Source organism: Sphingobacterium sp. NGMCC 1.201703 (assembly GCF_047784615.1).
GTDB lineage: Bacteria > Bacteroidota > Bacteroidia > Sphingobacteriales > Sphingobacteriaceae > Sphingobacterium.
Genome location: NZ_JBLOHD010000001.1, coordinates 115344 through 173014, shown reverse-complemented (window position 1 = coordinate 173014; position 57671 = coordinate 115344). Strand labels below are relative to the sequence as shown.

General features: G+C 41.8%; 50 protein-coding genes and 1 riboswitch (2 of these 51 cut by a window edge). Of the genes, 25 read left to right on the top strand and 25 right to left on the bottom strand.

Going from position 1 to position 57671, the window contains the following annotated elements:
* The 3 genes from ACK8HY_RS00745 to ACK8HY_RS00735 all read left to right on the top strand — a co-directional run.
* Positions 1-352: the 3' end of a histidine kinase gene (locus ACK8HY_RS00745; protein WP_416132383.1), read on the top strand. The gene continues 1568 nt to the left of window position 1, outside the view; only the last 352 of its 1920 coding nucleotides appear in the window; its start codon lies off the left edge, out of view; it ends in the stop codon at positions 350-352.
* 280 nt (positions 353-632) lie between these two features.
* Positions 633-3080 carry an ABC transporter permease gene (locus ACK8HY_RS00740; RefSeq protein ID WP_416132382.1) on the top strand — a complete coding sequence of 816 codons (2448 nt, stop codon included), beginning with the start codon at positions 633-635 and terminating at the stop codon, positions 3078-3080.
* A 289-nt stretch (positions 3081-3369) separates the two neighbouring features.
* Complete coding sequence (locus tag ACK8HY_RS00735) at positions 3370-4020, top strand: DUF1062 domain-containing protein (RefSeq protein ID WP_416132381.1); 651 nt, start codon at positions 3370-3372, stop codon at positions 4018-4020.
* Positions 4021-4176: 156 nt separating this feature from the next.
* On the opposite strand, the gene ACK8HY_RS00730 is transcribed toward ACK8HY_RS00735, so the two are convergent.
* Positions 4177-6642 carry a glutaminase domain-containing protein gene (locus tag ACK8HY_RS00730; protein ID WP_416132380.1) on the bottom strand — a complete coding sequence of 822 codons (2466 nt, stop codon included), beginning with the start codon at positions 6640-6642 and terminating at the stop codon, positions 4177-4179.
* A gap of 349 nt (positions 6643-6991) precedes the next feature.
* Between ACK8HY_RS00730 and ACK8HY_RS00725 the strand changes: the two genes are divergently transcribed.
* The gene (locus ACK8HY_RS00725; RefSeq protein WP_416132379.1) at positions 6992-8794 is read left to right on the top strand and encodes a mechanosensitive ion channel family protein; all 1803 of its coding nucleotides are present in this window, start codon (positions 6992-6994) and stop codon (positions 8792-8794) included.
* Between the two features lie 2 nt (positions 8795-8796).
* Here ACK8HY_RS00725 and ACK8HY_RS00720 read toward each other — a convergent pair whose 3' ends face one another.
* On the bottom strand, positions 8797-10251 hold the full coding sequence (locus ACK8HY_RS00720; protein WP_077436213.1) for a PLP-dependent aminotransferase family protein: 1455 nt from the start codon (positions 10249-10251) through the stop codon (positions 8797-8799).
* Positions 10252-10350: 99 nt separating this feature from the next.
* On the opposite strand from ACK8HY_RS00720, the gene ACK8HY_RS00715 reads away from it, so the two are divergent.
* Positions 10351-11232 carry a DMT family transporter gene (locus ACK8HY_RS00715; protein WP_416132378.1) on the top strand — a complete coding sequence of 294 codons (882 nt, stop codon included), beginning with the start codon at positions 10351-10353 and terminating at the stop codon, positions 11230-11232.
* Positions 11233-11269: 37 nt separating this feature from the next.
* Here the strand turns inward: ACK8HY_RS00715 and ACK8HY_RS00710 are convergent, their stop codons facing one another.
* Entirely contained in the window at positions 11270-11788 is a 519-nt protein-coding gene (locus ACK8HY_RS00710) for a GNAT family N-acetyltransferase (protein ID WP_077436209.1), read from the bottom strand.
* A gap of 133 nt (positions 11789-11921) precedes the next feature.
* Between ACK8HY_RS00710 and ACK8HY_RS00705 the strand changes: the two genes are divergently transcribed.
* Genes ACK8HY_RS00705 through ACK8HY_RS00690 form a run of 4 tightly spaced genes read left to right on the top strand, consistent with a single transcriptional unit; the run spans position 11922 to position 14184 of the window.
* The gene (locus tag ACK8HY_RS00705) at positions 11922-12533 is read left to right on the top strand and encodes an FMN-binding negative transcriptional regulator (protein WP_416132377.1); all 612 of its coding nucleotides are present in this window, start codon (positions 11922-11924) and stop codon (positions 12531-12533) included.
* 60 nt (positions 12534-12593) lie between these two features.
* Entirely contained in the window at positions 12594-13091 is a 498-nt protein-coding gene (locus ACK8HY_RS00700) for a GNAT family N-acetyltransferase (RefSeq protein ID WP_416132959.1), read from the top strand.
* A 9-nt stretch (positions 13092-13100) separates the two neighbouring features.
* The gene (locus ACK8HY_RS00695; protein ID WP_416132376.1) at positions 13101-13829 is read left to right on the top strand and encodes a YggS family pyridoxal phosphate-dependent enzyme; all 729 of its coding nucleotides are present in this window, start codon (positions 13101-13103) and stop codon (positions 13827-13829) included.
* A 37-nt stretch (positions 13830-13866) separates the two neighbouring features.
* A complete protein-coding gene (locus ACK8HY_RS00690; protein WP_416132375.1) occupies positions 13867-14184 on the top strand; it encodes a hypothetical protein in 318 nt (105 codons plus the stop codon).
* A gap of 110 nt (positions 14185-14294) precedes the next feature.
* Here the strand turns inward: ACK8HY_RS00690 and ACK8HY_RS00685 are convergent, their stop codons facing one another.
* Positions 14295-14585 (bottom strand): putative quinol monooxygenase, encoded by a 291-nt coding sequence (locus ACK8HY_RS00685; protein WP_416132374.1) that lies wholly within the window; start codon positions 14583-14585, stop codon positions 14295-14297.
* Positions 14582-15193 carry an NAD(P)H-dependent oxidoreductase gene (locus ACK8HY_RS00680; RefSeq protein WP_416132373.1) on the bottom strand — a complete coding sequence of 204 codons (612 nt, stop codon included), beginning with the start codon at positions 15191-15193 and terminating at the stop codon, positions 14582-14584. Before ACK8HY_RS00680 ends, ACK8HY_RS00685 begins: the two co-directional genes overlap by 4 nt.
* Before the next feature lie 97 nt (positions 15194-15290).
* Between ACK8HY_RS00680 and ACK8HY_RS00675 the strand changes: the two genes are divergently transcribed.
* A complete protein-coding gene (locus ACK8HY_RS00675; protein WP_416132372.1) occupies positions 15291-16187 on the top strand; it encodes a LysR family transcriptional regulator in 897 nt (298 codons plus the stop codon).
* A 7-nt stretch (positions 16188-16194) separates the two neighbouring features.
* On the opposite strand, the gene ACK8HY_RS00670 is transcribed toward ACK8HY_RS00675, so the two are convergent.
* Positions 16195-16764 carry a Crp/Fnr family transcriptional regulator gene (locus tag ACK8HY_RS00670; protein WP_077436191.1) on the bottom strand — a complete coding sequence of 190 codons (570 nt, stop codon included), beginning with the start codon at positions 16762-16764 and terminating at the stop codon, positions 16195-16197.
* Between the two features lie 304 nt (positions 16765-17068).
* Between ACK8HY_RS00670 and ACK8HY_RS00665 the strand changes: the two genes are divergently transcribed.
* The gene (locus ACK8HY_RS00665; protein ID WP_416132371.1) at positions 17069-17539 is read left to right on the top strand and encodes an OsmC family protein; all 471 of its coding nucleotides are present in this window, start codon (positions 17069-17071) and stop codon (positions 17537-17539) included.
* A 2-nt stretch (positions 17540-17541) separates the two neighbouring features.
* Here the strand turns inward: ACK8HY_RS00665 and ACK8HY_RS00660 are convergent, their stop codons facing one another.
* Entirely contained in the window at positions 17542-18237 is a 696-nt protein-coding gene (locus ACK8HY_RS00660) for a LytR/AlgR family response regulator transcription factor (protein WP_077436187.1), read from the bottom strand.
* Positions 18238-18239: 2 nt separating this feature from the next.
* The gene (locus ACK8HY_RS00655; RefSeq protein ID WP_416132370.1) at positions 18240-19250 is read right to left on the bottom strand and encodes a sensor histidine kinase; all 1011 of its coding nucleotides are present in this window, start codon (positions 19248-19250) and stop codon (positions 18240-18242) included.
* Between the two features lie 171 nt (positions 19251-19421).
* Here ACK8HY_RS00655 and ACK8HY_RS00650 point away from each other — a divergent pair, with 171 nt between their 5' ends.
* From ACK8HY_RS00650 to ACK8HY_RS00640, 3 genes are read left to right on the top strand one after another with little or no spacing between them, the layout of a single operon-like run.
* Entirely contained in the window at positions 19422-20810 is a 1389-nt protein-coding gene (locus ACK8HY_RS00650; protein WP_416132369.1) for a TolC family protein, read from the top strand.
* A 10-nt stretch (positions 20811-20820) separates the two neighbouring features.
* Entirely contained in the window at positions 20821-24111 is a 3291-nt protein-coding gene (locus tag ACK8HY_RS00645; RefSeq protein ID WP_416132368.1) for an efflux RND transporter permease subunit, read from the top strand.
* The gene (locus ACK8HY_RS00640; RefSeq protein WP_416132367.1) at positions 24108-25205 is read left to right on the top strand and encodes an efflux RND transporter periplasmic adaptor subunit; all 1098 of its coding nucleotides are present in this window, start codon (positions 24108-24110) and stop codon (positions 25203-25205) included. The genes ACK8HY_RS00645 and ACK8HY_RS00640 overlap by 4 nt, the downstream gene beginning before the upstream one ends.
* Positions 25206-25351: 146 nt before the next feature.
* On the opposite strand, the gene ACK8HY_RS00635 is transcribed toward ACK8HY_RS00640, so the two are convergent.
* Positions 25352-26389: a linear amide C-N hydrolase gene (locus tag ACK8HY_RS00635; RefSeq protein WP_416132366.1), complete on the bottom strand. Its 1038-nt coding sequence runs from the start codon at positions 26387-26389 to the stop codon at positions 25352-25354.
* 367 nt (positions 26390-26756) lie between these two features.
* On the opposite strand from ACK8HY_RS00635, the gene ACK8HY_RS00630 reads away from it, so the two are divergent.
* The 3 genes from ACK8HY_RS00630 to ACK8HY_RS00620 all read left to right on the top strand — a co-directional run bounded on the left by ACK8HY_RS00630 (position 26757) and on the right by ACK8HY_RS00620 (position 28955).
* Positions 26757-27542, top strand: a complete 786-nt coding sequence (locus tag ACK8HY_RS00630) for a class I SAM-dependent methyltransferase (protein WP_416132365.1) — start codon at positions 26757-26759, stop codon at positions 27540-27542.
* Between the two features lie 58 nt (positions 27543-27600).
* Positions 27601-28524, top strand: coding sequence for a Dyp-type peroxidase (locus ACK8HY_RS00625; RefSeq protein ID WP_416132364.1), 924 nt, complete (start codon positions 27601-27603; stop codon positions 28522-28524).
* A gap of 68 nt (positions 28525-28592) precedes the next feature.
* Entirely contained in the window at positions 28593-28955 is a 363-nt protein-coding gene (locus ACK8HY_RS00620; protein WP_416132363.1) for a DUF4180 domain-containing protein, read from the top strand.
* Between the two features lie 147 nt (positions 28956-29102).
* Here ACK8HY_RS00620 and ACK8HY_RS00615 read toward each other — a convergent pair whose 3' ends face one another.
* Entirely contained in the window at positions 29103-29552 is a 450-nt protein-coding gene (locus ACK8HY_RS00615) for a VOC family protein (protein ID WP_416132362.1), read from the bottom strand.
* A gap of 212 nt (positions 29553-29764) precedes the next feature.
* On the opposite strand from ACK8HY_RS00615, the gene ACK8HY_RS00610 reads away from it, so the two are divergent.
* The 3 genes from ACK8HY_RS00610 (at position 29765) to ACK8HY_RS00600 (ending at position 33243) form a co-directional block, all read left to right on the top strand.
* The gene (locus ACK8HY_RS00610) at positions 29765-30256 is read left to right on the top strand and encodes a GNAT family N-acetyltransferase (protein WP_416132361.1); all 492 of its coding nucleotides are present in this window, start codon (positions 29765-29767) and stop codon (positions 30254-30256) included.
* 53 nt (positions 30257-30309) lie between these two features.
* Positions 30310-31206 carry a helix-turn-helix domain-containing protein gene (locus ACK8HY_RS00605; RefSeq protein WP_416132360.1) on the top strand — a complete coding sequence of 299 codons (897 nt, stop codon included), beginning with the start codon at positions 30310-30312 and terminating at the stop codon, positions 31204-31206.
* Positions 31207-31302: 96 nt separating this feature from the next.
* The gene (locus ACK8HY_RS00600) at positions 31303-33243 is read left to right on the top strand and encodes an oleate hydratase (RefSeq protein WP_416132359.1); all 1941 of its coding nucleotides are present in this window, start codon (positions 31303-31305) and stop codon (positions 33241-33243) included.
* 74 nt (positions 33244-33317) lie between these two features.
* Here ACK8HY_RS00600 and ACK8HY_RS00595 read toward each other — a convergent pair whose 3' ends face one another.
* Positions 33318-34391, bottom strand: a complete 1074-nt coding sequence (locus tag ACK8HY_RS00595; protein WP_416132358.1) for a serine hydrolase domain-containing protein — start codon at positions 34389-34391, stop codon at positions 33318-33320.
* 284 nt (positions 34392-34675) lie between these two features.
* Positions 34676-35239 carry a Crp/Fnr family transcriptional regulator gene (locus ACK8HY_RS00590; RefSeq protein WP_416132357.1) on the bottom strand — a complete coding sequence of 188 codons (564 nt, stop codon included), beginning with the start codon at positions 35237-35239 and terminating at the stop codon, positions 34676-34678.
* 267 nt (positions 35240-35506) lie between these two features.
* On the opposite strand from ACK8HY_RS00590, the gene ACK8HY_RS00585 reads away from it, so the two are divergent.
* Positions 35507-36199: an HAD family hydrolase gene (locus ACK8HY_RS00585; protein ID WP_416132356.1), complete on the top strand. Its 693-nt coding sequence runs from the start codon at positions 35507-35509 to the stop codon at positions 36197-36199.
* A gap of 63 nt (positions 36200-36262) precedes the next feature.
* Here ACK8HY_RS00585 and ACK8HY_RS00580 read toward each other — a convergent pair whose 3' ends face one another.
* The 4 genes from ACK8HY_RS00580 to ACK8HY_RS00565 all read right to left on the bottom strand — a co-directional run bounded on the left by ACK8HY_RS00580 (position 36263) and on the right by ACK8HY_RS00565 (position 40958).
* Positions 36263-36787 carry a hypothetical protein gene (locus ACK8HY_RS00580; RefSeq protein WP_077436157.1) on the bottom strand — a complete coding sequence of 175 codons (525 nt, stop codon included), beginning with the start codon at positions 36785-36787 and terminating at the stop codon, positions 36263-36265.
* Between the two features lie 213 nt (positions 36788-37000).
* Positions 37001-38578 (bottom strand): hypothetical protein, encoded by a 1578-nt coding sequence (locus tag ACK8HY_RS00575; RefSeq protein ID WP_416132355.1) that lies wholly within the window; start codon positions 38576-38578, stop codon positions 37001-37003.
* A gap of 2 nt (positions 38579-38580) precedes the next feature.
* Complete coding sequence (locus ACK8HY_RS00570; protein ID WP_416132354.1) at positions 38581-39639, bottom strand: HlyD family secretion protein; 1059 nt, start codon at positions 39637-39639, stop codon at positions 38581-38583.
* Positions 39639-40958: a TolC family protein gene (locus ACK8HY_RS00565; RefSeq protein ID WP_416132353.1), complete on the bottom strand. Its 1320-nt coding sequence runs from the start codon at positions 40956-40958 to the stop codon at positions 39639-39641. Before ACK8HY_RS00565 ends, ACK8HY_RS00570 begins: the two co-directional genes overlap by 1 nt.
* A gap of 235 nt (positions 40959-41193) precedes the next feature.
* Between ACK8HY_RS00565 and ACK8HY_RS00560 the strand changes: the two genes are divergently transcribed.
* From ACK8HY_RS00560 to ACK8HY_RS00550, 3 genes are all read left to right on the top strand, one after another.
* Complete coding sequence (locus tag ACK8HY_RS00560; RefSeq protein ID WP_416132352.1) at positions 41194-42486, top strand: serine hydrolase domain-containing protein; 1293 nt, start codon at positions 41194-41196, stop codon at positions 42484-42486.
* A gap of 176 nt (positions 42487-42662) precedes the next feature.
* Entirely contained in the window at positions 42663-43034 is a 372-nt protein-coding gene (locus ACK8HY_RS00555; protein ID WP_077436147.1) for a BlaI/MecI/CopY family transcriptional regulator, read from the top strand.
* Complete coding sequence (locus ACK8HY_RS00550; RefSeq protein ID WP_416132351.1) at positions 43027-44496, top strand: N-acetylmuramoyl-L-alanine amidase; 1470 nt, start codon at positions 43027-43029, stop codon at positions 44494-44496. Before ACK8HY_RS00555 ends, ACK8HY_RS00550 begins: the two co-directional genes overlap by 8 nt.
* Positions 44497-44556: 60 nt before the next feature.
* Here ACK8HY_RS00550 and ACK8HY_RS00545 read toward each other — a convergent pair whose 3' ends face one another.
* Complete coding sequence (locus tag ACK8HY_RS00545; RefSeq protein ID WP_416132350.1) at positions 44557-45321, bottom strand: DUF3050 domain-containing protein; 765 nt, start codon at positions 45319-45321, stop codon at positions 44557-44559.
* Between the two features lie 210 nt (positions 45322-45531).
* Positions 45532-45625, top strand: a riboswitch (SAM-I-IV-variant riboswitch).
* Between the two features lie 66 nt (positions 45626-45691).
* Between ACK8HY_RS00545 and ACK8HY_RS00540 the strand changes: the two genes are divergently transcribed.
* Entirely contained in the window at positions 45692-45958 is a 267-nt protein-coding gene (locus ACK8HY_RS00540; protein WP_077436141.1) for a hypothetical protein, read from the top strand.
* A gap of 135 nt (positions 45959-46093) precedes the next feature.
* Here ACK8HY_RS00540 and ACK8HY_RS00535 read toward each other — a convergent pair whose 3' ends face one another.
* The 8 genes from ACK8HY_RS00535 to ACK8HY_RS00500 form a co-directional block, all read right to left on the bottom strand.
* On the bottom strand, positions 46094-46399 hold the full coding sequence (locus ACK8HY_RS00535; protein WP_416132349.1) for a hypothetical protein: 306 nt from the start codon (positions 46397-46399) through the stop codon (positions 46094-46096).
* A gap of 481 nt (positions 46400-46880) precedes the next feature.
* Positions 46881-48344, bottom strand: a complete 1464-nt coding sequence (locus ACK8HY_RS00530) for a polysaccharide lyase 6 family protein (protein ID WP_416132348.1) — start codon at positions 48342-48344, stop codon at positions 46881-46883.
* Positions 48345-48383: 39 nt separating this feature from the next.
* Positions 48384-49139 carry a hypothetical protein gene (locus ACK8HY_RS00525; protein ID WP_416132347.1) on the bottom strand — a complete coding sequence of 252 codons (756 nt, stop codon included), beginning with the start codon at positions 49137-49139 and terminating at the stop codon, positions 48384-48386.
* 24 nt (positions 49140-49163) lie between these two features.
* Positions 49164-50708, bottom strand: a complete 1545-nt coding sequence (locus tag ACK8HY_RS00520; RefSeq protein ID WP_416132346.1) for a RagB/SusD family nutrient uptake outer membrane protein — start codon at positions 50706-50708, stop codon at positions 49164-49166.
* A gap of 12 nt (positions 50709-50720) precedes the next feature.
* Positions 50721-53819: a SusC/RagA family TonB-linked outer membrane protein gene (locus tag ACK8HY_RS00515; RefSeq protein ID WP_416132345.1), complete on the bottom strand. Its 3099-nt coding sequence runs from the start codon at positions 53817-53819 to the stop codon at positions 50721-50723.
* A 260-nt stretch (positions 53820-54079) separates the two neighbouring features.
* Positions 54080-56230, bottom strand: a complete 2151-nt coding sequence (locus ACK8HY_RS00510; protein ID WP_416132344.1) for a TIM-barrel domain-containing protein — start codon at positions 56228-56230, stop codon at positions 54080-54082.
* 5 nt (positions 56231-56235) lie between these two features.
* Positions 56236-57372 (bottom strand): glycoside hydrolase family 88/105 protein, encoded by a 1137-nt coding sequence (locus ACK8HY_RS00505; protein WP_416132343.1) that lies wholly within the window; start codon positions 57370-57372, stop codon positions 56236-56238.
* Positions 57373-57490: 118 nt separating this feature from the next.
* Positions 57491-57671 carry the end of an NRAMP family divalent metal transporter gene (locus ACK8HY_RS00500; RefSeq protein ID WP_416132342.1) on the bottom strand. 989 nt of this gene lie beyond the right edge of the window, so the window shows 181 of its 1170 coding nt (coding positions 990-1170); its start codon lies beyond the right edge, outside the window; it ends in the stop codon at positions 57491-57493.

Here is a 57671-nt window from a genome sequence, read left to right as displayed (position 1 = left end):
TGCTTTTACCTATCAGATCATACAGCCAGACGAGCAGGATCTCAGTGCCATCATGTTACCTCCAATGTTGATACAGCCTTATGTCGAGAATGCCCTACTACATGGTATTGACCTCGAAACCTGTAAAGGCAATGTGGACATTCATTTCCAATTGGATGGAGATATTTTATCGGTGGATATCCTGGATAGTGGCAAGTCTGAGCCAATTGTCCAAGAAACCCCTCATCGCTCATTATCTGGAACCATCAGTCACGAACGGATGCAACTCCTGGGCAGGAAAGCAAGCATAAAAATCACGAAAAATCCTGAAGGCGGGACACTCGTCAAATTGCAAATACCTGTTACATCCTGACTCTTTTTCAAAACAATGATTGGGTGATTTTTTATATTTCAATTCGGGATCTTTATACTCGCTACCATATCGCATTCCTGAAATATCATTTCATAACATCAAAAAGGAAAAGACAGCGTATAATTGTCCGCATCTGAACAAAAACATGTTCGAATATGAACAGTCGCGCTCAGCAAAAATAAGATTCAAACAGCTATAAATCAAAATATTAAAACAATGGCAAATCAATTGCGATTCTATTTTCACAACAAATAGTCATCTATCTATAATTGATACAGCTATGTTAAAAAATTATATAAAAGCTGCTTGGAGAAACTTAAAAAACCAACGCTTCTTCTCACTAATAAAAATAGGCGGTTTTGCCTTTAGCATAGCGATCTGTATGCTTATTGTTTTGTATGTAAAGCATGAGTTGAGCTATGATAAATTCTACAAAGATGCTAACCTGCTTTTCCGGGTCGTGGGTGTGGTCAATAAAGACAATACTGTTCTAAAAGGGTTATCGCTGCCCGCCCCAGCTGGCGCTACTTTAAAAGAAGAATTCCCGGAAATTATTGCCTCCGGAAGATTATTAACAAATCCTCTTTTTGGTGCTGGAACCAATCAAGTCGCCACAATGGGCAATGCCGAACTATTTTCCGAAGAAGGCTTCTGTTTTGCGGATCAAGCGATCATGGATTTCTTCCCAACCAAAACAGTCTTTGGTTCTTTAAGCCATGCGCTCGACAATCCCAAGACTATTGTAATCACCAAGCGGAAAGCAGCGAAACTGTTTAATGGAAATCCGATCGGAAAACGTATCTATTTAAATAATGACAAATCAAACGAGTATTCCATTACGGCAGTCATCGATGATATTCCCACAAACTCCAATCTATATGGATATGATTTCTTTATGACCTTAAGTGGTCATGAGCCTTATGAAGGTGAAAAATTAAATTGGCTGGCCTCCAACTATACAACCTATTTTAAAGTCCGAGAAGGAACCGATATACAACAATTAGAAAAGAAAATAACAAAATCTTACATTCAGGATCATTACAAACCTGCTATAATTAAAGCAGGAATGACAGTCAATGAAGAGATTTGGAATAATGCAAGAATGACCTTACAACCCTTGGAAAAGATCCATTTATATTCCAATGATGTGCAAACGCATAAGATCGAAAGCCAAAATCGTGGGGATATTCGCTTGGTCTATATTTTTGGTGGAATAGCGACATTTATATTGATCATCGCAATGATCAACTTTATCAATCTATCTACTGCCAATGCTACTACACGCGCAAAAGAAGTAGGTGTCCGGAAGACAATCGGCTCCGGCCGAAAAGCCCTCATCATACAGTTCATGACGGAGTCTTTTTTATACAGTGGGATCTCGATCGCATTTGCCTTATTTTTCGCAGTGCTTCTACTTCCCTTTTTTAATCAGATTGCCGGCAAATCCTTGGCTTTTCCTTGGACAACCTGGTATTTCATCCCCACCCTTGTCATCTTCGGTTTATTGATCGCTGTGATATCTGGAATTTATCCTGCAATGTATCTTTCTAAATTTAAACCGATTGCTGTATTAAAAGGAAACGTAAATCTAAAATCTGGCCGCAACTGGTTTCGAAATGGACTTGTTATCTTCCAGTTCGCAACATCTATTATCCTGATCATTGGCACCTTGGTCATCAACCAACAAATAAAATATATTTTAAATCGAGACCTGGGTTTCAACAAAGAGCAGGTACTCATATTAAGAGGAACGGGCACTCTGGATGGAAAGCAAAAGTTACTAAAAAACGAATTAAAAGAATTGTCCAGTGTGGCTTCTGTCTCTATTGGCGATTACCTACCAGTTACGATAGATGGCGTAAAACGTAACGGAAATTCTTTTTGGAACGATGGCAGACAAAATCAAGACGTAGGTGTAGGTGGTCAGAACTGGATTGTTGATGATGATTATATTCCCACCTTTGGAATCAAAATCCTTGAAGGACGTAATTTCAACATGAACATGCCAACAGATTCTGCGGCGATAATAGTCAATCAAAAGATGGTAAAAGAGTTGAACATCAAAAATCCGATCGGTGCAAAAATTCGAAATTATGCAACTTATACAATCATTGCCGTGGTCGAAGATTTTATCTTTGGGAACATGCGTAACGAGGATGTTAAACCCTTGGCACTGGTTATTGGCGGTAGCCCGAATATGATGTCCGTCAAACTTAAATCAGACAAGTTGGAACAAAGTATTCAGGAAATTACGAATGTTTGGAACAAATTCTCTCCAAATCAAAAAATCCAATACACCTTCTTAGATGAAGGATTCGCCATGTTATACGCAGATGTACAACGGACTCAGATTATTGTATCAACCTTTGCAGGATTAGCGATATTTATTGCCTGTTTGGGTTTATTTGGACTTGCCGCATTTGTGACCCAACAACGGACAAAAGAGATCGGCATCCGGAAGGTTCTTGGAGCCAGTATGATCGGAATTATAAAATTGCTATCCACTGATTTTATAAAACTTATTTTCATAGCCATTCTAATCGCCTGTCCCATTGGCTGGTGGGCAATGAACACCTGGTTACAGGATTTCAATTATAGAATCAGTATACAGGCTTGGATATTTATACTCGCAGGGATCACCAGCATGTTAATTGCATTTGGAACCATCTTCTACCATGCGCTAAAAATAGGACGAATAAATCCGGTCAATAGTTTAAAAGATGAATAATTTCAATTAAATTCCTTAATTTAGCATTTAGACCAAACGACTACGTTTTGAACACAATTCTTAAATTTATAGTTGCTTAATTAGCCTCACAAACCACAGGCTAATCATTCTTTTATTTGGATAATCCTATCCAAACAGGTTTTCACTTGATTTTATTATTCACCCTATTGCAGTAGCAAATATTTCTTTTTTGCTATGCAAGCTACCTATACGCTCGTGTTGCGATAATAGAGACATCGTGAATAATATCAAAAAAATTAATAAAGAATATTAAGCACGACTATAAATAATGCAAAAGGAATATACATGGGCTGTCAGCCCAAACAATACACCGTTACTAAAAAAATCATGTAGCCACTGCGATAGTAAACAATTTTATTGCAGTGAAAAATTCAGAATAAATGCACAGAAAAAAAACGTTGACGTATGGTTGATTTATCGATGTGTTAAATGCGATAGCACATACAATTTGACTATATTTTCACGTACTCGACCAACTGCAATAGATAGTATATTGTTCAACAAATTTCAAAACAACGATACAGAGCTGGCTTGGAAATATGCGTTTTCCGAAGAAACGAGAAGAAAGAATAAGGTAGAAGCCGATTTAGCTACAGTAAACTATGCTTTGCAATATAACCAGATTTCAAGCGATGAATTGCTGTCTTCGAATGACAGGATCTTAAGATTTAAGGTGGACTATCCCTTTGACTTTCAACTTAGGATATCATCCCTTATTCGCACCTGTCTCAATCTTTCCTCAAGGCAGCTCGATCACCTGATCACGCAAAAAGCAATTACGGTAGCTGGAAAATACCTACAGAAAAAACATAAGGCAAAAGACAGAGACCGCATTGAAATTGATTGTCAAAAACTTAAAAGTATACTGTGTGACAAGATCCAAAATATACTGTGCAACAAGATCCATAATACACAGTAACGGATTGATCTAATCCTCGATTATCTGAAAACCGATAACCTCAATTTCTGTTGCTGTTTTTTATTAGAAAGCTATAGTCTATCAAAAAAAGGGAACCCTTGGTTCCCTTAATTTTTTATATCAAACTGAATTACTTTTTAAAAGCTATTCATCTCCCTATTTTTGCTGAAGTTTATCCGATAGCATCTTCATATAAAAACCACCTACAACACTACGCGCTTTAAAATTCTCACGTATCCCCGTATTCGCATCGTAAAAATCATTTAGTGGAACACGTGATTCTGTTTGGATCGCATGGTTGTAAACCGGATGCACCAAAGCTTCGAATTCATCCCGTGTTGGTGCAAATGTAGCAGTCCACAAAATCCAGTCGTTTTTGGTATATGCTTTTCGGCTATCCAATGGAATTCCGAATCTACTTTGTTTGGTAAGGTAATACTTGATCTCCGTGTTATAGACTTTCTGTGGAAACAGATTTAGTCCCAGCACCTTGTCCCAAATCAGGTTATATTTTTGGCTCCAGGTATTTTTATCGTCAAATGTCAACGCGTAATGGTCTCCGGCATCTGCCATTTCCATCCATTTTGGCACCATCTCCTCCGCAATGGCACGATATTTCTTCGCCGTCTCAGTTTCGCCGATCGCTTCAGCCATTTGCGCATAACAGGCAATCCCCACAATAGCCTTTACCGATAAGTTTACGTTACGGGCAAGATGGCCCGCAAAATCATCTGTACATAATTGCGTTTTAGGGTCGAAACCATCCTTTACAAGATAGTCTACCCAAGTGGTGAGCGTCTTCCAGTGCTTGCGTGCATAGCTTGCATCCCCCTGTACTTTTGAAATCGCAGCGGTCAAGATAATCATATTTCCAGACTCTTCGACCGGCATTGGCTCGCCATAAGTCTGTCCATTGGCCAATGGATATGTACCCAGATCATGGGCTGCCCAAGGGTGAGGATATTTGCCACTTTCACTAAAGTAAAAGATACCAGTCAACATGCCCTTCAACAGTTCAGGATTATAGATCAGGTATAAAGGAGCCGACGGGTAAGTGACATCGACCGTATTAATAAAACCACCACTGTTGTTCTCTTTCGACAGCCAGAGCAATTCGTCCTGTGGACTTTTCACCAAGGTGTGCGCAGCAATACTCTGGCGATAAGCCAGTGTTGTCAAATGCGCATATTCCTTTCCGCCAGACTTTAGCGCGTCAGCGTAAACCTGTTTATCGAAAGCAACACATTTGTCCATTACGGAGCGATATTCGTTGGCTGCTAACGTAAGCTGATTTTCAATGGTTTCCTTACCAGAATTATTCCACCAGGGCCGCAGATCTTTTTTGAAATATTGGATCGCATAAATCTCATCATAGCCGAGTTCAACAAAACGTTCTATTTCCTTGTTGCCCACCGTCCCAAAAGGAATAATTGTATTCAAGGATAATGCTGTTCCCCTTGTACTAGTTGATTTTGTATTCCCTTTTCTAAAGTCATCCACAGCCGTTGCCATTGGACTTACAAACTGCTGCGACTGATCTTTTTTGGGTGCGGCAACATAAAAATAGCCCCAGTCAATACGCATATCATCGGCTCCTTTTTGCAACATAGGTTGTTCGACTGTTCCTGTTTTCAAAATAGCTAATTTGTCAGTCTCATATTTTTTAGCAACGACCTCCTGTGATGGTTTATAAACCGCAATGTTGGATGCCGCACTTAAAAAGACTTTTACAGCATGTTGTTTTCCATCATTTGCTTTTACCTGATAAGTAATATAAGATACAGGACGAGCCAATAGATTAAGATCATCCATCAACAGCGGCGATGTAAATGTGAGCTTCAGATCGACTTTGCCTGCCTGGAAGTTATATATGGTACGTGTGGCTGTTATCTCCACATCTTTCTGTATGGCAGTTTGTATTTTAGGTCCCCCCTCTTTAAGCCTATCTACTAGTCCAAAGTCAAGAAAACGGCCTCCGGCAGTATTGCGCAGATGAATAGCGATCTGATTTTGACCCGCCTTTAGGTCCGACTTATTTATCGGCAAATACTGGAAGCTGTTTGTCCAGCCCGCCTTTTCATAAACCTTTTTTCCATTTAAAAACACCACGACATAATCATCATGGTTCAATTTTAAGAAGAGTTCGTTGATGCCTTGCGGATCGGTCACATTAAAGGCACGACGTACCCAGATATCATCCGATTTCCACAAAGTCTTGACATGTTTTTGATCGTCTCCTAGCGGGGCAGCACCTGATTTCCAGCCACTGGCTTTATAAGAAGAGGACTGCCAATCTCCTTCGGGTTTAGACTCGGTATATTGTACAGTAAAAGACTGATCTTCCGTAGTGGGAAGAATCGTTTTATAATTGGGTTCCTCCTTACCAAGAAAACGATAAATATTGCCGTCGACATTAATCAGCCCCAAGAGCGAATGATCTGCTTCGGTCCAATGTTTGGTGGTTGATGCATTCAACTGATCCGTCATTGACCAGATACTAAAGTTTGGATTGTGGGTAATCAATGGGTAAGCTGGAGCTTTTCTCTGTTGCGCCTGTGCATCAAAAAAGCTCGATATACAAGCTAACAAGCAACAAATACTCACTTTTCCGAGTTTGTTCATCTTAAAAATAGGTTTTTTAAAGGGTTTAATCATATATTTTGATAAAATTAGCGGCTTAGCTGTTTTCAGGCATAAAAAAGAATCATTAAAAATGCCTAAAGAAAAATATAAGCTTCACAACAAATAACGTTGGAATAACTGACATTCAGCAGCCTCTTCGTATCATTTTATATGCAATTTATATCATATTACACAGGTCTCCACATAGATTAGCGGATAAAAAAGTCAATCGGAAAAGATTAGAACATCCGATAACTGGGTTCAACAAAAAACATTATTATCTTTGGCTATCCGATCAGGATCAGCTAAGTTAAACTGATCGATTGGAGTCAATTTTACCTTGGAGAATATGAGAAGATTTTACATTTTTTTCTTTACGATTATACTATGCTTCTGTTCAACAATCGTTGGGCTTTATGCGCAGGAAAACGATTCAATCAATAAAAAAGAACTTGGTTTAAGCACTTTATTAAATGATATCCGACAACAACAGATCAGCGATTCACTCGAACGTCAGAAACTACAGCATGAAATCACCAGTCTAAAAAGTCAGAATAGTCCCAAGAAAGAAAATCTAAAACAGCAACTCAATGACTTTGACGAAGAAAACAACTTGCGCAAGCAGCAGTTAAAAATCAAAGTTGACTCGATCAAAAAAAACACTAAGCGTTATGCCGTCGCACCATTTAATGACACCCTTTTTTATATCTATAACAAATTAGGCTCATCCCTGGCCAAAGATCGCGCCTACAATGTGGTCAACAGAATTGAGAATCTCTATGAAGATGATTTTGTAAAAGTAGATTCCTTCAAAATCGAAAACAACGAAATCAGCGCCGATATTGTTTACAAAGATCTGATCATTACTTCCATCACAGAACTTGATGCCCTACTGGAAGGGAAAAGCAAAGAAGAGATTGCCACACAATACCTCAAGCGTATCCAACAGGCTATCAGTCAGGAAAGAGCGGACAATAGCATTACCAAAGTGCTGATCCGTACAGGACTTGTCCTCCTTATCCTTGTGGTCTTTTCGATTTTGGTGTATTTTATCAATAGACTAAAAAGATATGGCACGAATCGTCTATTGGCCGAACGTACAGAGCGGATCAAAGATGTTAAGATCAAAAATTACGTGTTCCTAACCTCTGTTCAGAAAACCCGTATTTTCATTAACACAATCAATATTGCGCGTTGGGGACTGATTGTATTGATCGCTTTCATCATGCTTCCCATTGTTTTCAGCGTCTTTCCCTTTACGCAAAGCTGGGCATCCAATCTGATCGGACTTTTTACCAAACCCCTGAAGAAAGCGGTCTTCGCCATTTGGGATTATATTCCAAATCTGATCACCGTTTTTGTCATTCTCTTTGTCATGCGTTATGCCGTACGGTTTGTGAAATATATTTTCAACGAAATTGATAAAGGAAAATTAGAGATCAATGGCTTTCACCGGGAGTTTGCCATGCCTACCTTTACCATTGTCCGGTTTCTGCTACAGGCCTTTACATTGGTACTCGTATTTCCCTATCTTCCGGGAGCAAACTCTGATATCTTCAAAGGAATATCTGTTTTTATCGGAGTACTATTCTCTTTGGGATCATCCTCTGCTATTTCAAATATTATTGCGGGTCTTGTCATTACCTATATGCGCCCTTTCCGGATCGGTGACCGGATCACAATTGCGGATAAGACAGGTGTTGTCATTGAAAAATCACCCCTGGTAACCCGGTTAAGGACAATTAAAAATGAGGAAATCACCATTCCAAATTCCTCCATCCTATCGGGCAATACGGTTAACTATTCTACCTTTTCAGAAGAAGGAATATGTTTTCAGGTTGAACTCACCGTGGGCTATGAAGAGCCTTGGCAACGGATACACGAATTGCTCTTAAATATTCCCTCACGTATAGCACGTGTCAATCAACTTCCGGCACCATTTGTATTACAAAAAAAACTAGATGATTTTTATGTTCTCTACGAGCTGAATGTTTATATTTCCAAATCAGGTGAAATTGAACTGGCCAAATCCGAAATTTATCAACATATTCTCAATGACTTCCTGGCTGCAGGCATTGATATGAATGGCCCGCACCTATTTGCAAAAGTGGATCATGTACCCCAATATCAGCCTAAAAACATGGATAAATAATATTAAAGCCTGAGCTCGACTTCTGGATCAGTTTTATTGGCATGGTGCATCATTTTGGCTAGAGTTCCCAACTGTACCAGTGCAAAACGGAGTTCATCCGTCCAGGGTAGTCCTAAGCAGAGGCGCATGCAATTTTGAAATTGATTTTGCAGGGTGAACATTCTCCCCGGAGCGATACTTATTTTCTTTTTTAATGCGTAGTTGTAAAGCTTTGTCGTGTCTATGCTTTTTGGCAGCTCAACCCAGAGTGCTAACCCTCCCTGTGGTCTACTTATCCGCGTTCCTTCCGGAAAAGACTCAGCGATCACATGGGCGAACCGTTGATAGTTTTCCAGCAACGTTTTCCGTAACTGACGAAGATGATGTTCGTATCGCCCTGTTTTCAGAAAATTCCCCACTGCCTCGTGAATCAATGTTGTGGACGACAGCGCATGGATTAATTTCAAACGGAGAATTTGATCCTTATATTTCCCCGCAGCCACCCAGCCCACCCGGTAACCAGGGGCCAATGTTTTTGAGACCGAGCCACACCATAACACATTGTCCTCTTCGTCAAAGGCTTTACAACAAGTGGGACGTTCGCTGCCAAAATAGATATCACCATAAGTATCATCCTCAATCAGGGGAATAGCGTGCTTAGCAAGTAACCTGACCACTTCCATTTTATTTCTATCGGGCATACAATAGCCTAATGGCGTATTGAAATTCGGCACCAGCAGGCACACATTGATTTCTGGCAACAAATCTTCCAACAACTGTACATCAATTCCCAAGATCGGATCGCAGGTCAATTCAATAACCTTCAAACCCAAACTCAGAACCAGCTGCAAAATACCGGGGTAGCAGGGACTCTCTAATGCTATCGTGTCTCCGGGCTTGGTCAATGCCATCAGACAGAGCGATAAAGCATGCATACAGCCATTCGTCGTAATGACATCATCCGCTGTCAATCGGCCATCCCAGCTCAGGGAACGGGCCGCTACCATCCTACGCAATTTCAAATTCCCCTGTAGAGGTTCATATTCAGCACCACCAGCATCCAATTCCCGGCTTGCGAGTAAGATTTCCTTTTTTAATTTCGCCAAAGGCAGTAAATCTCCTGAAGGGACACCGATGGAAAACAACGTGAGATCCTTTCTTCCCATATTGGCGTAAACACTACTGATCAGCTCATTTGGTTCAACACTATCCTCCACAAGCCGTATCTGGCCAGTTTCGGGCAGTTGTAATCTGAATTGAGTCAACGCGTTCACAAAATACCCTGACTGTGGTATCGAATAAATTAGTGATTGCGCTTCCAATGCGAGGAATACCCGCTTAGCGGTATTCATGCTAATGCCATGTTCTTTACTCAACATGCGCACCGACGGTAGCCGTTCATTGGGCCTGAGAACACCATTTTTTATTTTACTCGCTATATTTTGAGCCAAAATACTGTATAGAAAGTCTTTTCCCATGTTGTAAATATAACTGTATCCATTAATTAAACAAAAACTGTAACTGTGCTCAATATTAACTATTCGCGAGATTTGTATCAAAATATAGATCATCTGACAATGAGCAGAAATACAGAAGTAACGAAATCATCCAATGCTTGGCTAAACGGTTTACTGGGCGTCATTATATTTAGTGGATCATTGCCCGCAACACGGATCGCAGTCTTAGATTTAGATCCATTTTTTGTGACCGTAGCCCGTGCTACGATCGCAGGCATACTCGCCCTTATCGTATTATTGATCAACAAGGAAAAATTCCCTCAAAAGACACAGTTTTTATCCCTTGGCATTGTAGCCTTGGGCGTAGTCATTGGTTTCCCCTTATTAAGTGCCTTGGCCCTACGCTATGTGACCTCCGCGCATTCCATTGTCTTTGTAGGTATACTTCCCGTATCAACTGCTGTTTTTGGTATCATTCGTGGTGGCGAGCGTCCCCGCCCGGTGTTCTGGATCTTTTCGATATTGGGCAGTCTTTTTGTTGTAGGCTATGCGCTTATGCAGGGCATATCTTCCTCTCCTGTTGGTGATATACTCATGCTGCTGTCTGTTATTCTTTGTGGACTGGGTTATGCCGAAGGGGGCAAGCTTTCAAAGACATTGGGCGGCTGGCAAGTAATTTCCTGGGCATTGGTATTTTCATTGCCGGTAGCTCTGCCCCTGACTTATATCTTTCTTCCAACCACGATAGCACATGTAGGCATTGGGGCTTGGACAAGTCTTGCTTACGTTTCCTTCTTTAGCATGTTTATTGGCTTTATCTTTTGGTATAAAGGGTTGGCCCAGGGTGGCATTGCCTCTGTTGGACAGCTACAGCTTCTTCAACCCTTCTTTGGTCTCATCTTAGCGGCCAGCCTACTTCGCGAAGAAGTAAGTATTGGCATGCTATTCGTTACCATTGCTGTCATACTTTGCGTAGGGGGTGCTAAAAAATTCGCCAGTTAACAAGAAACGAAATACAACAGACCTCGTTGGCTGATCATTATAAAACCAACACATACATTAGTTCAGCTGCGACAGTACCATCCGGCCACTCAACCTCGCGGGAATGTGTATAGGTAAAATTAAAGGCTTGATTAGCTGCCTTTGAAGATTCATTCCCAGCGCGATGTGATACTGTGATCCGTGCGCAACCTTTCTCGCGGGCCCATGCAATACGTGCCCGGTAAAATAATTTTGACAGTCCTTTTCCGCGATGAGGTTCGCGAACAAAAGAAGCAATCAGAATAGCATTTGAGGCATCATTACGATCCATCACCACACCAGTCAGTCCGACGATATCGTCTTGATCGTATAGTCCAAACATCGCACAATTTTCATTCTCAAGTAGTGCTACCCAATCCTGCTGGCTGTATGCCGCCTCTCGTTGGTAATTACTTCCAAATACCCCGGGATCTGTATGCAACGCCTCCAGCCTAATCTTCTTATAATCTTCCCATTGTACTGGAGCCAAGCGCCGCAATACGTAATTCTCTTTCGCCATTTCTCCTGTTACTATCATCAAGGTAAATATAACCAACAATCTCAATTATACCCACTAAAATTATCACTGGACTATCCACTTTATTGGATTTGGACCATTTATTCCCTTCACTTTAACCTTATTTTTGATATGATCAAAAAATACGCATGGCATGTACGTACCCAAACATTTTCAATTTAAAGACTATACCGAACAGATCGCATTTATGAAACAATATAGTTTAGCAACGATTGTATCCATTAAGGACAATACTCCGATAGCGACACAACTTCCCTTCCAAATCAAAGAGCAAGCAGATAAGTTATTTTTAAGTTCACATTTTGCTGTAGCAAATGAGCAGGCCAGCTATATCGTAGAAAACACTTCGTTGGTTATTTTTTCAGAACCACATGCTTATATATCCCCTATGCATTATGACAAAGAAGAAAGCGTTCCCACCTGGGACTATATTGCTGTACATGCCTACGGGACAGCACGGATTATAAATAATGAGGACGAAAAAACAGAAGTGCTTGAACAGATGATCAAGTCTTATGACAGTGACTATTTGACCCAATGGCAAGGACTCTCGGACCGTTTTAAAAAAGGCATGATGCGTGGCATCGTCGCCTTCGAATTGGAAGTAACGGATCTACAAGGGCAAAAAAAGATCAGTCAGAACAAAACTGCTGCAGAGAGAGAACGTATAGCCGCCTATTTAGAAAAAGGGGACAATCCTGTCGAAAAGAGCATCGCTAAATCAATCAGGAACTTGCAGTCTTAATTTATTACATACAGACAAATGGACAAAAATTCAATAAACATAAAAATTCTAAAAGTGAAAATGACAGATATTGATCTATTGAAGAGTATCGCTCAGCAGACCTTCATCGAGACATTTTCCGAAGTCAATACAGCAGCTAATATGGCCAAATACATCGCGGAGAAATTTTCAAATGAAACCCTATTGGCTGAATTGAGCAATCAAGGATCGGAGTTTTATTTTGCACAACTCGGTAATAGGATCATTGGCTACCTCAAAATAAACAGTGAACAGGCGCAAACAGAATTACAAGATGAGCATGCACTGGAAATAGAACGTATCTATGTATTACAAGAATTTCATGGAAAAAAAGTAGCGCAGCTTCTTTATGAAAAAGCATTGGATATCGCTAGGTTAAAAAATGTTAGGTTTATTTGGCTGGGTGTATGGGAGGAAAATCATCGTGCAATCAGTTTTTATCAAAAACATGGCTTTGTAGCCTTTGATAAACATATTTTCAGATTAGGTGATGATGAACAAACCGATATTTTGATGAAAAAAAGCGTCATTAACAATTAATTTCAAACTATGAATGCGACTATCAGTGACAATATAAAGGCTATAATCCAACGTATCGAAAGGGCTTGCCAGAGTAGTGGTCGAGATTCACAAGAAGTAAAATTATTGCTTGCAACAAAAACCGTAACATCGGAGCGTATTAAAGTTGCTTTACAAGCCGGACAGAGCTTGATTGCCGAAAACAAGGTACAAGAACTAAAGGAGAAATACGAAGCCCTAAAGGAAATTCCACACCACAATCATTTTATTGGACACTTACAGACCAATAAAATCAAGGAGATCCTTAGATATGATGTCTCCTGTGTGCATTCTGTAGACCGCTTCGATTTAGCTCAAAAGCTCCATCAGCGACTCAAAGCCGAAAATAAAACCATAGATATACTCATTCAGGTCAATACGTCCAACGAAGAAAGTAAATATGGTGCAGCACCCGATCAGGTCATTGACCTCGTCAGGCAGATCGCTGCTTTGAACAGCTTACACATAAAAGGATTGATGACGATCGGCCTCTTAAGTACCGAAGCAGAAAAGGTCCGTACGTGTTTCCAGTTGCTCAAACAGATTCAACAGCAAATCATTATGCTCGATATTCCGAACGTATCGATGCAAGAATTATCCATGGGAATGAGCGGAGACCTGGAAATAGCAATTGCCGAAGGCGCAACTATTGTACGCGTAGGTACAGCAATATTCGGACAACGAAATACACCTGATAATTATTATTGGAACGAAATATGAAAAAAAACTGTAGATTTAATTATCAAACAAAACGTCGATGGATTTTACACTTAAGCATTTTTTAAGATCAGCCACGCTATTAATCTTCGGTCTGCTGTTATTTTCATGTTCGGTCAAAAAGGATGATGAAAATCTAATTTGGTATGAAAACCAGGTGATTGAACAGGCAGTGCCCGAACAAGACTCGGTTTACAGAATACAGATTGGTATGATGGCTTCTTCTTTCTGGCTGGATAACAAAGGTAACGAGCGGAAAGATCAGTTATCTCTTTTACAAGAGAGTCTGAAGCAACGGAATCCCCTTACTCTTGGCGTTGAAAAAGGAACCAATAAAATCATTCGTGTTACTAAATAGCAATAAACGATCTGCACTCCGTAACGCTAACACGAATGATTTCAACAGTTTTTAATACCCACCATATCCCAGTTTAGATTATAAATTTTGTTCGCCCAGTCAAAATGGAATTAGCCTATTTTTTCCATTAAGTAAATCTGTGGTACCTCTTGTAGCTTCTCTTCTGCCATTTCCCCAAATGCCTGAATATAGGGTTGCTGATTATGTGCATCCAGTCCGGTCCGGTTTTCCCAGATTTCATAAAAAATAAACTGATTCTCATCCGCATCCACCTGATGCAGGTCGTATTGAATACAAGCAGCTTCCTTGCGGCTCTCCTCGACCATACGCTGCAATGCAACAATAACTTCCTCCCGAAATGCTGGATTCGCCTTTAAAATAGCGGTTATATAGATCTTCATGATAACTGAGTTTCAAAATAAAATACCTCTTCCAAATATGCCTTATATTCCTTTTCATAGTTATCCACACGCTCCTGCGTTGCACCTTTCTCCATATCGTGGAAATGGAAACTTCCAATACTTTCCAGTCCTGCAAATTGATTCATCTTATGAAAGCCAAACAGAACCCCTTCATCAACAGAATGTTGGTCAAAAAATTCACCTTCCATCGTAAAGGCGGTGTCTGGCGCGTTCCAGCTTGAAGTCACAAAATACTTTTTCCCATGCATCAATCCACCGGTACCGTAATTGATTGCTGGGTTCTTACGTGAACGGCCATCACTCCGATAGATTCCATTATTGTGTCCAGCTGTAAACACTTCATCGATATAAAGTTTTAGACGGTTAGGCACCTGAAACCACCATACAGGGAAGTGATAAACAATGATATCCGCCCATTTGAAATTTTCAGCTTCGACCATCGCGTCAAACGCATCATTTACATTGGTCACACGGATTTTAAATCCATTTTTAACTAAAGTCTGCTCCGTCCAATTTGTAATTGTGGTATTAAAAGAACCACCGGAGTGTGCGAACTCCTGTCCGCCATTGATAATAAATATATTCATCTCTATTATTTTTATTATTGATAACACAAATTTCTATCATTTTTATAGATAATACAAATAATTTAAATTGTATATTTGTATCATTAAAATAATAGATATGAAATGGAACTTAGAGTGGCTTCGTACTTTTAAGGCGATTTATGACACGGGTACACTGTCGGCAGCAGCACAAGAATTATTTATTTCGCAACCGGGTGTTAGCCTACATCTCAATTCGTTGGAAGCTTTTACAGGGCACAAACTTTTCGATCGGTCAGCACGTCGTATGGTACCTACAGAGAAGGGAAAAATTTTATATAATTATATTATAGATCCGCTTAAAAAGCTGGAAATAGGCGAGCAACATTTTCACAATCGGGCACTGGATGAGCGTATTACTATCAGCGTTGGTATGTGTTTTGAAACCTTTCAATACACACTTGAAGAGCATATTGCCCAGCTTCCCTTTAACCTCATTATTAAATTCGGCGAATATCCTCAGATGCAACAGGATCTGGATAATGGGCTACTCGATCTAATTATTACACCGCAAAAAGGCAATCAGCAGAATTTAGTCTATCAGCCCTTTTCAAAAGAGCGCATCGTACTGATCGCAGGCTGCCAAACAGATACAACAGCGCTCGAAGCTTTATTGCACGACAACAAGATTAAGGAAGCTTCTGAGCTCTTAAAAAAACAGCTATGGTACAGTACCGCTGCGGATATGGATCACCTCAGGAATTTCTGGTCAACACATTTTGGCGAACATCCTGATTTCAGCCCCAATTACATTGTACCAAATATCAGTTCCATTATACGTTGTCTGAGCAATAACAAAGGCTTTTCTATTGTTCCTGATTTTTTATGTGCGGAAGCTATTGCCTCCGGCAAAATTAAACTGGTTTGGGAAGGTCAATCTCCGGTTGAGAATACCCTTTATTTCGGCACACGCAAGAAAACGATGTACCAAGAGGAAATCAGCAAGCTGGAAGCATTGCTACAGGAAAAATGGTAGATTTCGCTTATTGATTCAGCATCTTACTTAAGAATTCGGGGGTCACGCCAATATAAGCTGCCACTTGCTTTTGCGGAAGACAGGCGATCAAGCTAGGGTAGCGTGTACAAAATCGTTCATAGCGCTCCCTTGCTGTCAAACGGAGGTTTTCCATGGCACGGCTTTGGTAATATACCAAGGCATTTTCCGCTAGTACCCTAAAATAGATGTTCAATTTTGGGATCTCTACATATAACCTATTCAGGTCCGTTTTTGCGATCATAGCGATTTCGGAATCAAATATAGCATCTACGGCAAGATAGCCTGGTTTACCCGTGACAAGGCTATACATATCCCCTATCCACCAACCTTCGGGTGCAAACTGCTGAATATATTGATACCCAGTTTCATCCACGCAATAACTGCGCAGACAGCCCGAAACGACAAATAACGCATAACGGCTCACATCCCCCTCCAACAACAAAAATTGTTTTTTCTTGACCTTTTTCAATTTGACACTTGAAAAGAAAAGCTCCAGCTCCTCCGCATTAAGATCAATCTGATTCAGGATGCTCTCCGCCAATATATGTTGATCCATATAATCATGCTGATTGGTATATAACAAATATAGTCTATCCGTATCGTCGAACCAAGGATTCCGGCAATTTCACCCCCTGCTCTACGATCGGCTATTTAATAAATCTTTGGTCCCTTCTTGGGCCAAATGCGCAACCAGCGGTTCACAAGGGACGGGAAGCGCTATAATCCTTACAGGTCTCTATATATTTGTTTTCAACACTTACTCAGACCAGCACTTTCTGGACATTTAGAATATACACAAAAAAATATTTCGGATATTTTATAACTTCACATGGAATAAACGATAAATACATCATTTCTCGATGAAAGAACATCAATATAAAGCGACCGTCGAATGGACGGGCAATCTAGGAAGTGGTACAGATCATTATAAAAATTATGAACGAAGCCACCAGGTCAGCATAAAAGACAAAGTGATTATCCAGGGCTCTTCTGATCCTGCCTTTCGTGGGGATCCCAACAAGCACAACCCCGAAGACCTCTTACTAGCATCCTTGTCCTCCTGCCATATGTTATGGTATCTCCATTTCTGTTCGGTCAACAATGTTATCGTGGAATCGTATATTGACCATGCCACAGCAACAATGATGGAGGAAGAAAGTGGCAGGGGCTTCTTTAAAGAGGTTGTTCTTAGTCCCTCGATCCGTGTACAGCAACCCGAAATGATCGCCAAAGCAATAGCTCTCCACCAAAAAGCCAATGAATATTGTTTTATCGCAAATTCAGTGAATTTCCCGGTACGACATCTTCCTCAGGTAAGCGCCGGAGAGTAAGCTTATCTATTCCCTAAACGTTCCTGTAGTTCCCTTCTAAAGGTGATCCCAACAGGTAAGCGTTTATCATTGATGTGAACCACACCATGTTCATACTTGCTGACCTTATTGATGGGGGCAATATACGATTTATGGATGCGGATAAATTTGGACGCAGGCACCTGCGTTAAAATCTGTTGGGTGGTACTGGCAGTAAGGTAAGTCTGCGCCGGTGTCACGATTTTTACGTAGTTACCAAAACTCTGGATAAAATCGATCTGAGAAAGCTTCACCTCAATCAACCGTCCATCCATACGGATACTAATTGTTTTTGGTTCCTCCTCCTGTGGTATTGTACTTTGGTTAAAAGATAGAAAGCGCTGTACAGCCTTAATAAAACGGGGAAAAGATATTGGTTTCAACAAATAGTCCACCACCCCATAGTCATAGCTTTCCAATGCGTACTCCGAATAAGCTGTTGTCAAGATCGTTTTGGGCGGATTGTCCAACATTTTCAAAAATTCCATTCCGGTAATCTCGGGCATATCAATATCCAGAAAGATCAGGTCAACCCGGTTATTGCGCAGATATTCCAGTGCTTCAAAGGCATTATAGCATTGAGCAACCAATTCCAGATCAGCACTTCTTTCAATATAATTTACCAATACATAATGTGCTGCTGGTTCGTCGTCAACCACAATACAGCGATTTTTCTCCATGGCTAAAGATTTATAACTAAAGACACCTCAAACTCCTCTTTACTTGCATTTGTATTTAACTGATAGCGGTTGGGATAGAGCAATTTCAATCGGGCTATCGTATTTTCCAGACCTATTTTTGCTGAAAAAACATTCCGCTTTTTCACTGGAACCGAATTTCGTACATGCAAATATAAGTTACCTTGTTCAATCCTGATCGAAATTGCTACGTAACAATCTTCTATACTGCAGGTGCCGTGCTTAAAGGCATTCTCGACAAATGTGATCAAAAGCATCGGTGCAATCTGATACTTGATTCCCTCTTCCCGTTGAAAATCAAAGTCAATCTTGGTTCGATAGCCCAGACGTTCGCGTTCCAATTCAATATAACTCGATATAAAGTCAATCTCATCATCTATTGAAACAAACTCCCTGTCACTGCTTTCCATCTGATAACGCAATAATTGCGATACCTTGATAATCAGTTCGGAGGTACGTTCTGGGAATTTAAGGCTGATACCATGGATGGTATTTAAGGTATTAAACAAAAAATGGGGATTCAGCTGTTTCTTTAGATTAGACAATTGCGTCTGATTGGAGAGCAGTTCCCGTCGTGTTTTCAACCGCTGGAAACGATAGAATTCAATAAATTGGATGCTCCCCAAAATACAGATCAACGAACCTAATAATACACCTAGCTGATAATGAAATGTTTTCTGCGCGATACTCTTATATAGAAAACAGTTCTTATAGATAAAATTCTCCGTTATTTCTTTTAAAACCAAGGCAAACACCAGCAATATGGCGATCGACGATAGCGCATACAAGGTGGCTTTATTCTTTTTGAGCAGAAGCGGCAGCAGAAAAAAACGATTCACCTGCGCATGGATATATAAGATCAAAAAATAGATCACCCCCATCAAGAAGCCTTTCCAGCTCAAAATCAGAATCCAGTCATTCAGCGTAAAGAGGATAAACGAGAAAACCAGCAACATGGTTTCCTGTATGATCTTATTTTCCAGAACCTTTCTCATACTCCCTTATTTTGTTAAAAATCTGTTACAAAGTAAAAGTATTAAGTTTATAACAACCGAAAAATAAATGACGAATTACATTGGTCACTTTTAAATGCCATAGATCATTTTAAACGGACTATACAACGAGCTTCAGTCCTATCTTCGTTTCCATAAAATGATATATAACCTATGCTGAAATTGAATTTAGTGTTGTCATTGGCTGTATCTCTTGCGACCTCAACCTCATTTGCACAAAAGCTTACTATCCGTGATGCTGTAGACCAAGGTCTTGCAAATTATGGAATTATTAAGGCAAAGGCGTATTATGTCCAGTCAGCACTACAGACCAACGAACAGGTAAAACGCGACTTCTGGCCTAATTTGACCGTTGCAGCCCAACAAGATTATGGAACCATCAACGGACAGAATGGCCCCTTGTATGGATTTGGAGGGCTTGGCGTCGCTTCTTCGGGCGCGGCACTTCCGGAGCAAAATTGGAATTCCGCTTTTGGAGCGCTTTACCTTGCCAACATCAATTGGGATATCTACACCTTTGGCCGTAAAAAAGAACGTATCGAATTGGCCAAAGCAGACAGCCGGCGATCAGAAATTGATCTCGAACAAGAACAATTCCAACATAAGATCAAGATTGCCGCCGCCTACCTAAATCTTCTGGCGAGCCAACGCCTTCAAAAAAATCAACAGAAAAACCTGGAGCGCGCATTGGTCTTCTTTAATATCGCGGCCACCAAAGCCAAGAATGGGATTTTGCCCGGTGTCGATTCAACCTTGGCCTCGGCAGAAGTATCCCGCGCGAAGATCAGCTTGAATCAGGCCGGAGAAAATGTGAAGGAGCAAAATAACAAATTAACGGTACTGATGGGGATCAACGCTACAGACCTTCAGATTGACACTGCACTGGTCACAAAAACACCCACCCAGCTACTGACGACCGACCCGACGTTGGTGGACAATAACCCTGTGCTTCAATATTACAAAAGTCGGATTGAAGTTGGTGAACAACAGCTGCGACTGTCAAACAAGGAATATCTGCCCACCTTATCGGCCTTCGGTGTTTTCCAGGCAAGAGGTTCTGGCTTCAAAAGCGATTACACGACAGACCTGCATGCCTTTACAAGAAACTACTGGGATGGTATCCGCCCCAATCGACAAAACTATCTTTTGGGCTTAGGGATTAATTGGAATCTAACCACAATCGCGCGTATCAACAAAAAAATCAGTGCACAACGACATACCAATGATGCTTTACGGGAGGAATATCAAACCACCGCAGCACAATTTGTTGCCCAGCTGGATGCAGCCGACGTTAAGATCAGATTAGCGCAACAGAGCGATATCGAAGCCCCGCGGCAAGTATCAGCGGCCCAACAGGCTTACAACCAAAAGATGGCTATGTACAAAAACGGTCTGGCAACACTTGTGGATGTCACCCAGACCCTATATACACTTAATCGAGCCGAAACAGATCGTGAAATCGTCCATATCAACCTCTGGCAATCACTTTTGCTGAAAGCTGCAGCAGCTGGAGATTTCGATATTTTCAACAAAGAACTATAAATAACACCGCATGAATTTAATCCGTTTTGCCTTACGTAAGCCGATCTCCATCCTTGTGCTGGTCATGGGACTTATTGTATTTGGAATAGGCGCAGTACGCACCATCAAGGTAGACATTTTACCCAAAATGAACCTTCCTGTTATTTATATTGCCCACCCCTTTGGAGGTTATTCTCCAGATCAGATGGAATCTTATTTTGCTAAAAACTACGTCAATATCCTGCTCTTTGCCAACGGCGTCAAATCCATTGAGACCAAAAACATTCAGGGGCTGACCTTAATGAAGATCTCCTACTACGAAGACACCAACATGGCGCAGGCTGCAGCCGAACTGAGTGCATTGGCCAATCGTATCCAGGCCTCCTTTCCCCCCGGATCACAACCACCCTTTATTATCCGGTTTGACGCCTCCTCACTTCCAGTAGGGCAGCTGGTACTCAGCAGTGACAAACGCTCCAACAACGAACTACAGGATCTTGCCAACGTCTATGTACGAGCTTCTTTTACCTCTATACCGGGATTACTTTCGCCCCCACCATTTGGAGGTAGTCCACGTACAATCGAAGTCAATGTCGATCCTGATCTGATGCGCAGTCACAATATGACTCCTGATCAGGTCGTCGAGGCTTTAAAACTCAACAACCAGACCGCGCCTGCCGGAAATGTCCGTATAAAAGATAAAAACTACATTACACCTACCAACAATACCATTCGTGATGTGAAGGATTTTGAGAAAATCCCACTCTTTAAAGGTGGTGTACAAAATCTCTATCTGGGTGATATAGCTACGGTGAAAGATGGTGCCGATGTCACGGCAGGTTATGCACTCGTCAATGGCAAACGATCGGTCTACGTCAGCATTGCCAAAGCCGGTGATGCCTCGACTTGGGAGGTCGTACAAAACCTGAAGGCCGCACTTCCAAAAATACAGAATACCCTGCCCGAGGATGTCAAATTATCCTATGAGTTTGACCAATCCGTCTATGTCATCAACTCCGTCAAAAGTTTGATTACCGAAGGCGCTATCGGAGCAATACTCACTGGCCTAATGGTCTTATTATTTTTGGGCGACCGTAGAGCAGCTTTAATCGTTATCCTAACAATCCCAATCTCTGTAATTTCGGGCGTACTCTTCCTGAAACTATTTGGACAGACGATCAATCTAATGTCACTGAGTGGATTGGCACTGGCAATCGGTATCCTCGTTGACGAGAGTACGGTTACGATAGAGAATATACACCAGCACCTCGATATGGGCAAACCCAAAGCATTGGCAATCTGGGATGCCTGTAAGGAAATTGCCCTGCCAAAGCTGTTGATTTTATTGTGTATCCTAGCCGTATTTGCGCCTGCATTTACAATGACAGGTATTCCGGGATCCCTATTCTTACCCTTAGCCCTATCCATTGGATTCTCCATGATCATCTCATTCCTGTTGTCACAAACATTTGTACCGATCATGGCCAACTGGCTGATGAAAGATCATCACAAAACCGGTCCACATAAAATAAATCCAAAAGGACTGAATGCAGATGAAGTAAAATTTGCCGAAACAGGCCTATCCGTCGAATCAGAACAAGATACGCTGAATCAGAAGAAACTTCTTGTCGAACGGGAAGATTTTAACAATGATGGCAAGATCAGCCTGTTTGAACGCTTCAGGAATCGATTTATGAAAATGATCGACCGACTGTTCAAGCAGAAGAAAATTATCACCATCGTCTATCTAGGCGGCGCCATAAGCCTGGTCCTCGTTTTGCTCAATACGATTGGACAGGACGTATTTCCAAAGGTCAATTCAAGTCAATTTCAGATGCGTCTGCGTGCGGTTGAAGGAACACGTATCGAACGTACCGAAGAAAAAGCCAAACGCGCATTGGCTGAACTTGAAAAACTTGTTGGAAAAGAACATATAGGGATCTCCTCCGTGTACATTGGCCAGCACCCGGGGCAGTTCTCCGTATCGCCGATCTATCTCTTTATGGCCGGACCTCATGAGGCAGTTTTTCAAATCGCCCTTAAAGATTACGAGCACGATATGGACAGCTTCCGCGATGAATACAGAAAACGGCTCAAGGCCGCCCTTCCAGATGTGCAAGTTTCCTTTGAACCCATCGAACTCACCGATAAAGTCCTGAGCCAAGGTTCACCGACTCCGATCGAGGTGCGAATTGCCGGCAAGAACAAAAAGAACAATGAGAAATATGCCGGTAAATTAATCGAAGAGCTGAAAGCTATTTCCTATTTCAGGGATGTACAGCTGGCGCAATCCATCAAATACCCGTCCTATGATATCAATATTGACCGGGTACGTGCCGCTCAGCTCGGTATTGACCTTGCTGAAGTGACCCGATCATTGATCGCGGCCACATCCTCCTCCCGTTATACAGAAAAAAATACCTGGATTGATGAAAAAGCAGGGTTGTCCTACAACGTGCAAGTACAGGTTCCCATTGATAAAATGAAAGATGAGCAAGAGATCGGTGAAATTCCATTGTTAAAAAACTCGTCAAGGCCGATACTGAGCGATATTGCAACCATTACGCCATCCTATACTTATGGTGAGAACGACAACTTAGGTGCCATGCCCTACATTTCTGTCACGGCTAATATCGATCATACCGATCTAAAAACCGCCTCCAATGATGTACAACGTAGTATCAAAGCGTTGGGCGAACTTCCACGCGGTCTTTCGGTGGAGCAAATCGGATTGGGAAAAGTATTAAATGAAACCATGGACAGCCTACAGGCAGGTCTGGCTGTAGCAATTATTGTGATATTTCTGATGCTCTCGGCCAACTTTCAGTCGTTCAAAGTATCCATGGTTGTTCTCACTACCGTGCCAGCAGTTGTCCTTGGGTCCTTGCTGATGCTCATATTGACCGGTTCAACGCTTAATCTGCAATCCTATATGGGTATTATTATGTCTGTGGGTGTATCCATCGCCAATGCGGTACTATTGATCACCAATGCCGAGCATATCCGCAAACACAATCAAAATGCACTGGCAGCAGCACGCGAAGCGGCTTCACTGCGTCTACGTCCTATTATTATGACCAGTCTGGCCATGATTGTCGGGATGTTGCCGATGGCTATCGGTCATGGTGAAGGCGGAGAACAGGTATCCCCATTGGGACGTGCCGTTATCGGAGGCTTACTCTTCTCTACTTTTGCAGTACTGGTGATTTTACCTTTAATATTTGCTTGGGCACAAGAGAAAAGCAGCACCCAATCGATCTCCTTAGATCCCGAAGACAAAGAAAGTAAACATTATATCGCAGCATTAAAACCTTTATCATGAAACACAATCTCCTAACAATATTATCCGCGGTAGGCCTGCTCGCCTACTTAACCGGATGTCAGTCCGCTGCCGAGGAAAACAGCAAAAAAGCAGCAGCGGTAACGGCAAGTCCAGCAATGGAAACATTCGCGCCGTCCAAACAGAAACTAACTAACAAAATGCAGATACCGGGCGAGATCAGCGGATTTCAGCAGGTGGAAATTTATGCCAAAGTGAGCAGCTATGTACGGGCATTAAAAGTTGACATTGGCAGTCGGGTTCAGGCCGGACAGCTGTTAGCTGTACTTGAGGCCCCAGAATTGAGTTCACAGTTGTCGGCTGCAAAATCAAGGTTAAAGTCGCAGGAAGCGATTTACATGGCCACCAAAAGTACCTACGATAGACTGTTCGAAACCAGTAAAGTCGAAGGTACTGTAGCCCGACTGGATCTTGAGGTTGCCGAAGCGAAAAAGAATGCTGATTTCGCCCAATTTCAGGCGGCAAAATCAGCCTATGCGGAGGTCCAGAATCTATTGAACTACCTCGAAATACGTGCCCCATTTGATGGTGTTATCGCGACACGTAATGTCAATCAGGGTGCCTATGTCGGACCAGCGGGCAGAGGTTCGGAGATGCCCATTATGACCATCCAGCAACAGAGCAAGCTCCGCTTGGCTGTTGCCGTTCCCGAACAATATGCCGGCTTCCTGGCAGCAGATCAACCGCTGCAGTTTACTGTAAAGTCCTTGCCGGGCCAACAGTTTTCAGGCAAGATCGCACGCAAGTCAGGCGCGCTGGATAGCCGATTCAGATCTGAACGGGTTGAAATCGACATTACCAATACCAACAACAAACTCCTCCCAGGTATGGTAGCTGAGGTCGAGTTGCCCCTGACTTCTCAGGATAGCACCTTTGTTGTCCCCAAAACAGCGGTTTTTACCTCAGGTGAAGGAAGTTTTGTCATCGCCGTTGTGGACAACAAAACAAGTCGTGTCCCCGTGCAAAAAGGACGTAGCATTGACGGACAGGTAGAAATCTTTGGCAACCTTAATCCGACCATGCGGCTAGTGAGTAAAGCCGATGAAGAAATCGCCGATGGTACCGCTGTTAAATAAAAGTAAGGAAGCTGTCCTAAAAATAAAAACGAAGCCCAGGCGCACTTAAGGGTGAAAAGAGGCTCTCGAGAATACAAGTAAATTAAAAGCCAATAGGCTGTCCAAAAATATCGGACATCCTATTGGCTTTTATTATTTTCACAGGACTATATGCCCATAAATTTAAAGGCGTTGGCAGATTTAAATAGTCCATTTGAGATGCCATTAATTGCTACGCCCTGTTTTAAATCCAGTTTCATTACAGGGGAGCCTTTCTTCAAATCAAATTTAGTAAGATCCACCCATAAAGTTCCCGGAGTCAGCACATTCTCAAAATAATAAACTTTATTCTTTTGATCCGCGACCGACCGCCATCGGGTAGAGGAAATATTAGGTTCAGTTTCCGAACTGATACCAAATGGGACAGAGCAATTACGAATGACACTAAATACACTCGCAACAGCGGTTCGTGTATCCTCCGTTTGCGGGATGGCATTGATATAATACGAAGCACGCACAAAACGATCTGCAGCGCGATTGGTACCCGGAAGCATCATTGTCCCCGGGATTCCCTGCCAATATCTGTTTAAAGCCAGCTGATCCTCAAATACGGGCGAATTTGTCATCACCGTATATGCTGCATTATGGTGAATAACCAATTTTCCATTGATATATTCAAAGATGGCATTGTCACCCGTTGCATCCGAAAGGGATAGGTGTACGGTCGTAAACTTTTCGGTTCCCGGAATATAGTCGCTCACAATGACAAAAGGCTCATCCTTCAACACCTTTACGGCCTCAGCTACCGTCGCAAAATTGTCAAGTACATATTGTGCCCAAGCGGAGATAGCTATCCCTTTTTTTGTTCCGGCGGGATCAAATTTAGGATAAGTAGACTCGACCAGCCAAAGTACATTGGCGACCAGTCCCTTTTCATTCAGTCCATCTACGGTCGCAATATCCCAGGCACTAGCAATCACACTACCATATTGTGATGTCCAGGTCAGCGATTGTGGTCCCACTTCACCACTTCTTTGCATACCCCGCGGAAATACCCAAATATTAGCAGCAATGTCATCCTTCCAGTCCATGCTACGCGCTGTAATAACCGTTTGACCGGGTCCTTTGTAAACCACCCTGGTGCAGGCCTTCGTCTCTCCATACAGGAGGACTACAATTAAGATAATTGAAAAAAGATACTTCATAAAATAGTTGTTTGACATATTAACAAATACTTAATGATTTTGTTTTAGACAAAACTATTAAACAAAAAAAACACCATTAAAAGCAAGTCTCTCAGACAGTTTAACATCTTATCCGCTGAAAGATCCCGTTTTCAAACCCCAGATCATTTTTTTTAGCTTGAGTCTTTTAGTTTTTAACCTTATTTTTTGCTATTTTCAAAATAGGTCGCTACAACGACAGTGAATCATTTAACTAAAAAATCAATTGTTAATATCCCCGTATTCGAGCGCATCTCCCAGCTGATAACCGTCCACGAGCCATTCAATCAAAAAGAAGTTTGTTTTATCGTCAAAGCAAATTATATTTACGGCACACTAAACCAATCAAATGAAAGAGAAATTTATTGACAGAAAAGACCAACAGGCAAATAAAATATTTGAAAGAAGAACATTAGCAAACGACTATCGGACCATTCTTCCACTGTTAAAACCCGGTTTAGCCATCCTCGATGTAGGCTGTGGCACAGGAACACTGACAAATGAAGCCGCATCACTAATCGCGGACGGCACAGTGATCGGTTTGGACAACACGCAGTCGTTTATTGATATCGGGAATCAACAGTACGGTGACAGCGCCAATCTTAGTCTGGTCTGTGATAATATTTTCAGTTATGAGCCACCACACCAGTTTGACCTGATTATGACTGCAAGAACAGTGCAATGGCTAAGTGATATTCCTGCGGCCTTACAACGGTTCAAATCCTGGTTGAAACCCGGAGGACAGCTTTCGATCCTGGATTATAACCATACCGCAATTGAATGGAATCCAGCACCACCGTCCAGTATGTTGGAGTTTTATCATACATTTCTGAAATGGCGTGCCGATGCAGGGATGAACAATCGTGTCGCAGATGAAATCGCCACTTTACTCCAACAACAGGGATTTAAAGCCATTGAGACAATCAACGCCGATCAGACCTATACCAAGGGCGACGATCATTTTCAGACAAATCTTGGAATCTGGATCAAAGTGGCCCAGTCACAACAAATGGTAATAGAAGGATATATTACAGATGAACTGCGTTTAAAAGCCATTGCAGATTACAGCAACTGGATCGAAACTGAAGCCCTATCAATGACACTCAAAATGAACGACGTAAGAGGAAAAGCATAGATTACAATTTTATTTGTAGCTTAGTATTATTGTCAATGTCCAATCAACACAATATTTTATGAACAATCAAGCACAGAATGTTATCGATTCACCCAGCAACAATACCGTTTTTATGGTATGGAATTTTCAGGAAAATAAAGAGCTGAAACCTGTTTTTGAACGGATCTGTGCCCTGGTCGTCAATCTGAATAATTCGGCTCAGGTACGTTCGACTGGTATAAAAGCAAGTATTGTCATGGGGATCAGTTATCATGCCTGGAAAAAATTAGGATTACAGGAGCCATTACCAAAAGAATTGGTTCCTTTTGAGCCCATCGTAGGTCAAAAACATGTCGCTGTTGCTACCCCGGGTGACCTCCATTTTCATATTCGCGCTGAAGAGCAAAGCTATTGTATTGACATGGCAGCTGAGATTTCCGATGTACTGGCAGCAGTGGCTGACTGCAAGGAAGAAATCCACGGCTTTCGTTATTGGGATGGAAGAAGCATTCTAGGTTTTGTCGACGGCACCGAAAACCCGACAGGTGAAGACCGTGCTTTCTTTGGTATTATTGGCGATGAAGATCAAGCCTATAAAGGTGGCAGCTATCTTTTTGTTCAAAAATACATTCACGACATGAACAGCTGGCGGGCCTTACCGGTTTCCGAACAGGAAAAAGTTATTGGGCGAAGTAAAACCAATGATATTGAAATGTCGGATGAGGTAAAACCGGCCAATTCGCATTCGGCCTTAGCCAATGTAGGCGATGATCTCAAAATCGTTAGGGATAATATGCCCTTTGGTCATATCGCCAATAATCAAATGGGCACCTATTTTATTGCTTATGCCAGCAGATTTACTACCGTGACACAAATGCTAAAACGAATGTTTATCGGTGAGCCTGAAGGTAACTATGACCGTATCCTAGACTTTAGTACAGCGCAGAGTGGCACATTATATTTCTGTCCATCTATCGATATGCTGAAAGATTTTGCCGGATAAGGCAATCATTATAAATTAAAGACTTCATTAATCTTAAAGACTTCACTAATACTACATATCATACAGCTATGCAGATTGACATTATCCAAGTAAACGATAGAAATATCGCTGAAGTAAAAGACGCTGATATCCTCATCAACAATCTCGATGATGGTTTACAAATTATGGTAGACTGTGGCGCACAGGAAGCATACAAAGCAATCTTATACCAAGAAAATATTTCGGCTGATTTTTTTGAACTTAAAACGAAGTTGGCGGGGGATATTCTTCAAAAATATACGCAGTACGATTTTGACGTCGCTATTGTTGGTGACTTTTCCATTTATAATAGCAAAAGTCTGAATGATTTTATTTACGAAAGTAATAAAGGCCGTAAGATCAACTTTGTTGCTACACGGGATGAAGCTATTACTAGACTATCAAAAGGTTAACGACGACGCTCGATCCATTCAAGGCCGTCTTTACCTTGCCTAATAATACGCACGTAACTTAAATGCAAAATCGTAATGCTTTCTAGGCATAAAAATGCCCAAAAAAGTTAGACAGTTTTTTGGGCATGCTAAAATAGCCGCTTATTTTTATGAAAGCTGCAACCAATCCTCGTAAGACATTACTCCCAACTCTGGCCTCCCCTCACCTTCCAATAGGGCAATAAATTCCAATTGATTTCCATCTGGATCGTTAAAATAAATAGCCAGTGCCGGCATCCAGGCAAATACCATTGGTTTTTCTACGCCATTTTTCAAAAAATTGTAAGGTTGCAAATCCCTCTCCTTGAGATAGTCTACTGCGTAGTTCAAGATATCTTCTTTACTGGCTCTAAAAGCAAAATGCCGCGGCTGAAAGTTTGCTTTCTCCTGCCATAGTCCCAACATATACTCCTTTCCTGTACCTACCCACAAAAAGACAATAGGTCGATTGGGATCACGGTGTGCAATCCGCAGACCAAGCACCTGCGTATAAAAATTGACCGACTCCTCCAGATTACGTACCTGGATATGCGTTTCATATAATCCTGCTATCTTCATTGTTTCAACTAGTTAAATGTGATCCGGTTTCCATACATCATTCCAAACCTTTGTTGGCATAAACGGATGTATTTATTCTCCACGACAATTTAAGTTAAATCCGCATCTATTAAACGACAAAATCATAAATAAGACAGAAAAATGATTATTTGGAGTCTAACTTTTGATTTAATAGAAAAACAACCTTATCTTGTGTAGAAGACACATAAGCCATGTACAACACACTAGAATTAAAAAAATATATAACTGAAGATTTTCCCCTTTTTAGAGAACTTACCAAAGACGATGAGATCATGAAATATATTTCAGGTAAGGGATTGACAGCTGAGCAGGCCGAGAAAAAATTCGCTTCTATTCTCGAAATCAATACAGATCCATTATTGGGTTATTTTAAGGTGATCGATTCCGAGAGTCAGTTATTTTTAGGCGACTGCAAATTGGTCAACTATAGAAAAGATCCAACCGTCTTTGAGATCGGTTATTTACTTAAAAAGGAATTTTGGCGTAGAGGTCTCGGTACCAAAATCTGCGAATCGCTACTGGCCATGGCCCAAAACATCGACGCCAATAAGGATGTGATCGGCATCATTTACCCAGATAATGCTGCCTCCAGACAATTACTGACAAAGTTTGGGTTTCAAAGCTACTTTGTTGGTATAGAAGATGAGATTGCTACAGAAAAGCTTATTTTAAAACGCACATAACCTATTTTATCCAACCGAAAGAATAAGGTCAATAGCACATTACAATCCCGCCTATGAAGTTTAGCATCAAGATCAATCCAAATACACACGACAGCCTACAAGACACTTTATCTTTCTTTGGAGTAGATTGCAATAGACCTTATTACATCTCATCGGGCAATCCCCTTTTCGAATACCCCAGAAATTCATTCCGCATTGATTTTTATGCTATTTGCATTTGTACGGCAGGAACGATTACGGTGGAAATTGATAATCAGGAATATACACTATCTCAGCATAGCTTACTTGTTTCGGCTCCTTCCACCGTCATCAAATTTACAGCGGTCAGTAAGGATTTCAGAATGAAACTACTTTTCTTCGACAAGTTGTTTCTACTTAAAAACATTGCCAACCCATTTTTCATCGAAAAACTGGGACTATTCAACAACGCGACATTCGCAATTATACCCGAGGCAGAAAATCTTACCGGAAAATTATTAAAGCTCCTTGAATATTTAAGCGAGGTGACCCTCAGGGCGACACGATTTACCCCCGACATTATTCGCACCATCATATTTAACCTGCTGCTAGAAATAGCCGATGTACTGGCTGTGGAGGACCAACAGGCATTGGAAACAATTCAGGAGGCCAATAGCCTCTACTTTAAGTTTACGGACCTGGTACAGCAACATTGCAGCCAGTCCAAAGATGTGAAATATTACGCCGATCGGTTATGTATTTCAAACAAATACCTGATTAGTATTGTTAAGAAGGCATCTGGAAAGACGCCACATGAAATCATAGACGAAAATTTGCTCAAAGAAGCGTACGCGCTACTCGGAAATCCGGAGAAGACCATTTCCGACATCGCCTACGCCATAGGCTTCAATTCAATCTCTGCATTTGGCCGTTTTTTCAAAAAGTACGCCATGTTATCGCCTTCTGAATATCGAAAAAGACAAAATATGTAAATAAAGGAAATTCGGTAGAACAATAGCGAATTTGAGGGCATAAATGATCGAAGGAGTATGGCTAACTTTACTCAAGAATTAAAAACAATAAGAATCATGAAAGAAATCACCTCAAAATTCGACAAAGTATTAAATGCATCTGCTGAATATGGAAATGTAAATCATGAACCGGATTCAAGCACCGAACAACAACGTAACACGCCTAAAAAGGCAATGCCTTTTTCAGATCAGATAGGAAATTACCAACGCAATAAAGGTATACCGAACAAATCCTACAAAGACAGTAAAATCTATATTGTCGGTAGCGGGATCGCAGGTCTGTCTGCAGCATACTATTTCATCCGTGATGGACATGTCCCTGCGGAAAATATCACCTTCCTGGAACAGTTACATATTGAAGGTGGATCCCTGGATGGTGCCGGTAATGCCAAGGATGGTTATGTCATCCGTGGTGGACGTGAAATGGACATGACTTATGAAAATCTATGGGATATGTTTCAGGATATTCCAGCATTGGAAATGCCAGCTCCTTACAGTGTACTTGACGAATATAGATTGATCAACGACAACGATTCCAACTATTCTAAAGCACGGCTTATCCATAATCTTGGTGAAATCAAAGATTTTAGCAAATTTGGGTTGGCCAAAAAAGATCAACTTGCAATTATCAAACTCCTGTTGAAAAAGAAAGAAGAATTGGATGACCTGACAATTGAAGATTATTTCAGCGAATCTTTCCTGAGCAGTAATTTCTGGACCTTTTGGCGTACTATGTTTGCTTTTGAAAACTGGCATAGCTTATTGGAATTGAAACTGTACATGCATCGCTTCCTTCATGCAATTGATGGATTAAACGATCTTTCTTCCCTTGTATTTCCTAAATACAATCAATACGATACCTTTGTCACCCCATTACGCAAAGTGTTACAAGACAAAGGTGTTAAGATCCAGTTTAATGTACTGGTCAAAGATCTTGACATACAAAGCAACACCGAGGGAAAAACCGTGGAAGGAATAATTACCGAACAAAGTGGTAAAGAAGTACGTATCCCACTGGGGCCAAATGACTTTGTGATTGTCACCACTGGATCAATGACCGAAGACACTTTCTATGGTGACAATACCAAAGCACCGATCATCGGTATTGACAATAGTACAAGTGGACAAAGTGCTGGTTGGAAACTCTGGAAAAACCTGGCCGCCAAATCCGATATCTTCGGTAAACCCGAAAAATTCTGCAGCAACATTGAAAAATCGGCCTGGGAATCTGCCACCCTGACCTGTAGACCCTCGGCTTTGATTGAAAAATTAAAAGGCTATTCGGTCAATGACCCTTACTCAGGGAAAACAGTCACCGGCGGTATTATTACAATTACAGATTCCAACTGGTTGATGAGCTTTACCTGTAACAGACAGCCACACTTCCCCGGCCAGCCCGATGATGTCCTTGTACTTTGGGTTTATGCCCTATTTATGGACAAACAAGGAAATTATATTAAAAAAACGATGCCCGAATGTACCGGAGATGAAATTTTGGCTGAACTATGTCACCATCTGGGAATCATTGATCAGTTGGATGACGTCACCAAAAATACGATTGTCCGCACGACTTTTATGCCTTATATCACATCGATGTTTATGCCCCGTGCTAAAGGCGATCGTCCAAGGGTAGTTCCAAATGGCTGTAAAAATCTAGGTCTCGTTGGACAGTTCGTCGAAACCAACAACGACGTGGTATTTACAATGGAAAGTTCGGTCAGAACTGCACGTATAGCTGTGTACGAGCTCTTGAATCTCAACAAGCAAGTGCCTGATATTAATCCTTTGCAATATGATATCCGTCATTTGTTGAAAGCCGCCAGGACGCTCAATGACGATAAGCCGTTCATAGGTGAAGGACTATTGCGTAAAATCCTGAAGGGGTCTTATTTTGAACATATTCTTCCCGGCGGAGAGGAAGACAGTGAAGATCATGAATCGTTTTTGGCCGAGCAATTCGGCAAATTCAAAGATTGGTTAAAAGGAATTAAGGGTTAATTTTGATCAAAACTACAAATCGCCTATATCTTTAGAAAAGATATAGGCGATTTTATTTTCTATCCACAGGCATACTAATTCGCGTATACTGCATTAAGCCAGCCAAAAACGGATTTGTTTTCGGCACTTGGCCCCATGGGATTAGGCAGTTTAAGTACAGCAAGCAACGCGTCAAATGCATCCGCAATCAAGAGGTCATCACGATTGCTAAATAAAGTAACAACAAGGTCTTTCTGCTGATCTAAATACACAATATTATGGAAACCCGTTGATTCTCCCGAATGGAAGAATAGCCTATTTCGCTCCAAAGGATAGATAAACCAGCCTAAATTGTAGGAAACACCATCTTTTACCGGAAGGCGCTCTGTTTCCAGAAAATCCTGTATAACAGCTTCGGGAAAACGCTTATGAAGCAAATAATTGGCCCATTGATGGTACTCCAAAGCCGATAGATAAACTCCGCCATCACCTTGAGTCGCACTGGTCACGCTCTGATCAGCAAACACAAAGGTATCCCCCTTAGGATGATAACCGAAAGCCCGATTGGGGATATTTGAATCAACAGTATAGACGATTCCATCGCGGATACCATTCGGCAGAAACAAATGCTTTTTTACAAATGCCGCAAAAGGCTCCTTTGCCACCTGCTCCACAATCAAAGCCAACAGGCAATAGCCTGTATTGCTGTACCTGAATTGACTCCCCGACGGAAAATAAACCGTATCGGTCTGCCGGATATAATCCAGCACATCTTTATCCGAAACCTGTGCTGTCCGATCACTTGGTATCAATGCCTCATAATCCATGATTCCTGAACGATGTTGAAGTAATTGAGCGACGGTAACACCCTGCAAAGCCAAGGGCAAATCGTCAAAGAAAAGTCCCAATTGATCCGTTGGTTTTAGCTTTCCCTGAGCAAATAAACTGCAAATTGCTTGCGCTGTCACCTGCTTACTGACGGAGGCCATCCGAAAATGGGTCTTTTCTGTGATCTTTTGTTTCGTTTTTAGATCCGCTATTCCGACTGCATATTGGTAAAGGACCTGTCCATGCTGACTAATCGCAACAGCTATCCCAGGCTCATTTCCATTGGGATAATAGCTGGAAAGTGTTTTATCCAATACAGATTTTTCAATCTTCTGCCCCATTGCAAAGTTAGTTACACATATAAAAAGTAAAATAAGTTTTAGGCTTCTGGCGCTATGGTGTTGCATGTCTATTGTTTTTATATCAAAAACATTGTTTTAACCGCCCTCAATTTACCCATTTTTTGGACAATACTCAAATCTCCATTGTTACGCCTATGCTTTTTTATCTTTTATGTTTTTTCGCGTTCAGGCTGGTTAAAAATCAACTAGATTGTACTGATGTTACATGGATGCAAGTTCGAAACAAGTTTAAACACAGGACATTTTTTGGTCTCTCACTAAAATTACAGCATTTTTTTTAGCTCCCTGTTGAGGCTTCTGACCGAAATACCGAGATAGGCCGCCATATCCTCTTTCTTTATCGTCATATCCTGCTGGGACTGGATCTCCAACAAGCGGTGTAAGCTGTGTTCCAGACTGTATAACTGCTGGTAAGATGCCCGGCTCGAGGTATGCACAATACGTTGTGCCATCACATCCAGTAACATATTGCTCCATGTGATATCTCTTTCCAATAGCTCCCTAAAATACGTTTTGGAAAATGCATAGACCATCACATCGGTCATGGCCTGTATACTACACAGACTGGGAATATGACGGATGCTTTCGATCTCCCCAACGATTTCCCCGACCGAAAGAAATTCAACGATATACTCCTTATCATTGGCCTCGGTAAAATAACACTTAGCTATCCCTTCACTGATAACCATAACCTTGGTGGATGCTGTTCCCTGATCATATAAGTTTTGCCCCTTGGTATACTTTCTGACCACGATATCCTCCTGACGCTGCTGCTGAGCGTAAAGTGTTATCGTACGATCCAAAAATGATTGATTTGTTCTTAACATAATGATCCGGGACAAATGTCCTTTTAATAATGATTTCCTTTTGAGAAATTAGCTTCATAAAATTACAAAAGTAGATTTAAAAACAGCATGATTTATTCAAGACGACTCTTCGATGTGAGTGGGTTAGATGAACTCTTGAATACTATGCCGCCAAAGGCAGCGTGAACCGAGCGCAGCGAGCTAACGAATACCTTAAAATACCAACTTAATGAGTAAACGAGCTCATGAAAATCATTGAAAATAATTGATGAACAACGAATGATACAAATGAAAAATAAGATTACAACCATCGCTTTTGATGCTGATGATACCCTCTGGGCCAATGAATCTTACTTCCAGGAAGCAGAAAGACAATTTTGCATGCTTTTGGAAAACTACCTTCCCCAACATACCGTCTCGCAGGAGCTCTTCGCTACCGAGATGCAGAATCTGCACCTATATGGTTATGGGATCAAAGGCTTTATGCTATGTATGATTGAGACTGCCAACCGGATCTCCGAAAATACAGTCCCTATTCAGGTTATCAATCAAATAATAGCGATCGGACATGAACTCTTGCAGAAACCCATCGAATTACTTCCCGGTGTAACCGAAACCCTGAAACACCTAAAGGGTAATTACAGACTGGTCGTAGCAACCAAGGGTGACCTCCTCGATCAGGAACGGAAATTAAAAAATTCGGGACTGGAAGACTATTTTCATCACATCGAAATCATGAGCGATAAAAAAGAAAAAGACTATCGTAAATTACTCAAGCATTTGGATTGCGCGCCTGATCGCTTTATGATGCTGGGCAATTCCCTCAAATCCGATATTCTACCTGTCCTCGAACTTGGTGGCTTTGCTGTTCATATCCCCTATCATGTGACATGGACGCATGAACAGCATGAGGTTAATTTAGAACATGAACGCTTTATTGCCCTCCAACAAATCGATGAGATCCTGATCCATTTGGGTTAAGGACATTTGAACAGCATAAGCCAGCACATTGCCTACAGGGTGCTAACTTATGCTGTTTGACGCTTAATAGGTTATCTGCTCGTCCACTTCATATTTCATACCCGGATAACCGAGTATACGCCGCATCAATGCCATCTGTCCACAGAGATAATCCTGCCTTCCGATGCACATCCCCACAAAGTTGAGCTTATTCTCCTCAACAAAGGGAATGTTCATATCAATTTTGAAAATCTCTGCCAGTTCTGCATCGTCTACTTCCAGCAGCCGCTGATAGACTTTGGGTGAAATGGCATAGAAACTATCTTTCAATTCTTTTATGGTCGGATATTTAAACTGTTCATCCAAGGTTTTACCCATAAAAAATAAGTCATGATAGGGATCTTCTTCCTGAAGTCCCAAGACGTATGCAATTCCATAACGTACATTAACAAAATTACCTGCCATCCACACAATATGGTTGCTCTGCCCATTGATGCGCTGACGTGCATGTTCCTCCGAAATCCCATCCAGCACATTGATAAAGCTCTGACTGTGCATCCGGTACGCAGGAATAACGATTTCTAGTTTTGCTGATTTTGGTTTATCCATTGCTCATTGATCTATAGGTGACGGGCACCTGGTTACACATCAAAGTTACCTGATATAGAGCACAGTACACTTGTCGTATGACAAGAATATGAACTTATCGAAAAGAGCAGACACTCAGCTGACCTATGATGAAGCACGCTACAATTGTACGGTCGCATTGATGGAATTACAACGTGCTGCAGCCATTTGGGATATTGATCAATTGTGACATCGTTATACTGGTGAAATCTGATTCTTTTTAAGCTTCTTATACATGCTTTTCAAGGAAGGGGAAAGCAGTATCAGCAGCAAGAGGCTGATACTGATTATGGACATCAATTCATAGTAGTCCATGCCATACCGGACGAAAGATTGTATGTTAACCCGCTCGCTGATGAGCTTCAATCCCGCGGCATGCTCTTTGTACCGCAACCCATGTTGCAGTATCCTCTGAGACTCCCGCTGTAGATAATCTTCAAATATCAGATTGCCTGATTGCAGCTGATCCCGAAAAACCTCCCAGTGCTGGGCATGTTCAAATAATTTAAAGAAATTCTGCAGACCGATACTACTGGTATAGCCCAGATAACGGACTGCCAAACAAGCTGCCGCCGCTGAAGCCCCCAAATGAGGACGTACACTGGCAATCACAAATAGGATTGTCGGCACCATAATCAGACCAACCCCCAGCCCATGCAATACCAAAGGCAACCAGAAGTGCTCCTCATTGCCCTCACTTTCAAATGAAAAAAACATGTATTGATGAAAGGCTAGCAAGCAACAGTAGCCAACAATCCATATCCATTTCACTGTACGTCGTTTTAATAGCCAGTAGAAGGATAGCATGACACCACATACAATCCCGAGGATATTAAACCATTGGATATAGGAGAGGTGAATGGGATCCAGACGGATGACCTGTAGAAAATACTGATTGGAGATCGCCAGCGAAAACCGTTCGATATACATCATATACAAGACTAAGATTCCGAACAGGAATTTCCGGTTTCCAAAGATGGACAGCTCGATATAAACACGTTTTATTGCTTTCTGCCGCAGAATAAACAGGCCCAGGCATAAAATCCCACCGATCAGTACGGTCAGCATGGAGGTATCCGAAAACCAATAAAGTTCCTGTCCGTAGACCATCAGATAACCGAAACTTATAACAATGAAACTGTAGAGGATAAAGCTGGCCCAATCCAATGAAAATAAAGGGTACGGTCGATTATGCCGGATGGGTTTCATTGTGACGATAATCAATAATAACCCAGGTACAAAAGATAAGGCAGCATACAGGTAAAGTTCATCAAAGTTGAATGAGTCAATAAATTCCGCTGTAACAAAGGTATTGAAAGGCGAGCTACAGAGCAGCATACCAAAAAATATGGCATAACTTCCCTCCTTTGCACGTTCCGTTTTCAGTCGGGAAAATATCATGGATATAGAGAGGTTGACAGCCGATGCGAACAGCATACCCTGAAAAAAGCGTAAGCCATATATCCAACTGATCTCGTTGATACGATACATCAGGTAACAATTGAGCAACTGCAGCAGGTTAAAAATTATATAGTACTGCTTGACCGGGAAATACTGAAAAAAGCGACGTTCCAGAACATAGAATCCGACAAATCCAGCGTAGAAAAGGATAATGAGGAATTGAACATCACTGGGCTGTGCACCGTAGAACCCCGCTGTAACATTGATATTGGCACCGGGCAGAAAAAACAAGACCATACTCGGCATCAACCCGCTGAATAATATCAGCTTAATCAACCATTCGGGTACCCAGCCTTTGAAGATCCCTTTCACTGTTATTGATTTTTTGAGACCGAAACATTGACATTCATTCCTGAGAGTAATTTTGCAGCTCCCTTACTCCGATCCAGTTCGATACGAACAGGAACCCGCTGTACGATCTTCACAAAATTACCGGTCGCATTGTCCGGTGGAAGCAATGAAAAAGAAGATCCTGTTGCTGGCGAAATAGAAATTATCTTTCCATAGAATGTTTCATCTGGGTAGGCATCCGCAACAACCTCTACACGCCCACCAAGGGAGAGATAACGTAATTGCGTTTCCTTAAAATTGGCTGTCACCCAAGTTGGTGTCTCTGCATTGACAATAAATCCCAGCACCTCACCCGGATTTACCATCTGTCCTTTTTCAATGCTACGTTTCCCTACCCGGCCATCATAGGGAGCCCGGATTACGGTATATCCCACATCAAGATGCTTTCGGTTTGCAGCAGCTGACAAGCGTGCTTTCTCCGCATTGATTACCCCTTTTTTCACATCAACATCATTCACCCGATCTTTTGAGGCTTCCAGCTTATGCTGTAATGCGGCAAGTTCACTTTTATACACCTCCAGTGTGGCTTTTATATCCTCCAATTGCTGTGCTGTAGCAGATTTTTCATCAAACAGAAACTTGTAGCGGTCGTATTCAAGTTGCTGTTTCGTCACCCGCGCTTCAGCCGCTGCAATGGATTGTTCCAATGATTCATGTTCGGCCTGCAATATTTCTTTTTGACTGCCCAGCACACTGATTTCCGCATTTTCTTTATTTATCGAAGCTGAAGCCTGATCAGCTTCATATTTGTACTCCCGGTTGTCGATCAGCAGTAAGGTATCGCCACGCCTGACCGATTGATGATCTTTATAATGAACCGAAACAATGTAACCGCCCACGCGGGAGATGATAGGATTAATATACTGGGTCACTTGTGCATCATTGGTATAAGTATACCGGATACGCAGCCAGAGTATCCTCCCGCCCCATAGTAAAAGTGCCAACAAAGCAATCCCAGCCAACCAATTGGTGATTCTGGTCAATTGTACTTCGGTCATTGACCGGCCTGATTTAGGTTTCATTAGATCGTACCCTTCAAAAATTCAATAAAATAATAATGTTTTTGTATCGCGATCCGGGCTGATTCCAGATCAAAGTTTATCTTGAGGCATTGCATATCTGCATCTAACAGATCGGTGACCAATGCCGAAGACTTGAAATACCTATTTTTAATAATACGAGCGTTTTCATTGGCAAGGGCCAGATTTTTTTGGCAGACCTCCCGTTGTTCCAGTGCGAGGTTATAATCCAAGTAGGCCTGTAACAGTTCATTTTCCACCTTTTCCTCTTCATAATGGTGTTTTACCTCTTCCCGCTTCAAAGCAAGCTGGGCACCCCGAACAATATTTTTATTAAGGTAGAGGGCGGATATCGGGATGTTCAATTTAAGTCCTACGATATTTAAATTGTACCAGCTCGCATTATATGGATATAAAAATACCTGTGGATTCGCAAAAGTAAATGTATTGGTTAGGCCCAGTTCGGGCAGGTAGTTTGACTTCGCCTGTTTGATACTCATTTTTTTTAGCGCAACTTCCTGTTCCGATTTCAGCAGTACAAAAGCCTGTTGTTTGGCAACGGCTACAATCTCGGCATAATTCAGCGGATGAATGTCCATCGTGGTACACATCGGGATAATTTCCTGTCGTATATCAGCGATCAGCTGCAATTTTTGGTTGAATGCTTTGATATCATTTGTGATCTGTACCAAAAGCAGTTCGCGCTTGGATAATTCGAGTGAAATCCGTAACACATCACTGTGCAGCACAACACCCGCGGTATAACGGTGTTCGATCTCTTTCAATTGCGTCCGTTGATCTTTGATATCCTGCTCGATCAGCAATTTGTTGCGATAGGCTAAATCCAGATCCAGAAACAAGTTACAGATCTCCAGCTTGATCTGTGCTGTGGTGCTTTTCCACTCAATATTGGCCAGTTCCATTTCGAGTTTTTTTGATTCTATTTTCATAAGGTCCCGATGGCCATTGTAAAGGTTCAGGTAGAAATCGAGTCCAGTGTCATATAAATAATGGATAACCTCATGTTGTGATGGTTTGGCAAATATCCCCCGATCGTAGACCGGCATATTGCTCGCATAACTGGCGGAAGCCCTGACACTGATTTTCGGCAGCAATTCCATCCGCTGCTGCTGTACGGCAACCGCTTTTTCCTGTAACTGCAAATGCGACTGTTCAATGTACTTACTGTTTTGCAGCGATTTACTGATCAGATCAGCAAGCGAGATGCGCAGCGAGCCTTGAGCCTGCGTTTCTAAAACCGAGCATAGGAGCACCGCTACAGTGCTTATTGCTTTTGTCCGATACGACGAAAAAAAATTCAATGTCTTTCTGTTATTTTTTGCGTTGCAAACTTAGATACTAATTGGAAAATGCATTTCTTCACAAATGCCAATATGTTACGGAAAAAAGACATTTTTCAATCAATTATCAATAAAAGAGTAAAATCTGCCAAAAACAGGAGCCAGATGGAAAACAATACGACTACTTTGCCTATTATACTTATATATACTATCCACAGTAGCTATTAGGTTGATATCATTTACATATTAGTTGATCATGAAAAAAGCCATCTTATTATTCCCATTAATCCTGATACAAATGAGCCAGGCGCAAGAATTTCTATCTGCGGCAGATTCCGATCCCAATAAATTGGGGTGGATGCAGGGATTTCCGCCACCGCAAGACCGAATTATTTCGGCGTTGGACGGTACATTTTTTAAGTTTCCAGCGCTACGTTACAGTGTTTGCCATATGCGTGAATTCTTTCCCTCGAAAGTAGTTCCTGCGCCCCTGATCAATCGTTATTCTTTTTCCACCGCCCAAGATTCGGCCATTGATAGCCTAAGCTTTCGACCTCTTGGGCATGAAAAGTCTATCAGCTGGGCAGAATCTCTTTTAAAAAATTATACTGATGGCATCCTTATTCTTCATAAAGGGCGTATTATTTACGAAAAATATTTTGGTGCATTGACTCAAGAAGGCATACACGCGGCGATGTCCGTTAGCAAAACATTCACCGGTACCCTGGCTGCGCAACTCATTGCAGAAGGTCTCTTGGTTGAAAACAAGTACTGTCGGGATTACGTTCCTGAACTTGCACATTCTGCTTTTGGCGATGCTACGGTACGTCAGGTGCTGAACATGACCACAGGCCTGGAGTTCAGTGAAGACTATGCTGATCCGAATGCGGAAATATGGGCCTTCTCCAAAGCCGGAGATCCCTTCCACTTCCAGCGAAGTAGCGATGAACCGGCAAACTACTTTGATTACTTAAAGACGGTAAAGAAAAAAGGTCAACATGGTGACGCATTCGGCTATAAAACGGTCAATACGGATGTGATGGGCTGGATAATTTCGCGGGTATTGAACAAGCCCTTGTCACAAGTACTTTCCGAAAAAATTTGGCAGCCATTGGGAACCAATTTTGATGCCTATTATCTGATCGACGGCGCGGGTATATGCTTTGCGGGCGGAGGACTTAGCGCCAATCTTCGTGATATGGCCATGTTCGGTGAGATGGTGCGCAACAAGGGCTATTTTAACGGTAAACAGATCCTCGCGAAGGAAGTGGTTGAATCCATCCGCTCTGGCGGAAGCCAGCCTGCTTTTGCAAAAGCCGGCTATACTAATCTCAAACAGTGGAGTTATAAAAATATGTGGTGGGTAAGCCATAATGCCGATGGAGCTTTCTGTGCACGTGGCGTCCATGGACAGACGATCTATATAGATCCCAAAGCAGAAATGGTGATCGTCCGATTTGCCTCACATCCGATTGCTTCCAATTCAGCCAACGATGCGTATTCCCTGCCTGCTTATCAGGCCGTGGCGGACTATTTATTGAAAAGATGAAATTAAGATTTCCAAAAATATTTCTGTAACCGGACGAAAGGTATTGAAATTTCAATCCCCAAAAAAATAAAACAAAACAACTGTAAATCAACTACTTTCAGTTTATCAACTTATTTTTCAGTTTTAAAACTGAAAAATAAGTTGATAAACTGAAAAATAAGTTATAGCTTTAAACTATGGAAGAATTAACAAAAAAAGAAGAAGAGGTTATGCACGCAATATGGAAATTAAAGCAGGCCTTTGTCAAAGATATTATTGAATATATGGATCCGACCCAAACAACACCCTATAATACGATATCATCCATTGTACGGATTTTGGAGAAAAAAGGATACGTGGGTTTCAATGCCTATGGAAAGACGTACCAATATTATCCATTGATCTCCAAGATGCAATACCGAAAGTTTTTCTTTTCGCGTGTAATGAACAAATATTTTGATGATTCTGTCGAAAACCTGGTGTCATTCATTGTCAAGGAACAAAAGATCAGCGAAACGGACATCGAGAAAATCAAGGAAATTATCAATAAAAATAAAGAAGATGAATAACCTGTTTTCCTATACTATAGAGGCCAATATCAGTTTACTTATTTTAGTCTCGCTCTTTATCCTGGCTTTTAGGCAGCTTTCATTTTTCGGCTTGAACCGATATTTGCTTATTGCCCTGGTTAGCTTTTGTACCCTGGTTCCCTTTCTTAAATTTAAGACCGATTCTGTCGAATTAATCGATTCGAAAACAAAGCCAAATCCGGAAATACTACAGCAAGAGCAGTTAGATTATTCCAATGCCCACCTTTCGATCGAATCCGAAGAGCAGCCCAATCTATGGGATCGGATGGAGTTTAAAAAAATACTCGCGTATGCTTATTTAGTGATTGCCGGCTTCTTTCTGACCCGATTAGTTTATCGCAGCTTAAAACTCCTATTTTATTTAAAGAAGATGGATTTTCAGAAGCATCAGGGAATTAAAGTGATCGCGCCATTCAATCGCTTCAATAATTGCTCGATCTTTCATTATATCGTAATGGATAGAAACACACTTGAAAGTCCCGAAGGTAAGCTCATCTTTGCCCATGAGGCGCAGCATATTCTAAAAGGACATGCCTGGGACAAATTATATATCGAACTGATGTGCTGCTTCTTCTGGATAAACCCGGCCATTTATTGGGTCAGGAAAGAATTGCATCGTCTGCATGAATTTCAGGTCGACCGTGCGGTGGGAGAATGCTATGGAAAGACCGATTATGCGAGCTTCCTACTGAACCTGACACAACAACATCAACAATTAGATTATATGCAAAGTAGAATTTTAAAAAACCAAAATGAACTGGTAGAACGTGTCGACAGACTGATGCGAAATCTATCACCACGCACGAAAGGTTATCAGTATCTGCTGTTAGTTCCTTGTATATGCGTATTAATTGTCTCTTTTTCTTTTATTAATCCCCCGAAAGAAAAAATTACCGTTTCCGGCGCTGTTAAAAACGGTGCAAAGACCATTGTGCTGGATCCGGGCCATGGCGGCAAAGATAGTGGAGGCACCAATAGCAAAGGGCTCAAAGAGAAAGATCTCACTTTACAGGCTTGTAAAATGATTCAAAATGAACTCGAAAAAGAAGGTTTTCAGGTTGTATTGACCCATTCGAAAGACGAATTTATGATGCTCAAAGACCGTGCAGCCTTTACTGGCGATGCCTTAATTTCGATCCATTTTGATGTTGACCCTTCAAATGCCAAACGGCCAATCGGCCTGCTGTATCCAAAGGCGGTTGAACTGCCCAAGATACAGGATCAAAGCCGCGAGCTTGCGTTCCGTCTCACACAAAATTTACAAAAGCATGGATTGAACACGCAAAAACCAGCTGAAAGCCATAGCCACGCGATCTTACGGGGAGCGAAAATACCGGCACTCATTGTCAGCTTGGGAAATATGAATACCTTTTCCAATACCTTGGATCCAGAATTTATCAGCGCTTTTGCCCAAGCCTTAAAAACTTCGCTGTCGGAATAATTTTCTGTAAAATTACCAGACCGATCCTTTTTACAGAGATGTCAAACAATAGAAGGTTCCCTACAGGGAATCTTCTATTGCGTTCCAGAGTTCAATACGCTTTTTAAGCGCCTCTTTACTGACTATTTTCATTTCCTCCCACTTTTCATCATCGTCTTTGGCCAGATCGCCGATCATCTGCATGGCCAAGGGACCATGTTCATCACCGTCCAGATCAATATGACGTTGGAAATAGTAGATAAAATTATCTAAGCTTGATTCAGGAAAGTTGGACTTCAATTCCTGTAAGATGGAAGTAAACATTCCCGGTATAAGGTCTTCACGACCGAATGTAAAGGCAGCAGCAATTTTATGTACCTCGCCTTCTTCGATCAGTTCAAATGTAAAATTCAGAAAATCTTTGATCCTTTTATCCAAGGTTGTTAATGCGATGGCATCAAAAATACTTTTAGATTGCTTAGCATGGGTTATAAACTTATTGACGAGGTGAAGATCAGCGCCCATTTCATTCATTGCATCCAAATACATTTCAAAATGGCTCAAACGGCGACCATCAATATATTCGTCGGACTCCTCCGCTAAAACAATTTCATTTATCAGATAACGTGTTGATGGATGTTCACTTGCAAACCAAGGCAATGTTGTACAGGTTAATTTAATCTGTAAAGCTTTTAATAAAGACATAAAATCCCATACAGCATACACATGCCCTTCTGTAAAAGAACGTAGATTCTTGATCGTTTTGATTTTACGATACAAAGGGTGTTGCAATAATACCTCGCGTTCGGCAGCAATGTATTCGTTAATTTCCGCAATTCTATTCATGCCGCAAAAGTATTGTCTTATCGCTGTTTTTTAAAGTATTTTCGACGAGATTACAGTATCATGATAAATTATCAGTCGCCTATCCACTTCATAACCAAATCAAAGCTGAATGTCCAACCTCACTTTTGAATGTCCTTATCTTCCAAACTACATCCAGTTACGACTAAAAACAAAAATATTTTTAATTATAAAAAATAATCTACTATATTTGTAGAGTATTCAGAATTGCATGATGCAATACCAACCGAGTGTAGACACCGCGGTGGTAAATTAATACGGGTTTCGACCAAAATAAACGTTAAACAACGCTTATTTTCCCAACAAGATCTGGATACAGTTTATGGTTTAATCCTTTAAATTTTTAAATTGTATGGCTACAACAACAAATCTTTACCAACACTTACTGGAAAAATTCAACTACTATTCCACGGACGAACTGATTCAGCTCAACAACGACACAATCTTAGGCCAAGGCTGGGGTTCGGCTAAAGCAACCTTCAGAACCGCTTTAATCAGCACGTTCTCCAAAAGAGGACTGGATCTTTCTAATATTATTTCTAAGGAAGATGGGTTTACCTCAGTGAAGCAGGTACCAGTGCGTTTGGAACACAATGTATTGATTCCACTGCAATCCTAATTTCTAGCTACATCATCTCAATTTTTCGTCTGCTCTTCTGATATCCAAGCATACTTTATGCGATTTATACTGTTGGAAGAGCGGATAAAAAAGTTGTCACAAGAAATAGAATTGTCAAAAAAGGGTAGGCCTAGCCTACCCTTTTGTCAATGAGTGATGATATTTTAAGGTATTATTGAGCGAATATGCAGTCTGCCGGGCATCATCCTGATAAGACGATAGGTCTTCACAATTCCGAATATCTGCAACATCTACTTTTTTTCTTACTTTGCTGATGACCTGATTTAACTCGGTTCTCCAGTTACCCGGATCACCAAAATCGTCCATCCAATTTTTACTGATAAACTTCTTGTAGTTCAAAAGCAAAATGTACAATTCCTCACCACTACCAGCGCGATTAATTGATGTACGCCAGTTCTCTAATTTTTCTTTAAAACTCATAACCAGCAATATACAAAAAAATAGGGACATTCCAAAATCACCTTAGTTGAATTGGATGAATATTATATACTTTTCCTTTCTCCGTGATAATTTTTAGGTGTAGCAAACGGAGAACAGGTAGTGACCAAATTATACCTTTTAACGGTACTTGTTCAGTCATTGTTCAGTGATTACTCAGTACAAACTGAATAAACAGTGACTGATTACTGTCTAAAAACTGATTGAAATTTGTCTTTAGGTTTAATTTGATATCAACATGTTTCCGTTTTAATATCTATCCGGATTATCTATAGCCTCACCAGGCTATTGCTTTGGAACTGCCGAACCTCATTTCATAAATTTTAGTATCTTTCATCTTCCTACTGGAAACCCGCCCGATCATGGAGTTCGAAATATAGACTGACAACATCAAAATTATATGCGATAAAAAAAGCGGAGAATAAACAGTTTATTCTCCGCATAAAATAATGTTTAGGATCACTTACGGATTAATAACCAAGCTGCTCCCCAATCCGGTCATAAATCCCGGACCTATATTTTGTGCTTTCAGCAAATCCCGATGTTTGGCATCCAATTTTGGAGCGCCAGCATCCGCTGCGGCCGCAAAAGGATAGTTACCCACAAAGGCACCCAACACCGGACTAGTACTGGTCGGCTCATAGATTCCGTCGGTTGTCAGTGTATATTGTGGGTTCTGACGTATAAATCCAGCTGGAAGCTGTTGGCTTGTTGGCACATCAAATACAATATTTCCCATATAAGTAAAATTAACAGGTTGATCTGTAAAAGTCAGCATGGTTGAAGTAGCAGCTTGTGACACCACATTATTGGCGATATGTCCGTCTGTTGGTGGCAAAGTACGACCGTTTCCCCCTTTCCCTGAACCAATATCAAATGACTGTTTACATTTAATCATTGTATTGGCCACCACCTTCACACGTTTTACCTGAAAATAGCCGCTTAATGGTGAGTTAGGTACACCGTCCATGATGGCCAGGGGAGCTTTCTGTCCTGTTCCTGCCATATTCTGGAAGTAATTATTGTAGACAATATGGTCCTCTCCGATTATCCGGATACCACCCGCTGCACTATTGCCGTTACCGACAAAATAGTTTCCATAAACAGCAGAACCATTACCATGTCTTAAGCATAGCGTTCCCTGGCTCTCATGGAAGAAATTATTGCGGATGGTATCGGCTCCCATTTTATTCGAGATAATTTCCGTTTCGCCGTTACAGCGTTGAAAGATATTATCTTCAATCGTCGTGTATGCATTGGTCATGGACCAGTCGCTTGTTCCGATACGGATTGTTTCGCCACCATTATCAGGTAACGCAGCCCGTTCGCCAAAGAAATTGTGATCAATCCGATGCTTCATCGTTTTACTTGTTCCCCAAACAACCATTGTAGGTCCTTGATGTAATTTCCCCTTGAGATAACAATGATCAATACGATGGTTGGATCCGTTAATGGAAACCCATCTATAGTCAGTAGTCGCAGCAGGTGGATTATAATCCACAATAGCGGTGTTTGTTAACCTACAGTTGGATGAAGAAGAGGTAAAATCAACCACATTCTTTCCAGAAGTATAGCCCTCCTGAAAGACCAGACCATTGACAACAAGCCATTTACCTGTAATGCTAATGGAGGAAGTACCCGTCATGGTCACAGTGCCGGGTTGCTCAGCCATTAGTACAATAGGTTGCTGGCTGGTACCTTGGGCATTAAATGTCAATTCCTGATTTGTCCATTGTCCCGATTTCATGATCACCGTGTCGCCTGGCTGTAGACTTAAGGCCTGAAGGTCGGCAGCCGATTGAATAGTATGGCACTGCACACAGGCGATACCATTTAGTTGCAATTTTACCGCAGCCGGTTTTTCACAGCTACTCCCCATCACCAATAACAGCGATAAAGAGGATAATACTGAAAAGTTTCTCATCATATTTACATTTGTTTATAAGGTTCTTTTTGCAAGGATCACCTAAAATGGATACACCGTGGTATTGCCCTTAGATCCAAAAACATGGACCACGCCATTCGTTGTCACATAACCGCCAGACCTATTCGTTGTTTTATCGTTGATCTGAATCGGTGCCAGATCATTGTTATTGACCAGTTTTAGATACATCACACCCTCTTGGTTGAAACCTTTTCCCTCATTCATGTACCCTAACAGCGAGCTTTTACTTGCCACAGTATTTGGGGGAAGCAATGTCTTGGCTTTTACATTGGAAATAGTCAATTTATCAAAGTTGTAATTTCCCTGTAAAATGAGATAAAGAAAATAGTTACGAACATCATCGCGATTATAATCTTCCCATTTTGTAGCCGGGCGGGTAATGGGTTTACCTGTACCATCAACACCGGTTACAATGGGAACATCGAAGAAAAGTCCTGCAGTTACCTTCTTCGTTTTGGCATCCCAAGTCTTTATCGCCTCATTATGTAAAAAGATAAAGGTGCGATCCGTCTTATCTAGCTCCTCAAGACCAATACCAGCATAATCCAACCCCTTACGCATCCATTTAAAGACCGTATCCGACGGGTTCTCGGGAGTTTCATAGGAACGATTTTCCAAAAATTTACGTGCACTGATCCCAATATTGGGATCCAGTGTTTTATGCTTATAATCATAGTTTTCCTGCAATTCCATATCAAAAAGGGAACAGCCCGTTGTCAGTAAAGTCAGGAGGACTACTCCTACTTGTATCCACTTGATGTTAAAATTTCTTTTCATGATTTCCTTTTCTAAATTCCCGCATTAATCTGTATACCCCGGATTTTGAACCAACAAACTATTGGAGTTCAAAACATTTCTATTCAGCGGCCAGTAAGCTCGATTTTTAGGATCTAAGAATCCCGGCATTTCCAGATTTCCGGCATCCTCTTGCCTACGTTTCAGAATAGGGTCCATCACGGCCTTAACACGATTTGTCCTTACCAGGTCAAACCACCTTTTCCCTTCTCCGAAAAGCTCCAACTGCCGTTCGTTCAGGATTGCCGTTTCCAGTGCGTAGGGGCTCCCTACTTCAGGTGCATTCAGATCGTACAATGGAAGTTGAGCTCGTTTGCGCACAAAATTCAAGTATTTAATGGCTTTTTCCCTATCGCCCCTGGCATTCAGGGCTTCGGCATATAGTAGATAGATGTCACTCAGACGGTACATGGTTAGATAGACCGGAAGCAATTGATTTGTTGCGGGCCAAGGGTCAGCCTTGGTTGGATTTGCTTCTGTCGGATACCACTTAATAAATCGATCACGCTTATTGCTTGGCATACCGAAATAAACATCCAACGTCTGTTTTGGTCGAATATCCGGACTTGGGGTATTCGTTGTCTGCGGTAGAAACCAACTGTTCCAGATCCCCTCGTCCACAATCACCTGTTTGTTATTTGAGGTCCAGGAAGTTTGCATGCATGCACAGCCATTTTTCAGATAATCCCAGTGGATACTCCAGATCGTCTCTTTACTAGAAGACGGGTTTGTAAAGATGGTCTTCCAGGTCGCTGCATCCTGTAGATTGGTTTCATTTAAACCGGCATAAGTGACATTGGTCGGAGACTTTGCCAAGAATAACTTCTCAATCCACTTTATCGCATTTTCATGATCCCCTTGCCACATATATACGTCGGCCATGATCGCGCATATTCCAGCCTCGCCAATAGTCCACAAGGGGCTTTTGGCATCTTTTATAATCAACGAATAGGCTTTTTCCAGATCCGGAATGATGACGTCTTTTATGAGCTTCTCTTTCGGCTCTCGAGCTCTTTCAGCGGGTTGCTGCACATCTTCGTATGGCTCTAACCAGATCGGTGCATCACCCCAGACACGGACAATATAAAAGTAAGACATGGCACGAAGCGCATAACTCTGTGCTAAATAATCGTTCTGCATGGCCATGGTTATGCGACTATCCAATTGTGCAGCCTGCGGAATATATTTGATGTTATTATTCGCTCGCCCGATCGTTGTATATAGGCCACTCCAATCTGAAAAATCATTGGAAGGAGTGATACTGTTCAATACAATTTCATCCACATAGTCCTTGGTATAGCTAATAAAGCGATCAAAATTATCGGATCGATATTCTCCCCAGTAAAGATATTTCTCGGTATACTGTTCTTTTCCGACCATTTCAAGCTGAAAAGCACTATACATGCCAGCCATTGCAGCCCGTACATCATACATATTTTTGTAGTGCTGCTCCAATGTTCCATCTGCAAGGGGTTTTTCGTCAAGGAATTTTTTACAGCCACCCAAGGTGCCTAAAAAAAGTAATGCTGCTAAAATTTTTATTTTGTACATAACTGAAATCTTCTAAAAATTAACATTTACACCGAAACCAAACTCTCTCCTTCTTGGATAACGACCATCGTCCTCCCCCGGTGTCAACGGATTCGATGTACTGAATTCAGGGTCATAGCCCGTATAGTTCGTCCAGGTCAATAGATTTGTTCCATAGATATAGGCAGTAAGCCCTTTCATTTTCAATTTATTAGCCAAATTTGGACTAAATGTATAGGCGAGACGTGCACTGGCAAGCCGAATAAACGAAGCATCTTCGATATAAAGACTGTTTTGGTTCGTCTTCATGTTTCCGCGGTTATTTCTTTCAGGATAGTAGGGATACTTGGCCTCATCGCCTGGTTTACGCCATACATTGTATACCATATCCGGTGACCCAGCTCCAGTATTTGAAGGATAATTCTGGCGTTGTAGCAAAGCGTTATACACTTCCCCGCCGATTGCGCCATTGAACAAAACATTTAAAGAAAAGCGTTTGTAGGTAAATGTCTGCATAAAACCAAAATAGAAATCAGGAGTAGGATTTCCCAGAATCATACGGTCATCATCGTTGATCAAGCTATCGCGTTTGTTGTTGAGCCACTCAGCATCCCCGCCTTTCAGCTTACCGTCCGGAGCATACAGATGATGTACCGTACCCTCGTAATTTTGACCATTTGATGTATACACTGGTTTACCGTCACGGTACAATGGCTTACCTTGGTCATCGAGCACCAGTGTCAGCTTATCCCAGTTGTCGTTATAGGCATTGGATTCATCCCAAGCATATACACCGAGATTACGCCATCCGTAAAAATTACCGATTCGTCCACCTTCTTCGAGATACCATTTATTACCCGGAAAGAAAGGAATACCGTCGGCCAGTTTTACCACTTTGCCACGCTCAAAGGAGATATTTCCATTGATTTCCCAGCTGAAATTTGATTTAACAATCGGTCTGGCACTTACGACAAACTCCATTCCTCGGGTTCGGATTGATCCCACATTTACCTGAAGTTTGGTATACCCGGTTTCTTTTGGCAGTTCCCTTGGATATAATAGATCCGTGGTTGTTTTCACATAATAGTCCGCAGTAAAGCCCAACCTTCCATTGAGAAATGTAAGATCCAAGCCCACATTATTCTGCGTAGTCATTTCCCATTTGATCAAATAATTACCTAATGTCGGCGTCATCGCAGCTCCCCCTACACCATTATAATTTCCGCCAAATGCTACTTTGGCATACGATTCGTAATCCCCAATTTTATCATTTCCGAGCTGTCCAAAACTATATCTGAGTTTAGCATCCTGTAATGCCGGTTTAGCCCATTTCATAAAATTTTCGTCAGAGAATCGCCAAGCGGCTGATCCCGAGAAAAAATTCCCCCATTTGTTACTAGGTCCAAACCTTGAAGACCCATCTCTCCGATAGGAAGCCTGCAGGAGGTAACGGCTTTTATAATTGTAGCCGATCCTGCTGAATAAGGAAGCTGTCGCATTTGCAGTCGCCGATGTATAGGTCTTTGATGAAGTCAGGTAATCTGGAAATGTAACCAGAACCTCTTCGTTGACGCTGTTCAGATATTCAGAGTGGAAACGATCGAAACGTCTACGATCTGCACTGAATCCCAATAGGGCATATACATTATGGTCCTGCGCGAATGTTTTGTTATAATTGGCAAATGCCTGGAATTCCCAGGAAAATGTCTTGGTAAATTCATTCGAACCACTGTTCTGATCTTTATTGGCCGAAAGAAAACGAGGCGAAAAACCCGTATTTTGCAAGTTGTCCAACCGCGCATTAAACAACGTTGTCAGCTTCAGATCATTTGTTAATTGATAGTCCAATTGGTTATTAAATTGGCCTGAATAGGTTTCGTCAATATTTTGTTCATACAATGCATTGGCGATGGGATTTCGTTTAGATCCAACATAACTCGTTAATGATCCGTCAGGATAATAGATTAATGAATATGCCGGCCTGTCCATAACGACGCGCACCGTATTGGCGATTGGAATAGTATTGCCTTTTTGCCAGGAGAAGGAGATATTGTTTGAGTATCTCAGTTTCGATGAAGCTTGATACTCCACGTTGATCCGCGACTGCAAACGCTTTGCGTAGCTATTCAGGATAATGGACTTGTCATCCAAATAGTTTAAACTGCTGTAATAACGAAGATTTTTTTGGCCACCTCCTACACTTAACTTGATCTCCTTCTTTTGGGCAAGATTGCCGAGAAGCAATCGCTGAAGATCATTATCTGCATTAAAGCTTGGATTTAGGGAGTCGATATTGCTATTTTGTCCCTGTATATTTCTAAACTCGCGGACTTCAGCCGAATTGCTCACCGGAATATAATGTGCCAAACGGCCAAAGAGATGATTATAATTAACATTAATCAGAGGTTTCCCTTCGGCACCACGCTTGGTTGTGATCAAAATAACACCATTCGCTGCGCGCGATCCATAGATGGAGGCAGATGCAGCATCTTTTAATACTTCGATGTTTTCGATATCCGTAGGGTTAATATTTGCGCCATCCGGATTGATAACGCCATCGACCAGATATAAGGGCCCGTTACCGCCGTTCAAAGTTGAGGTTCCCCGTACCTGTATGGAGCCCGTTGCCCCCGGAGCACCACCGCCATCATTAACAATCAGTACACCAGCTGCTTGTCCCTGCAGGGCATCAAATAGATTAACGGGTTGTCTTTCCTGGATTTTTTTTGCGCCGACAGAAGATATTGCTCCGGTTAGGTCCCGTTTTTTGGCTACGCTGCCATAACCTGTTACAACAATCTCATCCAATGCATTGTCATTTTCGACCAGCTGTACATCAATTTGTCCCTGCGCACCGACCGTGCGTTCCTCTACTTTCATCCCCACTTGACTAAAAACTAGTGTACTTGTGGGAGTAGCCTCAATCTGATACTTACCCGCTGCATCTGTGCTTGTCCCTTGGTTCTTTCCTTTTACCCGGACGCTTACCCCCTGCAGTGCGTCACCTTTGCTATTGCTCACCTTACCGGAAAGCCTAACATTTTGCTGTGCAAAGAGCGGTAAACCCATACTTCCCATCATTAAAAATAGGCAGAGTACAAAGCACCCCATTTTTGTGATACTTTTCATCATAAGTTAGATATTTATTAATTGGTTATTTATTATGCTAAGGTCCGCTTGGCTCCCATAGCCACATTCCGTCACAGCTTCCATATAGATCGAAGCTCATGACAAAACTATCCGTATTCCTTTATTGGTTATTTTTTATAATTCGTTATTACCCCAAATATCGCATACATACGCTCGTCAGAGGGTGTAAATTCTGTTCTTTTTAGCGGTAAAAAATGATCAATTGACCTCAAATATTTATTTATTTGATCAATAGGAATCAGTTATTCTGTTTTTTTCAATTTTGACATAAATTCAAATTGAACCCTTCCGTACGTGTTTGGTTTTCCGGCCTGCGTTCCGGATATTTCTCCGAAAAGCTGCCCTTTTGCATTTTTTTTGATCAGCACCCGGCGCCATGAATACATTCCTTTTTCATAGTCAAAGCTCACACCATCATCATCGTAGAGCTGATAATTTCCCTCCTTCTCCCCGTAGTGACGAATGGTCAGATCAACTTTCTCATTGGGGAGCGGTGTATGTAAACGACTGCCCATCATGGGTATAATTCCACCATCTTTGACGTAAACAGGTATACGGTCCATGCCCGGATCAGCAAGGATCTCTTCGCCATTGCCCACATATTTTCCGGTATAGAAGTCATACCAGTTGCCTTTGGGCAACAATACCTTTCGGGATGACTCTCCAGCAAATAAGGGCGCGACCAGGATATATTCGCCACACATATATTGATCCTTTACTTCCCTATTGACAGCTTCCAGGTAAGGATTTGTTTCCAGATCTTGATTGCCCAAGACAGCCTTAGCCTGCCCCTGGAAGCCCTCTTCCAATACCATCGCCCGGAAAGGCGGTGTGCCCTCAAAATGATACTTTGCAAATTCGGAATATAAATATGGCATCAGCTCCATCCTTAATTGTGCATAGTATTTCACCTGATCAGCGACTTCGGGAAAAGACCAGGGTTTTGTCCCGCTGGACCAGGCATTGATCATAGCCATTGGCGAAAAGACAACGGATTGAAAACGACGTAACCATTCTTGTCCTGTTTTCGATCCTCGTACTTCCGGCGTCCATAGTACACCGCAAAATCCACTATTGACCAGTGCTGTGATAAAATCTTGATGACTGTAATAATCATTGTAGATGACATAAGGCAAATTATTGGCTCCGGCATTCGATGCGCGCACCAGCCCATAAGTTCGCGTTTTCTTGCTCCGATATAAACTATCTGTCAGTTTCTGCGCGAGTACACCATAGGTTTGTCGCATCTGGATCCCACTGATACCCGAGGGAAATTTGGCCATATCGGGCCAAAGGTAATAATCGTACCCATCGACTTCATCCATTTTATAACCGCTGACACCAATGTTGAGCTGCGCATCCATGAACTGTTTAGCAAGGATCTTTCTGGCCTCAGGATGATTTAAATCTGGCACCGTACCGCTCCATACCGTATGGGAGCCCGTATATGGTTCGATGGCCTTACTGATCCCAGCTTCGGGTGAGATATATGGATTCGTCCAGAGGTTTAGACGGATTCCCTTGGTGGCCAACTTCTTGATCAGCGAAGCAGGATCTGGAAAACGTCCTTTATCCCATTCAAAGGTACATGGGTAAGCACGCGACTGCCACCCGGGCTCAAGACCGATGAAATCAAGTGGAAAACCATGTTTTTCAAACTGGTCAGCTTCATTAAGCACCTCTTCGGCAGTGTAGAGTTTCTGCACGCGTTGTGTAAATCCAAGACCCCATCGCGGCGGTAATGTGCCGCCACCACAGAAGAGATTGTATCTTTTGATGGCGTCCAGGGGGTTGATGCCTGCGAAGACATAAATTTCCACGCCTGCAGCCGGGATATAAATCTCCACCGCATCTGAGTAAGGACGCGAGTTCCAGCTTTTATCGGTATTACGATCCTTGGCTTCCGCTGGTTCCTTTGCATCTTTACGAACACCGGTACCAACATAGTAAGTCAGGTACTGGGCAGAATTTACAAGCACACCATAGCCCCTGGAAGAAACATAAAAAGGAACAGGAGCATGTGTACGACCGTTATCTTTACCTCCATAATGGTCAACATGCAGGTTGAGGATCTTACCACGTTGGTGAACAGTCTGGAAATTCAGGCCTAAACCATAGATCTGTTCATTTTTTGTCAATGGCATCCGTACATAGGTTTTCCCGTCAATCAGTTCCGCATGAACCTCCATTTTTGGTAATGGAAAATCAGTTGACTGTAGCTGTTCAAGTGTTGCGGCCCGCGGTTTAATAGCAGCAGCACCTAGCAGCGTGTATTTCTCGGGTTGACCGAAAGTACCTTTCCATACACCCGGATACTGCTCCTTCCACTGAATAGGTTGTGCTTTTGCCTGACTACAGAGCAACAGCATAAGAATCATTAGTATTCTTTCCATTGCAGTTATTTTTTTAACAGTGCATATACACACCAAAGTATGGGAGCCTGTCCATGCATATCACCCGTTTTTTGTTTTCGGTCTAGATAATATTGATAATCATTTTTTCGGTTGGTACCCTCACAGACATTGGCGATATCTCCTTGTTCGTTAATGTAACCAACGAGAGCCAACCAAGCCTTGCGAGCGATCGGTGCATATTCATTTTCATCCAGCCAACCATTTCGCACTCCCGTAACCAAGGCATAAGTAAACATGGCTGACCCGGAAGTTTCCACCCAGGATTCCGGTTTATCAATCAGCTGTCCCCATAGACCGTCTCCCCGCTGATACTTTTTGAGACTTGCCATCATTTTTTTGTAAGCGGCTAATATTGCAGGTCTATTGGGATTATCGGTTGGTAAGGAAGACAACAGTTCACTCATCCCTGCCGCCATCCAGCCATTTCCCCTTCCCCAAAAGAAAGGTGCATCCGGCGCATGATAGAATAGACCATTCTCCTTTTGGATGGTATCGAGGTAGACCAGCATTTCATGGGCGGCTCTATCGATATATTTACGTTCCCCCGTCACCTGAAATGCCTTGGACTGCACCATCGTGATCATATACATATCGTCTATCCAATAACGTGTCTGCCAGGTCAATCCCTTGTCCAAAAACTTTTGGTAGTTATCCTTCACCGCTTGGGGTGAATCAATTGGGATAGTCCATTGCGCATCGGCGAAACGCATCCCCATCTCCCGAAAGGTTTTGTTTTTTGTCTGCTGATAGAGTTCCAAGGGAACGGTTCCAAATACTGCAAAATCCACATGCCAGGGCCGTGGCACCAAATGTTTTTCCGTATCAAAAAAAGGCATAAAGCGTTTGGTAAGCTGCTCAAGTAAGACCTTATCCTGATTGATATCAGCAAACTTCAGGGCACCATACCAGGTACAGACTTCGGGGTAAGTAATAGATCGGGGGGGCGCCGGTGGTTTAAAGCTGTTATGTGGACTTTCGACAAAACGCTGCGCGACCAAACGGCCCACGGTTACAGGATTGGCCTTCTCGGGCCAGTTTTTTAAATCGATGCTTTGTGCCTGGCCATATAGTGCCACGAACACAGCAATACCCGAGAGTATTGACCTCAAAACATTCATCATTAGCTTGGTTTATATTCAGTTATTACACCAAATATCGCTATGTAGCAGCTTTTTTGAGGGGTAATTTTCGGTCATTTAGGTGGAAATATTGGCAGCTTCGATCGAATACAGAAAAAAATTACAGATCCAGAATTACGCTGATACTCATAAAAGCCATTAAGACAACAATCGTCGCACCGGCCAGGGTCAGCAGTATCGGTTGTTTATAAACTCCTACAATAGCAGGCTTATAGGCCGCGATCAGCATCACTGTCAGTGAGACCGGCAATATAATACCATTCACAGCACCCGCGATAATC

Bases quoted from the DNA above. Each gene is read 5' to 3' on its own strand.
- ACK8HY_RS00545 (WP_416132350.1), bottom strand. From the start codon at position 45,321: ATGAATAGAATTGCGGAAATTAACGAATACATTGCTGCCGAACGCGAG.
- ACK8HY_RS00550 (WP_416132351.1), top strand. From the start codon at position 43,027: ATGAATAACCTGTTTTCCTATACTATAGAGGCCAATATCAGTTTACTT.
- ACK8HY_RS00525 (WP_416132347.1), bottom strand. From the start codon at position 49,139: ATGAAAAGAAATTTTAACATCAAGTGGATACAAGTAGGAGTAGTCCTC.
- ACK8HY_RS00600 (WP_416132359.1), top strand. From the start codon at position 31,303: ATGAAAGAAATCACCTCAAAATTCGACAAAGTATTAAATGCATCTGCT.
- ACK8HY_RS00570 (WP_416132354.1), bottom strand. From the start codon at position 39,639: ATGAAACCTAAATCAGGCCGGTCAATGACCGAAGTACAATTGACCAGA.
- ACK8HY_RS00690 (WP_416132375.1), top strand. From the start codon at position 13,867: ATGGATTTTACACTTAAGCATTTTTTAAGATCAGCCACGCTATTAATC.
- ACK8HY_RS00605 (WP_416132360.1), top strand. From the start codon at position 30,310: ATGAAGTTTAGCATCAAGATCAATCCAAATACACACGACAGCCTACAA.
- ACK8HY_RS00695 (WP_416132376.1), top strand. From the start codon at position 13,101: ATGAATGCGACTATCAGTGACAATATAAAGGCTATAATCCAACGTATC.
- ACK8HY_RS00670 (WP_077436191.1), bottom strand. From the start codon at position 16,764: ATGGATCAACATATATTGGCGGAGAGCATCCTGAATCAGATTGATCTT.
- ACK8HY_RS00655 (WP_416132370.1), bottom strand. From the start codon at position 19,250: ATGAGAAAGGTTCTGGAAAATAAGATCATACAGGAAACCATGTTGCTG.
- ACK8HY_RS00505 (WP_416132343.1), bottom strand. From the start codon at position 57,372: ATGATGAATGTTTTGAGGTCAATACTCTCGGGTATTGCTGTGTTCGTG.
- ACK8HY_RS00595 (WP_416132358.1), bottom strand. From the start codon at position 34,391: ATGGGGCAGAAGATTGAAAAATCTGTATTGGATAAAACACTTTCCAGC.
- ACK8HY_RS00675 (WP_416132372.1), top strand. From the start codon at position 15,291: ATGAAATGGAACTTAGAGTGGCTTCGTACTTTTAAGGCGATTTATGAC.
- ACK8HY_RS00705 (WP_416132377.1), top strand. From the start codon at position 11,922: ATGTACGTACCCAAACATTTTCAATTTAAAGACTATACCGAACAGATC.
- ACK8HY_RS00610 (WP_416132361.1), top strand. From the start codon at position 29,765: ATGTACAACACACTAGAATTAAAAAAATATATAACTGAAGATTTTCCC.
- ACK8HY_RS00520 (WP_416132346.1), bottom strand. From the start codon at position 50,708: ATGTACAAAATAAAAATTTTAGCAGCATTACTTTTTTTAGGCACCTTG.
- ACK8HY_RS00615 (WP_416132362.1), bottom strand. From the start codon at position 29,552: ATGAAGATAGCAGGATTATATGAAACGCATATCCAGGTACGTAATCTG.
- ACK8HY_RS00740 (WP_416132382.1), top strand. From the start codon at position 633: ATGTTAAAAAATTATATAAAAGCTGCTTGGAGAAACTTAAAAAACCAA.
- ACK8HY_RS00640 (WP_416132367.1), top strand. From the start codon at position 24,108: ATGAAACACAATCTCCTAACAATATTATCCGCGGTAGGCCTGCTCGCC.
- ACK8HY_RS00585 (WP_416132356.1), top strand. From the start codon at position 35,507: ATGAAAAATAAGATTACAACCATCGCTTTTGATGCTGATGATACCCTC.
- ACK8HY_RS00685 (WP_416132374.1), bottom strand. From the start codon at position 14,585: ATGAAGATCTATATAACCGCTATTTTAAAGGCGAATCCAGCATTTCGG.
- ACK8HY_RS00735 (WP_416132381.1), top strand. From the start codon at position 3,370: ATGCAAAAGGAATATACATGGGCTGTCAGCCCAAACAATACACCGTTA.
- ACK8HY_RS00515 (WP_416132345.1), bottom strand. From the start codon at position 53,819: ATGATGAAAAGTATCACAAAAATGGGGTGCTTTGTACTCTGCCTATTT.
- ACK8HY_RS00680 (WP_416132373.1), bottom strand. From the start codon at position 15,193: ATGAATATATTTATTATCAATGGCGGACAGGAGTTCGCACACTCCGGT.
- ACK8HY_RS00630 (WP_416132365.1), top strand. From the start codon at position 26,757: ATGAAAGAGAAATTTATTGACAGAAAAGACCAACAGGCAAATAAAATA.
- ACK8HY_RS00725 (WP_416132379.1), top strand. From the start codon at position 6,992: ATGAGAAGATTTTACATTTTTTTCTTTACGATTATACTATGCTTCTGT.
- ACK8HY_RS00660 (WP_077436187.1), bottom strand. From the start codon at position 18,237: ATGGAGAAAAATCGCTGTATTGTGGTTGACGACGAACCAGCAGCACAT.
- ACK8HY_RS00635 (WP_416132366.1), bottom strand. From the start codon at position 26,389: ATGAAGTATCTTTTTTCAATTATCTTAATTGTAGTCCTCCTGTATGGA.
- ACK8HY_RS00530 (WP_416132348.1), bottom strand. From the start codon at position 48,344: ATGATGAGAAACTTTTCAGTATTATCCTCTTTATCGCTGTTATTGGTG.
- ACK8HY_RS00560 (WP_416132352.1), top strand. From the start codon at position 41,194: ATGAAAAAAGCCATCTTATTATTCCCATTAATCCTGATACAAATGAGC.
- ACK8HY_RS00590 (WP_416132357.1), bottom strand. From the start codon at position 35,239: ATGTTAAGAACAAATCAATCATTTTTGGATCGTACGATAACACTTTAC.
- ACK8HY_RS00625 (WP_416132364.1), top strand. From the start codon at position 27,601: ATGAACAATCAAGCACAGAATGTTATCGATTCACCCAGCAACAATACC.
- ACK8HY_RS00730 (WP_416132380.1), bottom strand. From the start codon at position 6,642: ATGAACAAACTCGGAAAAGTGAGTATTTGTTGCTTGTTAGCTTGTATA.
- ACK8HY_RS00540 (WP_077436141.1), top strand. From the start codon at position 45,692: ATGGCTACAACAACAAATCTTTACCAACACTTACTGGAAAAATTCAAC.
- ACK8HY_RS00535 (WP_416132349.1), bottom strand. From the start codon at position 46,399: ATGAGTTTTAAAGAAAAATTAGAGAACTGGCGTACATCAATTAATCGC.
- ACK8HY_RS00710 (WP_077436209.1), bottom strand. From the start codon at position 11,788: ATGATAGTAACAGGAGAAATGGCGAAAGAGAATTACGTATTGCGGCGC.
- ACK8HY_RS00580 (WP_077436157.1), bottom strand. From the start codon at position 36,787: ATGGATAAACCAAAATCAGCAAAACTAGAAATCGTTATTCCTGCGTAC.
- ACK8HY_RS00720 (WP_077436213.1), bottom strand. From the start codon at position 10,251: ATGGGAAAAGACTTTCTATACAGTATTTTGGCTCAAAATATAGCGAGT.
- ACK8HY_RS00555 (WP_077436147.1), top strand. From the start codon at position 42,663: ATGGAAGAATTAACAAAAAAAGAAGAAGAGGTTATGCACGCAATATGG.
- ACK8HY_RS00510 (WP_416132344.1), bottom strand. From the start codon at position 56,230: ATGGAAAGAATACTAATGATTCTTATGCTGTTGCTCTGTAGTCAGGCA.
- ACK8HY_RS00665 (WP_416132371.1), top strand. From the start codon at position 17,069: ATGAAAGAACATCAATATAAAGCGACCGTCGAATGGACGGGCAATCTA.
- ACK8HY_RS00645 (WP_416132368.1), top strand. From the start codon at position 20,821: ATGAATTTAATCCGTTTTGCCTTACGTAAGCCGATCTCCATCCTTGTG.
- ACK8HY_RS00650 (WP_416132369.1), top strand. From the start codon at position 19,422: ATGCTGAAATTGAATTTAGTGTTGTCATTGGCTGTATCTCTTGCGACC.
- ACK8HY_RS00620 (WP_416132363.1), top strand. From the start codon at position 28,593: ATGCAGATTGACATTATCCAAGTAAACGATAGAAATATCGCTGAAGTA.
- ACK8HY_RS00700 (WP_416132959.1), top strand. From the start codon at position 12,594: ATGACAGATATTGATCTATTGAAGAGTATCGCTCAGCAGACCTTCATC.
- ACK8HY_RS00715 (WP_416132378.1), top strand. From the start codon at position 10,351: ATGAGCAGAAATACAGAAGTAACGAAATCATCCAATGCTTGGCTAAAC.